At 70.7% G+C, this 55,991-nt stretch carries 55 protein-coding genes and 1 pseudogene (1 of these 56 running past the window's edge); 12 read left to right on the plus strand and 44 right to left on the minus strand.

Translation table 11 applies throughout. The annotated features are described in order from the left end of the window. Positions 1-450: pseudogene (locus A5673_RS03685) on the plus strand (M23 family metallopeptidase); the annotation flags it as partial. A gap of 12 nt (positions 451-462) precedes the next feature. Here A5673_RS03685 and A5673_RS03690 read toward each other — a convergent pair. From A5673_RS03690 to A5673_RS03725, 8 genes are all read right to left on the minus strand, one after another. Further along, positions 463-1,353: a tyrosine recombinase XerC gene (locus tag A5673_RS03690; RefSeq protein WP_068227215.1), complete on the minus strand. Its 891-nt coding sequence runs from the start codon at positions 1,351-1,353 to the stop codon at positions 463-465. Positions 1,354-1,385: 32 nt separating this feature from the next. Then, positions 1,386-2,561 carry a lactate 2-monooxygenase gene (locus A5673_RS03695; RefSeq protein WP_068227217.1) on the minus strand — a complete coding sequence of 392 codons (1,176 nt, stop codon included), beginning with the start codon at positions 2,559-2,561 and terminating at the stop codon, positions 1,386-1,388. Between the two features lie 3 nt (positions 2,562-2,564). Beyond that, positions 2,565-3,413 carry a siderophore-interacting protein gene (locus tag A5673_RS03700; RefSeq protein WP_068227219.1) on the minus strand — a complete coding sequence of 283 codons (849 nt, stop codon included), beginning with the start codon at positions 3,411-3,413 and terminating at the stop codon, positions 2,565-2,567. A 32-nt stretch (positions 3,414-3,445) separates the two neighbouring features. Beyond that, on the minus strand, positions 3,446-4,597 hold the full coding sequence (gene dprA, locus A5673_RS03705; RefSeq protein ID WP_068227220.1) for a DNA-processing protein DprA: 1,152 nt from the start codon (positions 4,595-4,597) through the stop codon (positions 3,446-3,448). Beyond that, the gene (locus tag A5673_RS03710; RefSeq protein WP_068227222.1) at positions 4,594-6,105 is read right to left on the minus strand and encodes a YifB family Mg chelatase-like AAA ATPase; all 1,512 of its coding nucleotides are present in this window, start codon (positions 6,103-6,105) and stop codon (positions 4,594-4,596) included. The genes dprA and A5673_RS03710 overlap by 4 nt, the downstream gene beginning before the upstream one ends. Beyond that, a complete protein-coding gene (locus A5673_RS03715) occupies positions 6,105-6,482 on the minus strand; it encodes a YraN family protein (RefSeq protein ID WP_068227376.1) in 378 nt (125 codons plus the stop codon). Before A5673_RS03715 ends, A5673_RS03710 begins: the two co-directional genes overlap by 1 nt. Before the next feature lie 103 nt (positions 6,483-6,585). Further along, the gene (gene fdhD / locus A5673_RS03720; protein ID WP_068227224.1) at positions 6,586-7,407 is read right to left on the minus strand and encodes a formate dehydrogenase accessory sulfurtransferase FdhD; all 822 of its coding nucleotides are present in this window, start codon (positions 7,405-7,407) and stop codon (positions 6,586-6,588) included. 21 nt (positions 7,408-7,428) lie between these two features. After that, entirely contained in the window at positions 7,429-8,409 is a 981-nt protein-coding gene (locus A5673_RS03725; RefSeq protein ID WP_068227226.1) for an NAD-dependent epimerase/dehydratase family protein, read from the minus strand. Between the two features lie 201 nt (positions 8,410-8,610). On the opposite strand from A5673_RS03725, the gene A5673_RS03730 reads away from it, so the two are divergent. Then, a complete protein-coding gene (locus tag A5673_RS03730) occupies positions 8,611-9,381 on the plus strand; it encodes a GAF and ANTAR domain-containing protein (RefSeq protein WP_068227228.1) in 771 nt (256 codons plus the stop codon). Between the two features lie 9 nt (positions 9,382-9,390). Here A5673_RS03730 and A5673_RS03735 read toward each other — a convergent pair whose 3' ends face one another. From A5673_RS03735 to rplS, 4 genes are read right to left on the minus strand one after another with little or no spacing between them, the layout of a single operon-like run. Continuing rightward, complete coding sequence (locus A5673_RS03735; RefSeq protein WP_068227230.1) at positions 9,391-9,696, minus strand: DUF2469 domain-containing protein; 306 nt, start codon at positions 9,694-9,696, stop codon at positions 9,391-9,393. 55 nt (positions 9,697-9,751) lie between these two features. Further along, a complete protein-coding gene (locus A5673_RS03740) occupies positions 9,752-10,471 on the minus strand; it encodes a ribonuclease HII (RefSeq protein WP_068227232.1) in 720 nt (239 codons plus the stop codon). Positions 10,472-10,473: 2 nt separating this feature from the next. Beyond that, positions 10,474-11,334, minus strand: a complete 861-nt coding sequence (gene lepB, locus A5673_RS03745) for a signal peptidase I (protein ID WP_068227233.1) — start codon at positions 11,332-11,334, stop codon at positions 10,474-10,476. Positions 11,335-11,382: 48 nt separating this feature from the next. After that, on the minus strand, positions 11,383-11,724 hold the full coding sequence (gene rplS / locus A5673_RS03750) for a 50S ribosomal protein L19 (RefSeq protein WP_012393605.1): 342 nt from the start codon (positions 11,722-11,724) through the stop codon (positions 11,383-11,385). A 306-nt stretch (positions 11,725-12,030) separates the two neighbouring features. Between rplS and A5673_RS03755 the strand changes: the two genes are divergently transcribed. Beyond that, complete coding sequence (locus tag A5673_RS03755; RefSeq protein WP_068227235.1) at positions 12,031-12,987, plus strand: hypothetical protein; 957 nt, start codon at positions 12,031-12,033, stop codon at positions 12,985-12,987. 11 nt (positions 12,988-12,998) lie between these two features. On the opposite strand, the gene trmD is transcribed toward A5673_RS03755, so the two are convergent. The 5 genes from trmD to A5673_RS03780 form a co-directional block, all read right to left on the minus strand. Beyond that, entirely contained in the window at positions 12,999-13,685 is a 687-nt protein-coding gene (gene trmD, locus A5673_RS03760) for a tRNA (guanosine(37)-N1)-methyltransferase TrmD (RefSeq protein WP_068227237.1), read from the minus strand. After that, positions 13,682-14,200 carry a ribosome maturation factor RimM gene (gene rimM, locus A5673_RS03765; protein WP_068227239.1) on the minus strand — a complete coding sequence of 173 codons (519 nt, stop codon included), beginning with the start codon at positions 14,198-14,200 and terminating at the stop codon, positions 13,682-13,684. The genes trmD and rimM overlap by 4 nt, the downstream gene beginning before the upstream one ends. A gap of 13 nt (positions 14,201-14,213) precedes the next feature. Further along, entirely contained in the window at positions 14,214-14,456 is a 243-nt protein-coding gene (locus tag A5673_RS03770; protein ID WP_003878715.1) for an RNA-binding protein, read from the minus strand. 5 nt (positions 14,457-14,461) lie between these two features. Continuing rightward, the gene (gene rpsP, locus A5673_RS03775) at positions 14,462-14,992 is read right to left on the minus strand and encodes a 30S ribosomal protein S16 (protein WP_068227241.1); all 531 of its coding nucleotides are present in this window, start codon (positions 14,990-14,992) and stop codon (positions 14,462-14,464) included. Positions 14,993-15,152: 160 nt separating this feature from the next. Continuing rightward, entirely contained in the window at positions 15,153-15,572 is a 420-nt protein-coding gene (locus A5673_RS03780; RefSeq protein ID WP_068227243.1) for a nuclear transport factor 2 family protein, read from the minus strand. Positions 15,573-15,743: 171 nt separating this feature from the next. On the opposite strand from A5673_RS03780, the gene A5673_RS03785 reads away from it, so the two are divergent. Together A5673_RS03785 and A5673_RS03790 are read left to right on the plus strand one after the other, a co-directional pair. Continuing rightward, positions 15,744-16,001 carry a hypothetical protein gene (locus A5673_RS03785; protein ID WP_068227245.1) on the plus strand — a complete coding sequence of 86 codons (258 nt, stop codon included), beginning with the start codon at positions 15,744-15,746 and terminating at the stop codon, positions 15,999-16,001. 102 nt (positions 16,002-16,103) lie between these two features. Then, on the plus strand, positions 16,104-16,985 hold the full coding sequence (locus A5673_RS03790; RefSeq protein ID WP_068227247.1) for a D-alanyl-D-alanine carboxypeptidase family protein: 882 nt from the start codon (positions 16,104-16,106) through the stop codon (positions 16,983-16,985). Here A5673_RS03790 and A5673_RS03795 read toward each other — a convergent pair. Genes A5673_RS03795 through ffh form a run of 5 tightly spaced genes read right to left on the minus strand, consistent with a single transcriptional unit; the run spans position 16,982 to position 23,319 of the window. After that, positions 16,982-17,584, minus strand: coding sequence for a TetR/AcrR family transcriptional regulator (locus A5673_RS03795; RefSeq protein WP_068227249.1), 603 nt, complete (start codon positions 17,582-17,584; stop codon positions 16,982-16,984). The genes A5673_RS03790 and A5673_RS03795 overlap by 4 nt on opposite strands. A gap of 1 nt (position 17,585) precedes the next feature. Then, on the minus strand, positions 17,586-19,448 hold the full coding sequence (locus A5673_RS03800; RefSeq protein ID WP_156747834.1) for an amidohydrolase family protein: 1,863 nt from the start codon (positions 19,446-19,448) through the stop codon (positions 17,586-17,588). Positions 19,449-19,497: 49 nt separating this feature from the next. Further along, positions 19,498-20,634, minus strand: a complete 1,137-nt coding sequence (locus A5673_RS03805) for a serine/threonine-protein kinase (protein WP_068227253.1) — start codon at positions 20,632-20,634, stop codon at positions 19,498-19,500. A 38-nt stretch (positions 20,635-20,672) separates the two neighbouring features. After that, the gene (locus A5673_RS03810; protein WP_156747836.1) at positions 20,673-21,749 is read right to left on the minus strand and encodes an amidohydrolase family protein; all 1,077 of its coding nucleotides are present in this window, start codon (positions 21,747-21,749) and stop codon (positions 20,673-20,675) included. Positions 21,750-21,762: 13 nt separating this feature from the next. Next, positions 21,763-23,319: a signal recognition particle protein gene (ffh, locus tag A5673_RS03815; RefSeq protein WP_068227257.1), complete on the minus strand. Its 1,557-nt coding sequence runs from the start codon at positions 23,317-23,319 to the stop codon at positions 21,763-21,765. A gap of 101 nt (positions 23,320-23,420) precedes the next feature. Here ffh and A5673_RS03820 point away from each other — a divergent pair, with 101 nt between their 5' ends. Continuing rightward, positions 23,421-24,218 (plus strand): alpha/beta hydrolase, encoded by a 798-nt coding sequence (locus A5673_RS03820; protein WP_068227377.1) that lies wholly within the window; start codon positions 23,421-23,423, stop codon positions 24,216-24,218. A gap of 102 nt (positions 24,219-24,320) precedes the next feature. Next, positions 24,321-26,036: a DEAD/DEAH box helicase gene (locus A5673_RS03825; protein ID WP_068227259.1), complete on the plus strand. Its 1,716-nt coding sequence runs from the start codon at positions 24,321-24,323 to the stop codon at positions 26,034-26,036. Positions 26,037-26,062: 26 nt separating this feature from the next. On the opposite strand, the gene A5673_RS03830 is transcribed toward A5673_RS03825, so the two are convergent. After that, entirely contained in the window at positions 26,063-26,323 is a 261-nt protein-coding gene (locus tag A5673_RS03830; protein WP_068227262.1) for a DUF899 family protein, read from the minus strand. Between the two features lie 325 nt (positions 26,324-26,648). Between A5673_RS03830 and A5673_RS30555 the strand changes: the two genes are divergently transcribed. After that, a complete protein-coding gene (locus A5673_RS30555; RefSeq protein ID WP_082958526.1) occupies positions 26,649-28,325 on the plus strand; it encodes a PE domain-containing protein in 1,677 nt (558 codons plus the stop codon). Positions 28,326-28,662: 337 nt separating this feature from the next. On the opposite strand, the gene A5673_RS03840 is transcribed toward A5673_RS30555, so the two are convergent. The 7 genes from A5673_RS03840 to A5673_RS03870 all read right to left on the minus strand — a co-directional run bounded on the left by A5673_RS03840 (position 28,663) and on the right by A5673_RS03870 (position 38,958). Further along, positions 28,663-31,104 carry a [protein-PII] uridylyltransferase gene (locus A5673_RS03840; RefSeq protein ID WP_082958527.1) on the minus strand — a complete coding sequence of 814 codons (2,442 nt, stop codon included), beginning with the start codon at positions 31,102-31,104 and terminating at the stop codon, positions 28,663-28,665. Between the two features lie 45 nt (positions 31,105-31,149). Next, a complete protein-coding gene (glnB, locus tag A5673_RS03845) occupies positions 31,150-31,488 on the minus strand; it encodes a nitrogen regulatory protein P-II (protein ID WP_067880293.1) in 339 nt (112 codons plus the stop codon). Next, entirely contained in the window at positions 31,485-32,873 is a 1,389-nt protein-coding gene (locus A5673_RS03850) for an ammonium transporter (protein WP_068227379.1), read from the minus strand. The genes glnB and A5673_RS03850 overlap by 4 nt, the downstream gene beginning before the upstream one ends. A gap of 190 nt (positions 32,874-33,063) precedes the next feature. After that, a complete protein-coding gene (ftsY, locus tag A5673_RS03855) occupies positions 33,064-34,368 on the minus strand; it encodes a signal recognition particle-docking protein FtsY (RefSeq protein ID WP_068227265.1) in 1,305 nt (434 codons plus the stop codon). A 175-nt stretch (positions 34,369-34,543) separates the two neighbouring features. Beyond that, positions 34,544-38,143: a chromosome segregation protein SMC gene (gene smc, locus A5673_RS03860; RefSeq protein WP_068227267.1), complete on the minus strand. Its 3,600-nt coding sequence runs from the start codon at positions 38,141-38,143 to the stop codon at positions 34,544-34,546. Positions 38,144-38,264: 121 nt separating this feature from the next. Then, positions 38,265-38,558 carry an acylphosphatase gene (locus tag A5673_RS03865; RefSeq protein WP_068227269.1) on the minus strand — a complete coding sequence of 98 codons (294 nt, stop codon included), beginning with the start codon at positions 38,556-38,558 and terminating at the stop codon, positions 38,265-38,267. Further along, on the minus strand, positions 38,545-38,958 hold the full coding sequence (locus tag A5673_RS03870; protein WP_068227271.1) for an OsmC family protein: 414 nt from the start codon (positions 38,956-38,958) through the stop codon (positions 38,545-38,547). The genes A5673_RS03865 and A5673_RS03870 overlap by 14 nt, the downstream gene beginning before the upstream one ends. Before the next feature lie 154 nt (positions 38,959-39,112). Here A5673_RS03870 and A5673_RS03875 point away from each other — a divergent pair, with 154 nt between their 5' ends. Continuing rightward, complete coding sequence (locus tag A5673_RS03875) at positions 39,113-39,889, plus strand: PIG-L deacetylase family protein (protein ID WP_068227273.1); 777 nt, start codon at positions 39,113-39,115, stop codon at positions 39,887-39,889. An 82-nt stretch (positions 39,890-39,971) separates the two neighbouring features. On the opposite strand, the gene mutM is transcribed toward A5673_RS03875, so the two are convergent. The 4 genes from mutM to sepIVA all read right to left on the minus strand — a co-directional run bounded on the left by mutM (position 39,972) and on the right by sepIVA (position 42,980). Then, complete coding sequence (gene mutM, locus A5673_RS03880) at positions 39,972-40,832, minus strand: DNA-formamidopyrimidine glycosylase (protein ID WP_068227274.1); 861 nt, start codon at positions 40,830-40,832, stop codon at positions 39,972-39,974. Between the two features lie 3 nt (positions 40,833-40,835). Further along, entirely contained in the window at positions 40,836-41,549 is a 714-nt protein-coding gene (rnc, locus tag A5673_RS03885; protein WP_068227276.1) for a ribonuclease III, read from the minus strand. Next, positions 41,546-42,127 (minus strand): DUF177 domain-containing protein, encoded by a 582-nt coding sequence (locus A5673_RS03890; protein ID WP_156747825.1) that lies wholly within the window; start codon positions 42,125-42,127, stop codon positions 41,546-41,548. The genes rnc and A5673_RS03890 overlap by 4 nt, the downstream gene beginning before the upstream one ends. 115 nt (positions 42,128-42,242) lie before the next feature. Next, entirely contained in the window at positions 42,243-42,980 is a 738-nt protein-coding gene (gene sepIVA / locus A5673_RS03895) for a cell division protein SepIVA (RefSeq protein WP_068227381.1), read from the minus strand. A 351-nt stretch (positions 42,981-43,331) separates the two neighbouring features. Here sepIVA and A5673_RS03900 point away from each other — a divergent pair, with 351 nt between their 5' ends. Then, the gene (locus tag A5673_RS03900) at positions 43,332-44,513 is read left to right on the plus strand and encodes a permease (protein WP_068227279.1); all 1,182 of its coding nucleotides are present in this window, start codon (positions 43,332-43,334) and stop codon (positions 44,511-44,513) included. A 23-nt stretch (positions 44,514-44,536) separates the two neighbouring features. On the opposite strand, the gene coaD is transcribed toward A5673_RS03900, so the two are convergent. The 5 genes from coaD to A5673_RS03925 all read right to left on the minus strand — a co-directional run bounded on the left by coaD (position 44,537) and on the right by A5673_RS03925 (position 48,200). Continuing rightward, positions 44,537-45,019 carry a pantetheine-phosphate adenylyltransferase gene (coaD, locus tag A5673_RS03905; RefSeq protein WP_068227281.1) on the minus strand — a complete coding sequence of 161 codons (483 nt, stop codon included), beginning with the start codon at positions 45,017-45,019 and terminating at the stop codon, positions 44,537-44,539. 22 nt (positions 45,020-45,041) lie between these two features. Next, positions 45,042-45,596, minus strand: a complete 555-nt coding sequence (rsmD, locus tag A5673_RS03910) for a 16S rRNA (guanine(966)-N(2))-methyltransferase RsmD (protein WP_068227283.1) — start codon at positions 45,594-45,596, stop codon at positions 45,042-45,044. 10 nt (positions 45,597-45,606) lie between these two features. Further along, complete coding sequence (locus A5673_RS03915; RefSeq protein ID WP_068227285.1) at positions 45,607-46,245, minus strand: vitamin K epoxide reductase family protein; 639 nt, start codon at positions 46,243-46,245, stop codon at positions 45,607-45,609. Further along, on the minus strand, positions 46,245-47,006 hold the full coding sequence (locus A5673_RS03920) for a DsbA family protein (protein ID WP_068227287.1): 762 nt from the start codon (positions 47,004-47,006) through the stop codon (positions 46,245-46,247). Before A5673_RS03920 ends, A5673_RS03915 begins: the two co-directional genes overlap by 1 nt. 81 nt (positions 47,007-47,087) lie before the next feature. Then, the gene (locus A5673_RS03925; protein ID WP_068227289.1) at positions 47,088-48,200 is read right to left on the minus strand and encodes an alpha/beta hydrolase; all 1,113 of its coding nucleotides are present in this window, start codon (positions 48,198-48,200) and stop codon (positions 47,088-47,090) included. Between the two features lie 270 nt (positions 48,201-48,470). On the opposite strand from A5673_RS03925, the gene A5673_RS03930 reads away from it, so the two are divergent. Beyond that, the gene (locus tag A5673_RS03930; protein ID WP_197518282.1) at positions 48,471-49,316 is read left to right on the plus strand and encodes an aldo/keto reductase; all 846 of its coding nucleotides are present in this window, start codon (positions 48,471-48,473) and stop codon (positions 49,314-49,316) included. Between the two features lie 10 nt (positions 49,317-49,326). Here A5673_RS03930 and A5673_RS03935 read toward each other — a convergent pair whose 3' ends face one another. Genes A5673_RS03935 through A5673_RS03945 form a run of 3 tightly spaced genes read right to left on the minus strand, consistent with a single transcriptional unit; the run spans position 49,327 to position 53,926 of the window. Then, on the minus strand, positions 49,327-50,037 hold the full coding sequence (locus A5673_RS03935; protein WP_068227293.1) for an HNH endonuclease family protein: 711 nt from the start codon (positions 50,035-50,037) through the stop codon (positions 49,327-49,329). Then, complete coding sequence (gene recG, locus A5673_RS03940; protein WP_068227295.1) at positions 50,034-52,253, minus strand: ATP-dependent DNA helicase RecG; 2,220 nt, start codon at positions 52,251-52,253, stop codon at positions 50,034-50,036. The genes A5673_RS03935 and recG overlap by 4 nt, the downstream gene beginning before the upstream one ends. A 2-nt stretch (positions 52,254-52,255) precedes the next feature. Then, positions 52,256-53,926 carry a DAK2 domain-containing protein gene (locus A5673_RS03945; protein ID WP_068227297.1) on the minus strand — a complete coding sequence of 557 codons (1,671 nt, stop codon included), beginning with the start codon at positions 53,924-53,926 and terminating at the stop codon, positions 52,256-52,258. Positions 53,927-54,208: 282 nt separating this feature from the next. On the opposite strand from A5673_RS03945, the gene rpmB reads away from it, so the two are divergent. Continuing rightward, positions 54,209-54,403: a 50S ribosomal protein L28 gene (gene rpmB, locus A5673_RS03950; RefSeq protein WP_007171345.1), complete on the plus strand. Its 195-nt coding sequence runs from the start codon at positions 54,209-54,211 to the stop codon at positions 54,401-54,403. Positions 54,404-54,414: 11 nt separating this feature from the next. On the opposite strand, the gene A5673_RS03955 is transcribed toward rpmB, so the two are convergent. Together A5673_RS03955 and A5673_RS03960 are read right to left on the minus strand one after the other, a co-directional pair. Then, on the minus strand, positions 54,415-55,236 hold the full coding sequence (locus A5673_RS03955) for a mycofactocin-coupled SDR family oxidoreductase (protein ID WP_068227299.1): 822 nt from the start codon (positions 55,234-55,236) through the stop codon (positions 54,415-54,417). After that, positions 55,229-55,991: the 3' portion of an SDR family NAD(P)-dependent oxidoreductase gene (locus A5673_RS03960; protein ID WP_068227301.1), read on the minus strand. 140 nt of this gene lie beyond the right edge of the window; the window shows 763 of its 903 coding nt (coding positions 141-903); its start codon lies beyond the right edge, outside the window — the gene reads right to left on this strand; it ends in the stop codon at positions 55,229-55,231. The genes A5673_RS03955 and A5673_RS03960 overlap by 8 nt, the downstream gene beginning before the upstream one ends.

Here is a 55,991-nt window from a genome sequence, read left to right on the forward strand (position 1 = left end):
CTGTGCGCCGCGCCGGCGCGGGCCGACGACGTGCGGCTTCAGTGGCCGCTGCGCCCGCCCCCGGCCGTCGCCCGCGGATTCGACGCCCCGTCCCCCGACTGGCATCCCGGCCATCGCGGCGTGGATCTGCCCGGCTCCCCAGGTCAGCCGGTCCATGCCGCGGGCGACGCGACCGTGGTGTTCGCCGGGGAGCTGGCCGGGCGGCCCGTGGTGTCGCTGGCGCATCCCGGCGGCCTGCGCACCAGCTACGAGCCGGTGCGGGCGGCCGTGCGGCCGGGTCAGGCGGTGACGGCCGGGACGGTGATCGGTTCGCTGCAGACGGGCCATGTCGGCTGCCGGGCCGCGGCCTGCCTGCACTGGGGGGCGATGTGGGGGCCGGCGTCGGGCGCCGACTACGTCGACCCGCTGGGGCTGTTGAACGCGACGCCGATCCGGCTCAAGCCGCTCACCGGCTAGCGCGAATCAGGCGCGCGGGTGGGCCTGGTCGTGCACCGCCCGCAGCCGCGACACCGCGACGTGGGTGTACAGCTGCGTGGTGGCCAGGCTGGAATGCCCGAGCAGCTCCTGGACGACCCGCAGGTCGGCCCCGCCCTCGAGCAGGTGCGTAGCCGCGCTGTGCCGCAGCCCGTGCGGCCCCATGTCCGGCGCGCCGTCCACCGCCCCGACGGTCTGGTGCACGACGGTGCGGGCCTGGCGCACGTCGAGCCGCCGGCCGCGCGCGCCCAGCAGCAGCGCCGGCCCGGAGTCCGCGGTCGCCAGGGCGGGACGCCCGTCGGCGAGCCAGGCGCGCAGCGCCTCGGCGGCGGGGATCCCGAACGGCACGGTGCGTTCCTTGTTGCCCTTGCCGAGGACCCGGACCAGCCGATGGTGGGCGTCCACGTCGTCGACGTCCAGGCCGCACAGCTCGCTGACCCGGATGCCGGTGGCGTACAGCAGCTCGACGATCAGCCGGTCCCGCAACGCCAGCGGATCGCCTTGCTGCGCACCGGATTTGGCGGCGGCCATCGCGTCGAGCGCCTGATCCTGGCGCAGCACCGACGGCAGGGTGCGGTGCGCCTTGGGCACCTGCAGCCGCGCGGCCGGATCCGCCGCGAGCAGGCCGCGCCGCGCCGCCCACGCGGTGAACGCCTTGATCGCCGAGGTGCGGCGGGCCAAGGTGGTGCGGGCCGCCCCGGCCCCGGCGGCCGCGCCCAGCCACGCCCGCAGCACCGGCAGGCTCAGCGCGTCCAGGCCGCGGCCGTCGAGGAACGCGAACAGCGAACGCACGTCGCCCAGGTACGCGCGGCGGGTGTGCGCCGAGCGGCCGCATTGCAGGTCCAGGTACTGGTCGAACTCGTCGAGGATCGCCTCCACGCCTTTACGTTCGCAGGCGCCGGGGCTGGGGCTCAGGTGACGCGCCGGAGCGTGTCCGGGGTGAGATCTTTGCGCGTGGGATATCCGTCGACCGCCATGATCAGGTCGGCCTCGGCGAGGATCGCCCGCAGCACGTGCACGATGCCGTCGACGCCGCCGAGGGCCAGCCCGTACGCGTACGGGCGGCCGATCCCGACCGCCGTCGCGCCCAGCGCGAGCGCCTTGATGACGTCGGCGCCGCTGCGGACGCCCGAGTCGAACAGCACCGGAAGCCCGGCGGCGGCCTCCACCACCCCGGGCAGGCAGTCGATCGCGGGCAGGCCGCCGTTGGCCTGCCGGCCGCCGTGGTTGGAGCAGTAGATGCCGTCGACGCCGCCGTCCTTGGCGCGCCGCGCGTCGTCGGGATGGCAGATCCCCTTCACCAGCAGCGGCAGGTCGGTCAGCGAGCGCAGCCAGGGCAGGTCGTCCCACGTCAAGGGGTTTCCGAAGACCTGTATCCAGCGCAGCGTGGCGCCCTGCGGGTCCTCTTCGGGCGGCCGGGCCAGGCCGGCGCGGAAGACCGGGTCGCTGGTGTAGTTGGCCAGGCAGTGCCCGCGCAGCTGGGGGAAGTTCGACGTGCCCAGGTCGCGGGGCCGCCACCCGGTGACCCACGTGTCGAGGGTGACGACGATGCCCTTGAAGCCGGCGGTCTCGGCGCGCTGCACGAGGCTGGCGGCCAGCTCGCGGTCGGTCGGTGTGTACAGCTGGAAGAGGCCGGGCGTGTCGCCGAGGGCGGCGGCGACGTCCTCCATCGGGTCGACCGTCAGGGTGGAGGCCACCATCGGCACGCCGGTGCGCGCGGCCGCGCGGGCGGTGGCCAGGTCGCCGTGGCCGTCCTGGGCGCACAGGCCGATGACCCCGATGGGCGCCATGAAGAGGGGCGACGGCAGGGTCATGCCGAACAGCTCGACGGACAGGTCGCGCTGGGCGGCGCCCACGAACATGCGCGGGATGAGACCCCAGCCCTCGAAGGCGGTGCAGTTGGCCCGCTGCGTGCGCTCGTCGCCGGCCCCGCCCGCGACGTAGGACCAGACCGAGGGCGGCAACGCGGTGGTGGCCTTGGCCTCCAGTTCGGCGAAGGCCATCGGCAGCGGCGGCACCACTCCGGCCAGGCCCTGCAGGTAGATCTCGTTCTGGTAGTCCCCGAAGTGCGCCCTGAATTGAGTCATGTCCTAGGCGCCCGACTCCGCCTCGGCCAGCTCCCTCTTCCACTGCCGGAACGTTTCCTCGGTGCGGCCACGCCGCCAGTAACCCGAGATCGACGACGCCCAGTTCGCGTCCACGCCACGCTCTTTGCGGATGTAGGGGCGCAAGTTGTGCATGACGGTTTGCGCCTCGCCGTGGATGAACACGTGCACCTGCCCCGGCAGCCACAGCGCGGTGGTGACCGCTTCGATGAGCGGCGCGAAATCACCGGCGCGGTCCTCGGGCACCAGGTCGGCGCGGCCGCCGCGGTAGACCCAGCTCACCTCGACGTTCTCCGGCGCGGTCAGCGGGATCTCGTCTTCGGGGCCGCCGACCTCGAGGAAAGCCTTGCCGACGGCGTTGGGGGGCAACGCTTCCAGCGCCACGGCGATGGCCGGGAGCGCCGACTCGTCGCCGGCCAGCAGGTGCCAGTCGGCGGCCGGGTCGGGGGTGTAGGCCCCACCGGGACCCATCAGGTAGATCGGCTGACCGGGTTGGGCCGACGCCGCCCACGCGCCCGCGATCCCATGCTCGCCGTGCACCACGATGTCCAGGGTCAGCTGGCGGGCCGCGGCGTCGACGCCGCGGACGGTCATGGTCCGCACCGACGGCATCTTCTCGGGCGGCACCTCGTTGAAGCTGTCCAGCGTCAGCGGCTGCGGCAGCCCGGCCACGTCGACGTCCTCGGCCACGAATGCCAGCTTGACGTAGGAGTCGGTGAACTTGCTGGGCGTGAAGGTGTCGAAGTGACTGCTGCCGAGCACCACCCGAACCATGTGCTGGGTGAGTTGCTCGGTGCGGACAACTTCGAAGCTTTGCAGAGGTCGACCCGCCACTTGTCCTCCTGTCCAGACCCGACCCCCGTCGACTATACGAGTCGCGTCGTTGCGGCACGGGCCGCGCGGGCGCGGACGATCCGCCACCGCCCGTCGTCGCGCCGCGCCAGCCCGGCCAGCTCGAGGATCGCCAGCGGCCCGAGCACCCGCTCGGGCGGCAGGGCCGACGCGACGGCGATCTCGTCGACCGTGGCGGCGCCGCGGCCGGGTAGCGCCTCGTACACCCTGCGTTCGACGTCGCCCAGCCCGTCGAGCGCCGTGCTGGGGCGCGGTTGTTCGGGTGCCAGCTCGCCGATGCGGCCGACCAGCTCGACAACGTCGTCGGCGCGGGTGACCAGTTGCGCGCCGTCGCGCAGCAGCGCGTGACAGCCCGCCGAGGCCGACGAGGTCACGGGTCCCGGCACCGCGGCCACCACCCGGCCCAGCGCCCGCGCCCAGGCCGCGGTGTTCGCGGCGCCGCTGCGCAGGCCGGCCTCCACCACCACGGCCGCCCCCGCGACCGCGGCGACCAGGCGGTTGCGGGTGAGAAACCGGTGCCGGGCCGGGCGGATACCCGGCGGGTATTCGGTGAACACCAGCCCTTGCTGGCCGATTCGATGCAGCAACCCGGAATGACCCGCCGGATAAGGGATGTCGAGTCCGCCGGCGAGCACCGCGACGGTCAGGCCGTCGCAGATCAGCGCGGAGCGGTGGGCCGCGCCGTCGATGCCATACGCGCCGCCGGAGACCACCGCGACGTCGCGTTCGACCAGCCCGGCGGCCAGGTCGGCGGCCACCTGCTCGCCGTAGGCCGTCGACGCCCGCGTTCCGACCACCGCGGCCGCGCGCTGGGTCACCTCGTCGAGGCGCGCCGGCCCCATCGCCCACAACACCATCGGCGGCCCGCCGCGCGCCCTGACCTCCGCACTTCCGAACGCGGCGAACGCGAGCAGCGGCCACTCGTCGCAGTCGGGTGTGATCAGTCGCCCCTCACGCGCGGCGAGCAACGCGAGATCCGCCGCGGCGCGGTCCATTTCGCGCCTGGCCTCGGTGTGCCGGGCCAGGTCGTCGTCGACCGACCCGCGCCGAACCCGCTCGGCGGCCTCCACCGGGCCCACGCGTCGCACCAGCGCGGCCAGTTGCGCGCAGGGCGGTTCGGCCACCCGGGACAGGTACGCCCACGCCAGCGACACCGGATCGCTCATCGCCGCACCCCCGGCTGCCGGAAGCTGAGCGCGGCGGCGACGTCGTCGAGGCCGGGCGAGACCCGGCCGGCCAAATCGGCCAGGCTCCACGCGACCCGCAGCGTGCGGTCGAGGCCTCGGATGCTGAGCAACCCGCTGTCCAGCGCCCTGCGCAACGGGTCCATCGCGGCGTTGCCGGGGCGAAACTTTCGCCGCAGCAGGGTCCCGCTGACTTCGGCGTTGGTGCGGAAACCGTGTGGTTTCCAGCGTTCGGCGGCCGCATCGCGGGCCGCCGCCACCCGCCGGCGAACCTGCGCCGTCGACTCGCCGTCGGTGACCGAGATGGCCCCGGCGCGCACCGCATTCATCTGCACCCGCAGGTCGACGCGGTCCATCAGGGGCCCGGACAGCTTGCCCAGGTAGCGGCGTTTCGCCGCCGCGGCGCAGACGCAGTCCTGCGGGTCGGCGGGCGCGCACGGGCACGGGTTGGCGGCCAGCACCAGCTGAAAGCGGGCCGGGTAGCGGGCCACCCCGTCGCGGCGGGCGAGGCGAATTTCCCCGTCCTCCAACGGGGTTCGCAACGCTTCCAGCGCGCTGACGCCGATCTCGGCGCATTCGTCCAGGAACAGCACCCCGCGATGCGCCCGGCTGATGGCGCCCGGCCGCGCCATCCCCGATCCCCCGCCGACGAGGGCCGCGACGGTGGAGCTGTGGTGCGGTGCCACGAACGGCGCCCGGGTGATCAGCGGCGTCTCCGGCGACAGCAGCCCGGCCACCGAGTGAATCGCGGTGACCTCCAGGGACTCGCTTTCCGACAGCGGGGGCAACAGCCCCGGAAGCCGTTGCGCCAGCATCGTTTTGCCGACGCCCGGCGGTCCCGTCAGCATGAGGTGATGCGCGCCGGCGGCGGCGACCTCGACCGCGAACCGCGCCTGCGCCTGCCCGACCACGTCGGCCAGATCCGCCGTCGGCTCGGGGTCGGTGGCCGCCGCGCCGGTCCGGGGGTCCAGGCCGCCGGAACCGGCGAGCCAGCGCTTCAGTTGCCGCAGCGTGCGCACGCCCCAGACGTCGATCCCGTCGATCAGGCTGGCCTCGGCCAAATTGTCCACCGGGACGACGGCGGCGGGCCAGCCGTCGCGTTTGGCGGCCAGCACGGCGGGCAGCACCCCGCGCACCGGGCGCACCCGGCCGTCCAGCGACAACTCGCCCAGCAGCACCGTCTTCTCCAGCCGCTCCCACGGCTGCTTGCGCTGCGCCGACAGCACCGCGGCGGCCAGGGCGATGTCGTAGACGGATCCCATCTTCGGCAGTGTCGCCGGGGACAGCGCGAGGATGAGCCGGGACTGCGGCCAGTCGTCGCCGCAGTTGGTGACCGCCGCGCGGACCCGGTCGCGCGACTCCTGCAGGGCGGCGTCGGGCAGGCCCACCAGGTGTACGCCCGGCAGTCCGGAGCTGATGTCGGCCTCGATTTCCACTGTCGCGCCGTCCAATCCGCGCACCGCGACCGAGAACGCCCGCCCCAGCGCCATCAGCCGATCCCCCGCAGGTGGGTCAGCTCCGGGGTGCGGCGGCGCCCGACCCGCACGCCGATCACATCGATGCGCAGCGCCGCCCACCGGGCGTCCTGCCCGGCCAGCCACAGCCCGGCCAGCCGGCGCAACCGCCAGACCTTGCGCGGGGTCACCGCGTGCGCCAGCCCGCCGTAGCCGTCGCCGGTGCGGGTCTTGACCTCGACGAACACAACGGTGCCGGTGGCGTCGTCGGCGGCGATCACGTCGAGTTCGCCGTAGCGGCAGCGCCAGTTGCGGCCCAGGATCCGCAGCCCCAGACGGGTCAGGTGATCCACGGCGAGCGCCTCGCCCATCGCGCCCAGCTGGGCCCGGGTCATGCTCTGTTCGGTCGTCATGGCGGCCACGGTGCCCGGCGATCCCGACACGGCGTGCGGCCGTCGGGGCCGAACGGCGACGGAAACGACCGGTTATCCCCAGTCGGGCGGCCGTCCACAGCGACTACGTGATGCGGTCCGCCCTGGTGTAGACGTTCATCGAGTCCTCCCGCAGGAAGGCCACCAGCGTCAGCCCGGCGTCCTCGGCCAGCGAGACGGCCAGCGACGACGGCGCCGACACCGCGGCCAGCACGGGAACACCCGCCATCACGGCCTTCTGCGTCAGCTCGAACGACGCCCGCCCGCTGACCAACAGCACCGCGCCGGAAAGCGGCACCCGCTCACGTTCGAGCGCCCAGCCGATCACCTTGTCCACCGCGTTGTGCCTGCCGATGTCCTCGCGCACCACCAGCGCCGTGCCGTCGACGCCGAACAGCGCCGCGGCGTGCAGCCCCCCGGTGCTGTCGAAAACCTTTTGCGCGGAACGAAGTCGGCCGGGCATGACCTTCAGCGTGGCCGCGGCGACCTTCGCCGGATCCGCGCCCGGCGAGAAGCGGCTGGTCGACCGTACCGCCTCCAGCGAGGCCTTGCCGCACACCCCGCACGACGAGGTGGTGTAGAAGTTGCGGGTGACGTCCAGCCCGGGCGGCTCGACCCCGGCAGCCAGGGTCACGTCCACGACGTTGTAGGTGTTGGCGCCATCCTCGCCGCGACCGCCGCAGTAGCGGATGGTCAGCACGTCGTCGCGGCCGCCGATGACGCCCTCGGTCAGCAGAAAACCTTGCGCCAGTTCGAAATCCGAGCCAGGAGTGCGCATCGTCACCGTGACCGGCGCGCCGTTGACGCGGATCTCCAGTGGCTCCTCGACGGCCAGGGTTTCCGGTCGGGTGACGGCCCGATCGGCGGTGAGGTGATGCGCGCGCCGACGCGCGGTCACATGGCTCACCGGCGCCGCAACCTCATGCGATCAAGCTACATCGGCCAGCGCCGCCAGCGTCTCGTGCGCCGAATGAACCGGCCGCCAGCCCAGCTGGGTCCGCGCCTTGGTGGTGTCCATCACCACCGACGTCCGCGCGACGTGCAGCCACTCCAGCATGGACGGGACGAACGGCACTCGCGAGATCGCCGCCGACGCGGCTGAGGCAGCCACGGCCGGGACCCGCACGGGCCGGCCGCCCAGCGCCTTGGCCACCTCCGACACCGTCACCACCCCGTCGCCGGCGATGTTGTACGCCCCGGGCGGCGCCGGTGCGGTCGCCGCCAGCGCGATCGCTTCGGCGACGTCGTCGTGGTGGACCAACTGCAGCGGAAAACCGGGGTCGGGCACCACCGGCTTCAGCATCGGGGCCACCTTGGAAATGGCGCGCACCGGGCCGGGCAGCTGATTCCACGGCATCGCGTCGGCCAGCGCGGTCGCCAGTGGCCCGGCGACGATGCACGGCCGCAGGACGAACACCTCGAGCGACGAGCCCTTGGTGATGTCGGCCAGCAGCGCCTCACTCGCCGCCTTCTGCGCCGAGTAGTAGTGCTCGGCCGATCCCCGGGTGGGCACGTCCTCGGTGAGCGGGACCGGGTTGTCGGAGTGGTAGCCGTACGCCGCCACCGACGAGGTGTAGACCAGGCGCCGCGGCCGCTCGGCCGCGACGGTCGCCTCGAACACGTTGCGGGTGCCCTGCAGGTTGATGCGCGAGCTCTCTTCGCGGGAGCCCATGATGATGAACGCCAGGTGGACCACCACGTCGGCCTGCGCCACCAGCGCGTCGACCGCCTCGCGGTCGAGGATGTCGCCCCGCTGGTAGACGGTCTTCTGCCAGCCACACGAGACCGGGTCAAACGGCCGCCGCGCCATCCCGATGATGGTCTCCACCGCGGGATCACGCTCGAGCGCCGTCACCGCCGAAATACCGATTTCACCGGTCGGTCCGGTCACCGCCACGGTCAGCCCCATTCGACATGACCTTCCCGCCCGCGGCGCTTCGAAAACCGCGAGTGACCAAAGTCGCAAGTCGATATCCTCGACGAGGGAGCGTGAGCAGCCACGCTGCCCATGTGCCGAGCAACGGGCATACACCGTGTGGATCCCGTGTTGGCGACCGATAATCTACGGCGACTGCGGGTCAAACCTGCACCGGAGGAATGGGGACACGACGTGGCAGACGACGCGAACGCCGTCGCGGACGGTCCGACGCCGGGCGGGGAGAAGGCCGACCCGGCGACCGTCTTCGCCGCCCTCGCCGAGATCATCTATCAAGGCTCGGACGCCGCGGAGATGTACGCGGCCATCTGCATCGCCGCGACGCTGACCGTCCGCGGCTGTGACCACGCCAGCCTGATGGTGCGCGAGGGCGACCGCTACGTCACCGTCGGCGCGAGCGACCGCCTGGCGCACCAGATCGACGAGCTGGAGCGGCGCGCCGGAGACGGCCCCTGCATCGACGCCATCGAGGAGGAGACGCCCCAGATCGACACGGACCTGACGACGCCGTCGTTGTGGCCCAAGCTGGCCAAGGTCCTGGTCGACGAGACCCCGGTGCGGGGGGCCATGGGCTTCCGGCTGCTGGTCGAGAAGCGCAAGGGCGCCGCGCTGAACCTGTTCAGCGACACGCCCAATCTGTTCGACGCCGAGTCCGCCGGCCGGGCGGCGGTGCTGGCGGCGTTCGCCAGCGTGGCCATCAACGCGGTCGCCAAGGGCGAGGACGCGTCGAGCCTGCGGCGGGGGCTGCTGAGCAACCGCGAGATCGGCAAGGCGGTCGGCATGCTGATGCTGCTGCACAACATGACCGAGGATCAGGCGTTCGACCTGCTGCGACGCCACTCGCAGGCGCTGAACATCAAGCTGGCCGACGTGGCCCGCGCGATCATCGACAATCGCGGCCAGCTGCCGTCCGACGGCGACAACAAACTCCCGCCCAACACCTAGGCGCTCGCGCTACTCGGGCAGCCGCAGCTCGGGCTTTTCGACCTCTTCGATGTTGACGTCCTTGAAGGTGACCACCCGCACCTGCTTGACGAAGCGGGCCGGCCGGTACATGTCCCACACCCAGGCGTCGGACAGTCGCAGCTCGAAGTACACCTCGCCGTCGGCGTTGCGCGGCACCATCTCGACAGTGTTCGCCAGGTAGAAGCGCCGCTCGGTTTCCACGACATAGCTGAACTGGCCGACGATGTCCTTGTATTCGCGGTAGAGCGAGAGCTCCATCTCGGTTTCGTACTTTTCGAGATCTTCCGCGCTCATCTGCCACTCATCTGCTCAGACGCCTCCGTCGCCGGGAACCTGGTCCCATCTTTCCTCACCGATGCCCGTCCCGGTCGGCGGGAGGGTCGGGTTTGCACTCGGCCACCACCCGCGCACCGGATCCGGTTGCCACGCGCCGGACGTTGATGAACGAATAGCGGTGTTCGGCGCAGGGCCCCAGCCGGGTCAGCGCCGTCGAGTGCGCCGGGGTGCTGTAGCCCTTGTGGTCGGCGAAGCCGTAGCCCGGGTGGTCGGCGTCCATGGCGACCATCAGCCGGTCGCGGCTGACCTTCGCCAGCACGCTGGCCGCGGCGATGCAGGCGGCCGCGGCGTCCCCCCCGATCACCGGCAGCGACGGCATCGGCAGCCCGGGCACGCGGAAGCCGTCGCTGAGCACATACCCCGGGCGGACCGACAGGCCCGCCACCGCCCGCCGCATGCCCTCGATGTTGGCCACGTGCACGCCGCGCCGGTCGACCTCGTCGGACGGGATGAACACCACGTGATACGCCAACGCGTAGCGGCGGATCAAGGGGAACAGCTTTTCCCGCACCTTCTCGGTGAGCTTCTTCGAGTCATCAAGGGCGGCAAGGCTTTCCAGTCTCCCCGGCCCGAGCACGCACGCCGCCACCACCAGCGGGCCCGCGCAGGCGCCGCGTCCCACCTCGTCCACCCCGGCCACCGGGCCCAGGCCGCTGCGGTACAGCGCGGACTCCAGGGTGCGCATCCCGGACGACTTGCGGATCACCGTCCGCGGCGGCCACGTCGTGGCCACGGCTACCGACCCTGTTGGGGATTCACCGAATCGACCCCGCCCCAGCGCGACGGCGGCCAGACGATGAATCGCGCCTTGCCGATGACGTTGGACACCGGCACCGTGCCCGAGTTCGGGTCGCCGGTGCACAGGATGCCCTTGAGGGCTTCAGCCGGGACGCTGGTGCAGTGGGCCCGCGAGTCCGCCGAGTGCGTCCGGTTGTCGCCCATCACCCACAGCCGCCCCTGCGGGACGGCGACCGGCCCGAACTCGCTGCCCAGGCACGGATACTTCGCCGGGTCGGCCATCATGGTGTTCGGATCGAGGTACGGCTCCTTGAGCGGCTTGCCGTCGACCGTCAGCCCGGTGTCGGCCCGGCACTGCACGGTCTGCCCGCCGACCGCGATGACGCGTTTCACCAGGTCGTTTTCGTCGGGGGGCACGAAACCGATGAACGAGAGCCCATCCTGCACCCAGCGCAGTGCGGTGTTGTTCGAGCGAATCGACTTGTACCCGGCGTTCCACGACGGCGGGCCCTTGAAGACGACCACATCGCCGGGCCGCGGTTGACCGAACCGGTAGGTCAGCTTGTCGACCATGATCCGGTCGCCGACGCATCCGCTGCACCCGTGCAGCGTGGGCTCCATCGATTCCGACGGAATCAGGTACGGGCGGGCGATGAACGTCAGCATGACGTAATACAGCACGATCGCGATCACCGCGAGGATCGCGAGTTCGCGCAGCGTGGACTTCTTCTTGGGCTCCGGCTCGGCCGCGTCGGGCGGCGGGGACGCCTCGGACGCGTCGGGGTCGCGGGTGGAGACCTTCGGCTCCGGTTGGCCGGCGTCGGACTGGGGCTCAGCTGGGTCCGGGTTGTCGGTCACGGGATCAGCGTAGCCAGCATGGTTCGTGGCCTGGTGAACCGCGTCCGGTCAGCGCTTTTCCTTGATCTTGGCCTTCTTGCCGCGGAGTTCGCGCAGGTAGTACAGCTTGGCGCGGCGCACGTCACCACGGGTCACCACCTCAATGTGGTCGATGTTCGGGGAGTGCACCGGGAACGTCCGCTCGACGCCGACGCCGTAGCTCTCCTTGCGCACGGTGAACGTCTCGCGGATGCCTCCGCCCTGGCGGCGGATCACCACGCCCTTGAACACCTGGATGCGCTCCTTGGCGCCCTCGATGACCTTGACGTGCACGTTGATGGTGTCGCCCGGGCTGAAGGCCGGGATGTCGTCGCGCAGCGACGCTTGGTCGACGAAGTCCAGCCTGTTCATCGTAGAAAGACACTTCCTTGCGGTCGCGGCTTGCGACGCCTGCCCACACGCCGGGCGTGGGGCGGTCACAAGCCGATCGGTTTCGGGCTTTTATGCGTATCTCGCAGCGGCCGGGAAGCGGCCCGGCCCGCTGACGGGTTCGAGACAACTGAGCAATTGTGCCAGATCGCCGGCATGCATTGAAAATCACATGTAAACGTCGCGGTTCATAGGCCGCCGAAGGCGCTGGTGAGTGGTTACATATGTCTCGGGTCAAAACGCGCCAATCGGCCCGTTTGCGCCCGAGGCAACCAAGGAGATCGACCCATGCGCCCCCGCCCGCTCACCGTGCTCGCCGCCGTGGCGGCGGTGACGCTGGTGCTGGCCGGCTGCGACGAGGCGCTGGTGGACCGCCAAAGCCAACCAAAGGTGTCGGGCAGCCCGGAGACCAGCGCGCCGGAGCGTCAGCCCCTCAAGCAGCCCGAGACGGTTCAGCTGCTGCTCGACGCCGTGCCGATGCACGGGCCGCCCCAGGCGCTGTCCGGAACGGTGTTCGGCGGCCTGCCCGCGCGGATTCAGCAGGCCATCGACGAAGCCGGCGCCGCCGGGGCCACGCTGTCGGTGGCCGTGCTCGATCGCAAGACGCATGAGCTGGTCTCCAACGGCAACAGCCAGGTCATCGGCACCGCGTCGGTGGCCAAGCTGTTCATCGCCGACGACCTGCTGCTGGCCGAGTCCCAGGGCAGGACCACCCTGTCGCCGGAGGACCGCCAGGCCCTCGACGTCATGTTGCAGTCGTCCGACGACGGCGCGGCCGAGAAGTTCTGGGGTCAGGGTGGCGGCGACGCGATCATCAGCGAGGTCGCGACCCGCTATGGCCTGTCGTCCACCACCCCGCCCAGCGACGGGCGCTGGTGGAACACGATGAGCTCGCTGACCGACCTGGTCCGCTACTACGACATGCTGCTCGACGGGTCGGGCGGGCTGCCCGCCGAGCGCGCCACGATCATCGTCAACGACCTGGCCCAGTCCACCCCCACCGGGATCGACGGCTACCCGCAGCGGTTCGGCATCCCGGAGGGCCTGTTCGCCGAACCGGTCGCCGTCAAGCAGGGTTGGATGTGCTGCATCGGCAGCGACTGGGTGCACCTGTCGACCGGCGTGGTCGGCGCGGACCACCGCTACGTCATGGTGGTCCAGTCGCTGCAGTCCTCCGACGACGCCACCGCGCGGCAGACCATCACCCAGGCCGTCAAGACGATCTTCCCCAGCGGCCGGATCTGACAATCGCGGCTTCAGCCCAACAGGTCGGGGCGGCGTTCCCGCGTGCGCTGCAGCGACACCTCGCGCCGCCAGGCGGCGATGCGGGCGTGATCACCGGACAGCAGGACCTCGGGCACATCGAGGCCCCGCCAGCTCGGCGGCCTGGTGTAGCTGGGCCCCTCCAGCAGCCGGTCGAGCGCCGGCGAGTGCGAATCCTCTTGCAGTGACGCGGGATTGCCCAGCACGCCGCTCAGCAGCCGTAGCACGGCTTCGATCATCACCACGGCCGCCGACTCCCCGCCCGGCAGCACGTAGTCACCGATCGACACCTCCTCGACCCGCATCCGCCGGGCGGCGTCCTCGATGACCCGCTGGTCGATGCCCTCGTAGCGTCCGCAGGCGAACACCAGGTGCCGCTCGGCGCTCCAGCGCTGCGCGGTCGCCTGCGTGAACGGCGCTCCGGCGGGCGTCGGCACCACCAGAAGCGTGTCGCCGGAGCACGTTTCGTCCAGCGCCTCCCCCCACACCGGCGCCTTCATCACCATCCCGGGGCCGCCGCCGTAGGGCGCGTCGTCCACCGAGTGATGCACGTCGTAGGTCCACCGGCGCAGGTCGTGCACCTGCAGGTCCACCAGCCCCGACGCAATCGCCTTGCCGGGCAACGATTGTCGCAGCGGCTCGAGATAGTCCGGGAAGATGGTGATGACGTCGATTCTCATGCCAGGTCCAGCAGGCCCTCGGGCGGGTCGATTTCGATCACTCCGTCGTCCAGCGACACCGAGGTGACGATCGCGGCGACGAAAGGCACCAGGGCTTCGCCGGATTCGCGCCGCACCGCCAGCAGCTCACCGGCGCCGGTGTGCAGCACCTCGGCGACGACACCGACGTCGTGCCCCGCCGCGGTGCGGACCCGCAGGCCCTCGAGCTGGTGGTCGTAGTAGGTGTCGGGCTCGTCGATCGGCGGCAGCTCCTCGGAATCCACCACGAACAAGCTGCCCCGCAACGCGTCGGCGGCGTCGCGGTCGGTTACCCCGGCCAACCGCAGCAGCAGCCGCGCGCCGTGTTCGCGCACCTGCTCGACGACGAAGCCGGCTTCCTCGCCGCTCCGGGAGTTCTTGGCGCGCAACGTAATACCGCGGGCGAAGCGGGCCGCGGGGTCGTCGGTGCGGACCTCAACGACCACCTCGCCGGCGATGCCGTGCGCCTTGACCACGCGCCCGACCGTTAACTCCAAGGGAGGCGCCCCGCTACTGGTCGGTGTCCACCACGTCGACGCGGATACCGCGGCCACCGATGCCGGCGACCAGTGTGCGCAACGCGGTCGCGGTGCGTCCGCCGCGACCGATCACCTTGCCGAGGTCGTCGGGGTGGACGTGCACCTCGACGGTGCGCCCGCGCCGACTGGTCACCATGTCCACCCGGACATCGTCGGGATTGTCGACGATCCCGCGGACCAGGTGCTCGACAGCGTCAACGACGACCGTGCTCACGTCGGTCAGCTTTCCGCGGCGGGTTCGGCGGCCTCGGGCTGCACGCGGCCCTCGGCAGGCGCCTCGGCGGCGGCCTCGGGCGCCGGCTCGGCGGGCGTTTCGGCGGCGGCCGCGGGCGCCTCTTCAGCCGCCTTGGCGGCCTTCTTGGCCGGTGCCTTCTTCTTGGGCTTGGCGGCCTCGGTGGTGGGACCGCCGTCGGCCTCGGCCAGCGCGGCGTTGAACAGTTCCAGCTTGGTGGGCTTGGCCGGCGCGGCCTTCAGGGCGCCCTCGGCGCCGGGCAGCCCCTTGAACTTCTGCCAGTCGCCGGTGATCTTGAGCAGCTTGAGGACGGGCTCGGTCGGCTGGGCGCCCACCGAAAGCCAGTACTGGGCGCGCTCGGAGTTGATCTCGATGAGGCTCGGGTCTTCCTTCGGGTGATACCGGCCGATGACCTCGATCGAGCGGCCGTCGCGGCGGGTGCGCGCGTCGGCGACGGCGATGCGGTACTGGGGATTGCGGATTTTGCCAAGCCGGGTCAGCTTGATCTTCACAGCCATGGTTAAGCGACTTCTCCTGTGGTGTCACGCTGCAATTCAGCGATTCGGGCGGGATGCCCGGATCCGGTTTTGCCTCGCGTGTGTGACCCCCGAACAGCCGTAGTTGCGCGGCGGACAGCCGCCCATTGTGCCAGAACGGGGCCCTCGGACAGAAATTCGCCTACATCACCTTCTGGAAGGTTTTCGTTTCCACGCGGCGCGTCATCCGCCAGCCGTCGGCGGTGCGGACGAACTCGTCGTCGTACCAGAGCCCGCAGAACAGGATCTGGTCCTTGTCGCCGCCCAGCACCATCGGGTTGAAGCAGATCACCCGCGACGAGGCCTTGTCCCCGTCGATGTTCACCGAGAAGTTGCCGAGCATGTGCGCGTACACCGGGAAGTTCGGCAGCACCTCCGACAGCCATTTCTTGACCTCCGGATAGTGGCCCTCGATGCCCCCGAGGGCGGTGTAGTCGATGTACGCGTCTTCGGTGAAAACCCTGTCCAGGTCGTCGAATCGGCGGTTGTCGATGGCGGTGGAGTAATCCACCAGCAGCTGTTGGATTTCCAAACGATCCGAGATCTCTTCCAGGCTCAGCATGTCGTTGATTCAACACCGCCGCTCCCCGGAGGTTGGGATCGGTAGCCAAGCGCGCGGTGTCCACTGACCGCAGGACCGCCAGCAACGAAGGAGCCCGACATGGACCCAGCGCGACAATTTTCCCGTTTTCGCAGGACGCCAGCGGTGGACGGGGGGAATAATCCCAGGTTTATGAAAGCGGCATTCGTGGGGTTGGCAACGACGCTGTTGATGTTCGGGGGTGCGGGGCTGGCCGCGCCTTCCGCCGAGGCCGCCCCGTGCCCGGCCGGGAAATCCTGCCAGCACTGGTGCCCCGGTGATGTCCTCCCGGCGGGCCGGCCGGTCCCGTGGGACGGCAACGTCTGCCACGACTACTTCTGGGACTACTACGGCGTGCACGACATCGGCGACGGGAAGTTCTACTCCTGGCGCGACATGCCCTGGCACTAGCCGGATGGTGGCGACCCGCCGCGCCCGGTCCCCCAGCTTCGCGGGGGTACCCCAACGCCGCGCTAGCGATCGCCACCAGCCCGGAAGTTAAACTGTGCGCCCATGCGCAAGCACATGGCCGCGGTCGCCGCCGTGCTGGTGGCCGTCGCTGCCGGCGCCACCGTCGGAGCGACGCCCGCCCAAGCCGACCAGGCGCAGCCGATCGGCTCGGTGCCCATCCCCGAGGGACCGGCGCAGACGTGGATCGTCGCCGATCTCGACAGCGGTCAGGTTCTGGCCGGCCGCGACCAGAACGTGCCGCACCCGCCCGCCAGCACCATCAAGGTGCTGCTGGCGCTGGTGGCGCTGGACCAGGTGAGCCTGGACTCGACCGTCGTCGCCGACGTCGCCGACACGCAGGTCGAGTGCAACTGCGCCGGCATCAAGCCGGGCCGCACCTACACCGCGCGCCAGCTGCTGGACGCGCTGCTGTTGGTCTCGGGCAACGACGCCGCGAATACGCTCGCGCACCTTTTGGGCGGCGCCGACGCGACGGTTGCGAAGATGAACGCCAAGGCCGCCTCCATAGGCGCGATGAGCACCCACGCGGCGACCCCGTCGGGCCTGGACGGGCCGGGGGGCTCCGGGGCCTCGACGGCGCACGACCTGGCCGTCATCTTCCGGGCCGCGATGGCCAACCCGGTGTTCGCCCAGATCACCGCCGAGCCGTCGGCGATGTTCCCCGGCGATCGCGGCGACGAGCCGATCGTCAACCAGGACGAACTCCTGGCTCGCTACCCCGGCGCCATCGGCGGCAAGACCGGCTTCACCGACGCGGCGCGCAAGACCTTCGTCGGCGCCGCGGCGCGCGGTGGCCGCCGGCTGGTGATCGCGATGATGTACGGGCTGGTCAAAGCCGGCGGTCCCACGTATTGGGATCAGGCCGCCGGCCTGTTCGACTGGGGCTTCGCGCTCAACCCCGAGACCGGCATCGGCTCGCTCTAGGGGCCGGCGTCCGGCAGCGCCGCCGTCAGCAGCGCGGTGAGCACTGGAATTCGCTGCTCCGCGATCGCCGGTTGCGGCAGCACGCCCTCCACCACGGCCGCCCCGTCGAACACGTTGGTCATCAGCGCCACGACGACCGGGAACGTCTCCTCTCCGAAGCCCTCGGCTCCGGGCAGGGCCCGGGCGGCCTCGACGATCTTGGCGGAGTACTGGCCGAGCTCGTGTTGCAAAGTCTCCCTGAGCTTCTCGTCGGTGCGCGCGGCGACCAACAGCTCGTAGACCACGGCGTTGGTGGGGCCGCCGGTGATGTCGCGCAGTATCGCCAGCGCGGCCTCGAGCGCCGGTCGGTCGGCCGGGATTTCGGCGACGCCCTTGGTGAAGGACTCCAGCTGGCGGCGCAACACCTCGGACGCGGTGGCCGCCATGAAATCGCCCATGGTCTCGAAGTGGCGGAACAGGGCGCCGACGGACACTCCGGCGCGCTTGGTGATCACCGCGGCCGACGCCCGGGCGTAGCCGACCTCGACGATGGTGTCGATGCAGGCGTCGATGAGCCGCCCGACGGTCTCCTCCCGCCGCTGCTGCTGGGTCCTGGCCATGTCAGGCCCCGACTTTGTGGGCGGTCGACGCCGCGTGCCGCTGCCCGGCCCGCAGGTAGCGCCCGGATTTCACGGATTGCCCGTAGCCGTCGCGGAATCGGCCCCGGCCGAAGACGACCGCGCCGCCGACGCCGGTCGCGACGACGGCGTCGTCGTTGCGATTGACCATGCGGCGCAGGCCGCCGTAGAACGGCACGGCTTCCTCGTGATAGCCGTCCACGGCCTCGTCGAGCCCGGCCGGGTCGATCACGACGAAGTCCGCGCGGTCGCCCTCGCGCAGCGTGCCGGCGTCGATGCCGAACCACTCGGCCAGCTCGCCGGTCAGGCGATGCACCGCCCGCTCGGTCGACATGAACGGCGCCCCGGCCCGCTGGGCGTCGCGGGTGCGCTTGAGCATCTTCAGACCGAAGTTGTAGAACGCCATGTTGCGCAGGTGGGCGCCGGCGTCGGAGAAGCCCATGTGGATGCTCGGCTCGTTGGCGAGCTTGTCGAGTTGCTTGGGCCGGTGGTTGGCGACGACGGTCGTCCACCGGACGTTGCGTTCGCCGTTTTCGACCAGCACGTCGAGGAACGCGTCCAGCGGGTGCAGCCCGCGCTCGTCGGCGATCGCGCCGAAGCTCTTGCCGATCAACGAGGCGTCGGGGCATTCGACGATGACGGCGTCGTGAAAGTCGCGGTGCCACAACGACGGTCCGAGCTTGATGCGGTCGAACTCGCGGCGGAACTTGCGGCGGTACTCCTGGTCGGCCAGCAGCTCGTTGCGTTGCAGCTGGTCGCGCAGGTGCAGGGCCGCCGTTCCGGCGCCGAACTCCTCGAAGACGGGCAGGTCGATGCCGTCGGAGTACAGCTCGAACGGGACCGGCAGGTGCTGGAATCGCACGGCCGAGCCCAGGAACTTGTTCAGCATGCGGGTGCCGAATCCGAACGTGTGCACCGCCAGCGGCATCGACTTGGCGTCCGCGGACACCAGCATGCTCATGCGAACGCCCTTGCCGCGGCCGAAGATCCGGCTGCTGGTCAAAAAGAACATCAGCGCCGACACCGGGTTCTCGACGTCCGGGGCGCTCTGCAGCATCCGCCCGCGCTTGCGCAGGACCTTGATCAGCTTGCGCCGCTCCCGCCAGGTGGCGAAGGTCGACGGCAGCGCGCGCGACCGGAACCGGTCGCCGTCGAGCTTGTCGATGGCCGCGTCCATGCCGGACATGCCGAGCATCCCGGCGTCCAGCGCCTCCTCGAGCAGCGCCGCCATCCGGTCCACTTCGGCATCGGTGGGCCGCACGGTGGCGTCGGTGGCCCGGTCGAGCCCCAGCACCGCGGTGCGCAGGTCCGAATGACCGAGCAGGGAGCCGACGTTGGGCCCGAGCGGCAGGGCGTCGATCGCCTTGACGTACTCGGCGGCCGTCGACCAGGTCTTGGTGGAGTTCAGGGCGCCGTGCACGAATTCGCGGGGCACGGCCTCGACGCGGCTGAACAGGTCGGCCGCGTCTTCGGCATCGGCGTAGACCGTCGACAGCGAGCAGTTGCCCAGCAGCACGGTGGTGACGCCGTGGCGCACCGACTCCCGCAGCCCCGGATCCAGCAGCACCTCGGCGTCGTAGTGGGTGTGCACGTCGATGAAGCCGGGCATGACCCACTTGCCGGCCGCGTCGATCACCTCGGGGCAGCCGGTCTCGTCCAGCGGCGCGTCTGACGGTCCGGCCACCGTGGCCACCACGCCGTCGCGGATGCCGAGCGTGCGGGTTTGCGGCGCGCTGCCGGTGCCGTCGAACCACAGCCCGTCGCGAATGATCAGGTCGTAGGTCACGGGTCCTCCAAGGTTGTCGAGTTGCCCCGAACCGTAACATAGATAGCAAGTACTCGCAATCTTTTGGAAGCGTCGGCGAGCCCCGGCGAAAGTGCCGGTCAGGAGGGGTTCAGCGTGGCGGACCGGACGGGGAAAGGCCCGGCGAAGCGGGGTCGACCGGGGCGGGAGCGGCCGGCACGCTCGTCGCCGGGCGGCGGGCCGGGGCGACGGTCGCTTCGCTCTTGCGGCCGAGGAGGAAACCGACGGCGAGCACGGCCGCGACGAGCAGCACCGCGACCGCGCCCACCGCGCGCCTGCGCGTCCAGCGCCGGCGGGGCGGGGCCGACGCGGGCTTCCGGTCGTCCGCCCCCCGGGAAGACCGGGCCGAGCTTGCGCTGCGAGGGGCCGGAGCTGCGGCCGGGCGCCGCCCGTGCGCGGCGCGACGGCCATACGCCGGGAACGGGGCCACCAGGACCGCTTCGGGTCGGCGAGCGCCGCCGGGAACGCCCGCCCGCCCGCTCGCCGCCGCGGCGAACTCGCCGCAGCTCCCGAACCGGTCGCCGGCGGAGTCGGCGAGCGCCCGGGCGAACACGCCGTCGAGGCGCGCCAGTTCCGGCCGTTGTTCGCTGATCCTGGGCGGTGCCGCGTCGGGTGGCGGCGGCGCGCCGGTCAGCAGGTGAAACGCGGTCGCGGCCAGCGCGTACTGGTCGGCGCGGGCGTCGACGCCGGCGCCCAGCAGCTGCTCGGGTGCCGCGTAGCCGACCGTGCCGGGGCGGCGGAGGACCCCGAAGTCCGTCAGCAGCGCCCGTTGCGCGCCTTCACCCCGACCCGTCAACACGACGTTGGCCGGTCTGACGTCGCGATGCAGCAGGCCGCGCTCGTGCGCGTAGTCGAGGGCGCCGGCCAGCGCGGTCACGATGGCCAGCACCTCGCCCGCCGGTGCGACCGCCGGGAATCGATCGGTGATCAGTCGCGCGGCGTTGATGCCCTCGACGTACTCCATCGCGACGTACAGCTGACCCTCGAAGTCGCCGCGGTCGCGCGCCTCGACGATGTTCGGGTGATGCAGGCGCGTCGCGACCGGGATCTCGTGCAGGAACCGCCGGCGGAATTCGTCGTCGTCCGACAGCGCCGGCGACAGGACCTTCAACGCCTGCCAGCGCGACGCCCGCGGGTCCTGGGCAAGGTACACCGTGCCAGTCGGTCCGGATCCCAGCCTCCGCGCGACCAGGTAACCGGCGAAGGTCGCGCCGCTGGCCAACGCCATTCGAGGGATCCTATCCGCGATCGGGACGCCGTGTGCGCCTAGCCGTGGGGCCGAAAGGCCTTGCCCCGCAGGATCACCAGGTCGGGCCGGTTCAGCACGCCGGGACCCTGTCGCGGGTCCTCGGCGTAGCACAACAGGTCGGCCGACGCCCCGTATTCCAGGCCGGGCCGGCCCAGCCAGCGGCGGGCGTCCCAGCATGCCGCGCCCAGCGCCTCGGTCGGGCTCATCCCGATGCCCTTGAGCGCCTCGACCTCGTCGGCGATGCGCCCGTGCGCGATCATGCTGCCCGCGTCGCTGCCCGCGTACACCGGCACGCCCGCCTCGCGCGCCGCGGCCGTCCGCGCGAGGCAGCGGGCGTGCAGGTCGCGCATGTGGGCGGCGTAGGCGGGGTAGCGCCCCGCGGACTCCGCGATGCCCGGGAAGTTCTCGAGGGTGTTGATCAGCGTGGGCACCAGCGCGGTCCCCCGCTCGACCATCAGGGCGATGGTGTCGTCGGTGAGCCCGGTGCCGTGCTCGATGCAGTCGATGCCGGCGTTGATCAGGCCGGGCAGGGCGTCCTCGCTGAAGACGTGCGCGGTGACGCGCGCGCCGTGCTCGTGTGCGGTCGCGATCGCGGCCTTGAGCACGTCGTCGGACCACAGCGGGGCCAGGTCGCCGACGCCGCGGTCGATCCAGTCGCCGACCAGCTTGATCCAGCCGTCGCCGCGCCTCGCCTCGGCGGCCACCGCCTGCGGCAGCTGGGATTCGTCCTCGAGCTCGACGGCGAAGCCGCGAGAATAGCGCTTGGGCCTGGCCAGGTGCTTTCCGGCGCGGATGATGCGGGGCAGATCGTCGCGGTCGTCGAGGCTGCGGGTGTCGGTCGGGGCGCCGCAGTCGCGCAGCAGCAGCGCGCCGGCATCGCGTTCGGCCTCGGCCTGGCCGATCGCCTCCTCGAGCGGGATCTCGCCGTCATCGCCGAGCCCGACGTGGCAGTGCGCGTCGACCAGGCCGGGCAGAATCCATCCGCCGTCGAACACGGTGTCGGCGCCGGCGACCGGTTCGGTGCTGATGCGGCCGTCGACGATCCACAGCTGCAGCTCGGTCTCGTCGGGCAGCCCCCGACCCCGCACGTGCATCCGCACGGCGCGTCTAGTTCTTGCCGGGGTTGCCGGGGAACTTCAGCTTGGACAGGTCGAAGTCGGCCAGGCCGGGCGGCAGCTCGTTGAGGCCTTCGGGCATCTGCGACAGGTCGGGGAACCCGGCCGGCATGCCGCCCAGGAGCGGGTTCCTGGCCTTCGGCGGCGTCGGCCCGCGCCCACCCTTCTTGCCCTTCTTGCCCTTTGCCCCCTTGGACTTTCGCGTCGCCGACTTGCGCCCCAGCCCGGGGATGCCCATGCCGCCGAGCATCGACGACATCATCTTGCGGGCCTCGAAGAAGCGGTCGACCAGCTGGTTGACCTCCGACACCGTCACCCCCGAGCCGTTGGCGATGCGCAGCCGCCGCGACGCGTTGATGATCTTCGGGTCGGCCCGCTCCTGGGGCGTCATCCCGCGGATGATGGCCTGCAGCCGGTCGAGCTGGCGGTCGTCGACCTCGGCCAGGGCGTCCTTCATCTGGCCGGCGCCGGGCAGCATGCCCAGCAGGTTGCCGATCGGGCCCATCTTGCGGATGGCGAGCATCTGCTCGAGGAAGTCCTCCAACGTCAGCTCGCCGCTGCCGATCTTGGCCGCGGCCTCCTCGGCGCGCTGCGCGTCGAAGACCTGCTCGGCCTGCTCGATCAGGGTCAGCACGTCGCCCATGCCCAGGATGCGGCTGGCCATCCGGTCGGGGTGGAAGACGTCGAAGTCCTCGAGCTTCTCGCCACTGGAGGCGAAAAGGATTGGCACGCCGGTCACCTCGCGGACCGACAGCGCGGCGCCACCGCGGGCGTCGCCGTCGAGCTTGGTCAGCACCACGCCGGTGAATCCGACACCCTCGCGGAACGCCTCGGCGGTGGTGACCGCGTCCTGACCGATCATCGCGTCGAGGACGAACAACACCTCGTCGGGGTCGATGGCGTCGCGGATCGCCGCGGCCTGGGCCATCAGCTCGTCGTCGATGCCCAGCCGGCCGGCGGTGTCGACGATGACGACGTCGAAGTGTTTGGCCCGGGCTTCCGCGAGCCCGGCCGCCGCGACGGCGACCGGATCGCCGGGTCCGGACTCGGGCGAGGCGCCGGGGTGCGGCGCGAACACCGGTACGCCGGCGCGCTCGCCGACGACCTGCAGCTGGTTGACCGCCGCGGGCCGCTGCAGGTCGCAGGCCACCAGCAGCGGCGTGTGGCCCTGGCCGCGCAGCCACGCCGCCAACTTGCCGGCCAGCGACGTCTTGCCGGAACCCTGCAGGCCGGCCAGCATCACGACGGTCGGCGGCGCCTTCGCGAACGCCAGCTGGCGGGTCTGTCCGCCCAGGATGCCGACGAGTTCCTCGTTGACGATCTTGACGACCTGCTGCGCCGGGTTGAGGGCACCCGAGACCTCGGCGCCCTTGGCGCGGTCCTTGATCCGCCCGACGAACGCCCGCACCACGGGCAGGGACACGTCGGCTTCCAGCAGCGCCAGCCGGATTTCGCGGGTGGTCGCCTCGATATCGGCGTCGGTCAGTCGACCCTTGCCGCGCAGCCCCGAAAGGGCACCGGTCAATCGGTCGGACAGGGATTCAAACACGCCCGCCAGCCTAATGGTTCGCCGCGAGCGTCACGCCGGCGTGACCCTGGACGCCCATCGCTACGCTGGCGTGACGCTCGGTGATCGGCAAAGCTCAGCTCATGCTCGAGGTGATCGACAAGGGGTCCTGCAGCGACGCGCACCCGGTGCCGCTGCTGTTCGTGCACGGCGGCTGGCACGGGGCGTGGTGTTGGGACGACGGTTTCCTGGACTTCTTCGCCGACGCGGGCTATCGCGCCGTCGCGATGAGCCTGCGCGGGCACGGCGCCAGCCCCACCGACAAGCCGCTGCACCGGGTGTCCGTCGCCGACTACGTCGACGACGTCCGCTCGGTGGCCGACGAGCTGGGCGGCTCGCCGGTGCTCATCGGCCACTCGCTGGGCGGCTACACGATCCAGCGCTACCTCGAGGACCGGTCCGCACCGGCCGCCGTGCTGGTCGGCTCGCTGCCGCCGTCGGGGGTGCTCGGGGCGGCGCTGCGGGTGTGGCGGCGCCGCCCGTGGATGACCGTGCACTCGTTCAACGACCGCACGCTGGTCAAGTTCCTCCGGACGTCGGCGCTGGCCCGCGAATACCTCTTCTGCGCCGATACGCCCGAGGACGTCGTGCAATCGTGCTGGCACCGCGCCGGGCCCGAGAGCATCCGCGCGGCGATGACCGAACCGATGTTTCGCCGGGTCGACACCGAGCGGGTGACGACCCCGATCCTGGTGCTCGGCGCCGTGCACGACGGCTTCGTCAGCGTGCGCGCGGTGCGCGCCACGGCGCGCGCCTACCGGACCGAGCCGCAATTCTTCGCCATGGGCCACAACATGATGCTCGAACCCGGATGGGCCGACGTCGCGCGACGAATTCACACCTGGCTTCAAACCCGCGACCTGGCGGGCCACGCCGTCTAGCCCGCGTCGCTGCTGCGCCGAAAAGCGTTGGCATGCTACATTTCACAGCCGCCGCCGAACCGAGCCGGCCGCGCCGACCACGCAACTTTTGGGGGGAGCTGCTTGCCACCGGTCAGCACGAACGGCAGCGACACCGGCCTGCCGTTGCGCGGCTGGCAGCGCCGAGCGCTGGTGAAATACCTCGCCGCCCAGCCGCGCGATTTCCTGGCCGTCGCCACCCCCGGCTCCGGAAAGACGACGTTCGCGCTTCGGGTCGCCGCCGAACTGCTGCACCAGCGCGCCGTCGAACAGCTCACCGTCGTCGTGCCCACCGAGCACCTCAAGGTGCAGTGGGCCCTGGCCGCGGCGCGGCACGGCCTGGCCCTGGACCCGAAATTCTCCAACACCAACCCCCAGACCTCGCCGGAGTTTCACGGCGTGATGGTGACCTACGCCCAGGTCGCCGCGCACCCGACGCTGCACCGGGTGCGCACCGAGCAGCGCAAGACGCTGGTCATCTTCGACGAGATCCATCACGGCGGTGACGCGAAGACCTGGGGCGAGGCCATCCGGGAGGCGTTCGGCGACGCCACCCGCCGACTCGCCCTGACGGGCACGCCCTTTCGCAGCGACGACAGCCCCATCCCGTTCGTCGATTACGCGTCGGGCGCGGACGGGGTGCTGCGGTCGCGGGCCGACCACACCTACGGCTACGCCGAGGCGCTGGCCGACGGTGTGGTCCGGCCGGCGGTGTTCCTCGCCTACTCGGGGGAGGCGCGCTGGCGGGACAGCGCCGGCGAGGAGCACGCCGCCCGGTTGGGCGAGCCGTTGACGGCCGAACACACCGCGCGGGCGTGGCGCACCGCGCTCGACCCGGCCGGCGAGTGGATGCCCGCGGTGATCGCCGCCGCCGACGAGCGGCTGCGCCAAAAGCGGGCCCACGTCCCCGACGCCGGCGGGATGATCATCGCCTCCGACCGCACGGCCGCGCGCGCGTACGCGACGCTGCTGAGGCGGCTCACCGGCGAGGTGCCCGCGGTTGTGCTGTCCGACGATCCGGGATCGTCGGCCCGGATCAGCGAATTCGCCGAGGGCACCACCCGGTGGCTGGTCGCGGTGCGGATGGTCTCCGAGGGCGTCGACGTGCCGCGGCTGTCGGTAGGGATCTACGCCACCAGCGCCTCGACGCCGCTGTTCTTCGCCCAGGCCATCGGACGGTTCGTGCGCTCGCGCCGGGCGGGCGAAACCGCGAGCATCTTCCTGCCGTCAGTGCCCAACCTGCTGCAGCTCGCCAGCGAGCTGGAGGCCCAGCGCAATCACGTGCTCGGCCAACCGCACCGCGACGCCGATGGCGATCCCCTCGACGGCGATCCCGCGACCCGCAGGCAAACCGAAAAGACCGAAACGGATACGGGTTTCACGTCGCTGGGCGCCGACGCCGAGCTGGATCAGGTCATCTTCGACGGCTCCTCGTTCGGCACCGCGGCGCCGGCGGGCAGCGACGAGGAGGCCGACTACCTCGGCATCCCCGGGCTGCTCGACGCCGAACAGATGCGCGCCCTGCTGCACCAACGCCAGGACGAGCAACTCAAGAGGCGGGCGGCCTCGGGCGACGACGCGCCGGCGCCGCGGGTCTCCATGCACGGACAACTGCGCGACCTGCGGCGCGAGCTCAACACGCTCGTCTCGGCGACGCATCACCGCACCGGCAAACCACACGGGTGGATTCACAACGAGCTTCGCCGCCGCTGCGGCGGTCCCCCGATCGCCGCAGCGACCCGCGAGCAGATCCAGGCCCGCATCGAGGCCCTGCGGCAGCTGAATTCCGAGCGCTCTTGAGTGATCTTGTGCGACAAGCACATTGGCTAGACTGCCGCAGTGACGCGAGCAGTGGTGTTCCTCGGCAGCGTCGTATCCGTCGTGATAACGCAGCCACGCCATCGGGTAGGGCACCGCATCGTCGGCGCCGCGTCCGAGCGGTAAGGCTTGTCGATTTCGACCATCGGCATCTCGTGCCGCACCGATGCCAGACGGTCGCGCCGGCGGGTCAGCTCCTTCTCCTGTTCGAGTAACTGGGTGCGCGCAACGAGCCACTCCGAGCGCGGCACGATCCTGGGAGTGCTCATGGTGTTCCGGCCTCGACAGGTTGTGACAGTTGAATTTCCGGGCACAACGCGCCCGCAGGACACGAGCCGAAGGCCTCGTCGGGGCCGCCCACCGCGACCATCAGGTGCTTCTCCACGGCAGCCTGCGCGTCTTGCGGCGCCTCCACACAGGCCACGTCTGCCGCCGTCGACCCGAACGTGTGGACCTTCGCCCACGCGATGTCCCGAGAATTAGGTAGTCGATTACTTATGCTTCCCCCAGACCCCTTGCTTACGGTGCACCTACCTGACGGTGGAGGACCGCCGGGCTAGTGACAACCAGGGGCTAGCCAGTAGGACGATCGACATGTCGTATGTAATCGCGGCGCCGGAGATAATGACCCCGGCGGCAACGGATCTGTCCAACATCGGCTCAGCGCTGAGCGCCGCGCAAGCGGCGGCGGCCGCCCCGACGACGGGGGTGCTGGCCGCGGCTGAGGATGAGGTGTCGGCGGCGATTGCGGCGGTGTTGTCCTCCCATGGCCAGCAGTTTCAGGCGCTCAGTGCGCAGTCGGCGGCGTTTCATGACCAGTTTGTGCAGGCCTTGAACAGCTCGGCGGGCGCGTATGCGGCTGCCGAGGCGGCCAATGTCTCGCCGTTGCAGGCCCTGGAGCAGGACCTGCAGGCCTTCGCGACAGCCCCGGTGAAGTTTCTGACGGGGCGCCCGTTGTTTGGCGATGGCGCCAATGCGCCGGCGGGCAGTGGCCTGCCCGGCGGGGACGGCGGGTGGCTTTTCGGTAACGGCGGCAATGGTGGGTCGGGTGCTGCCGGGCAGGCCGGCGGGGCCGGCGGGGCCGGCGGCGCGGGCGGTGCTGGTGGGTGGCTGTTCGGTAACGGTGGCCTGGGTGGTGGCGGCGGGAACGGCGGGGCCAGTGGGACCTTTGGCGTGGCCGGCGGCAACGGCGGTGCCGGTGGCGTTGGTGGTCACGGCGGGCTCGTCGGCGGCGTCGGCGGCGTCGGCGGCGCCGGCGGTCCCGGCGGTGCCGGCGGGGTCGGCGGCGCGGTCATCGCCGGCTTTGCCGCGCCCGGCGGTGCCGGCGCATTGGGCGGCGCGGGCGACGGCGGGGCCGGCGGTCCCGGCGGGACCGGCGGGGCAGGCGGGTCTCCCGGCCACGTCACGACCATCACCGTCGGCAGCTATCCGTCCGGGGTGGCGGTCAACCCCGGCGGCGACGTCTACGTCACGAACAGTGGCAGCAACACGGTGTCGGTGATCGACCCCGCCACCAACACCGTCACCGGATCACCCATCACCGTCGGCAGCTTTCCGGTCGGGGTGGCGGTCAACCCCGGCGGCGACGTCTACGTCGCTAACTATGGCGGCAACACGGTGTCGGTGATCAACCCCGCCACCAACATGGTCACCGGATCACCCATCACCGTCGACAGTCCGTACGGGGTGGCGGTGAACCCCGGCGGCGACGTCTACGTCACCAGTACTGCCAGCGCCACGGTGTCGGTGATCGACCCCACCACCAACACGGTCACCGGATCACCCATCACTGGTTTCAGCGTTCCCTACGGGGTGGCGGTCAACCCCGGCGGCGACGTCTACGTCACCAACGGTGGCAGCAACACGGTGTCGGTGATCAACCCCGCCACCAACACCGTCACCGGATCACCCATCACTGTCGGCAACAGTCCGGATGGGGTGGCGGTCAACCCCGGCGGCGACATCTACGTCGCCAACTATGGCAGCGGCACGGTGTCGGTGATCAACCCCGCCACCAACACCGTCACCGGATCACCCATCACCGTCGGCAGCGGTCCGGTCGGGGTGGCGGTCAACCCCAACACCGGGTACGTCTACGTCGCCAACGTTTACAACGACACGGTGTCGGTGATCAACCCCGCCACCAACACCGTCACCGGATCAGCCATCACCGTCGGCAGCGGTCCGGGCGGGGTGGCGGTCGACCCCACCACCGGCTACGTCTACGTCACCAACTTCTACAGTGGCACGGTGTCGGTGATCAGTGGGTAGTGGTGTGCCGCCCGAATTGGGGTTGCGCGGATAACGTGCGAGCTTGCGGGTGTGCGGTCCTCGTTGGGGTGGCCGTGGTCTGCTCGCCGTCGACGGCGGGCAGCAACCCGGCCGCGTAGCGCCGACGCCGACCATGATGACCTCGTGGGCCTGTGGCGGTGGTCGCGAAGCGGTACCCGACAACACCTTGGTGTTAGCGCGGTTTAGGGGTCGCCCTAGCAACCGAACGAATTGTTCTCGTAGGCCCGTAAAGAGATCCCCTTAGGGGACACCGCCTCGCCGGCATCTAGTTCTCATCGACGAAGAAGAAGAAGCGCTGACCGCTCAGGACACACCACTAGCTCGCGACGACTTCTCCCGCGCCGCCCAACGCGACCATCAGGTGCTTCTCCACCGCCGCCCGCGCATCGTCGGCGGCCTCCACGCAGAACACGTCGGCCGCCGTCGACCCGAACGTGTTGACCTTCGCCCACCCGATGTCGACCCCGGCGCGCTCCAGCGCACGCGCCAGCAGCGCGAGCAGGCCCGGCCGGTCCATGGCGCGCACCTCGACGACCAGGTGGCCGTCCGCGGCGGGGTCCAGCCACACGATCCGCGGCGGCGCGGTCGAACGCGTCACGGGGACCCCGGCCTGCACCTCCCCGGCCCGCGCGGAACCCGGCCCCGCCTCGCTGTCCCGCTTTTCCAGCGCGGCCATCACGTCGATGTCGCCGGCCAGGGCGCCGACGAACTGCTGGCGCAGCAGCTCCGGCGCGGCCGGCGAACCGAAGTGCGGTGACACCACGAATTCGGTGATCGCGACGCCCTCGTAGCTGTTCACTGTCGCCGAGTGGACGCCCAGCGAGTTCAGCGCCAGCACGGCCGCGGCCCTCGACACCAAGCCCCGCTGGTCCGGGGCGACCATCACGACGCGATACATCCGCGCGCTGTCGCCCGGGGTGATCTCCACGTGCACGCCCTGGTCGGCGGCGAGCGCAAGGTAGTGCGGAGTGGCCGGATCGGCCTGCGGCAGCGGCTCACCGGCCATCACCATGCGGCAGCGGCGCACCAGATCCTCGATCAGGGACGCCTTCCAGTCGCTCCACACGCCGGGCCCGGTCGCCTTCGAGTCCGCCTCGGTCAGCGCGCGCAGCACGTCGAGCAGCAGCGGATCCCCGCCCAGGGCCTCCGACACACCCTCGATGGTCTTGGGGTCGTGCAGGTCGCTCCGGGTGGCCACCACCGGCAGCAGCAGATGGTGGCGGACCAGCTTGGACAGGAACTCGGCGTCCTTGGGCGCGACACCGAGCCTGGCGCCCATCTCGATGGCCATCTGAGCGCCGAGCACGCTGTGGTCGACTCCCCTGCCCTTGCCGATGTCGTGCAGCAGCGCGCCCAGCGCCAGCAGGTCGGGCCGGGCCACGCGGGTGGCCAGCGGGGCCGCGTTGACGGCGGTCTCGACGACGTGCCGGTCCACCGTCCACTTGTGCGCGACGTCGCGGGGCGGCAGGTCGCGGATCGCGACCCATTCCGGCAGCAACCGCTCCCACAACCCGGTGCGGTCGAGCGCCTCGATCGTCGCCACCGCGGTCGGCCCGGCGGAAAGCACGACCAGCAGGTCGTCCAGCGCCTCGCGCGGCCAGGGGGTCGGCATCTCGGGCGCGGCGGCGGCCAGGCGACTCAGCGTGGCGGCGCCGATGGGCACCCCGCTGTCGGCCGAGGCCGCCGCCACCCGCAGCACCAGCCCGGCGTCGGTCTCGGGCGCGGCGTCACGGGCGAGCACGATCTCCCCCGCGTACTCCACCACGCCCTCGTCCAGCGGTCGCCGCTTGGGCCGCCGGACCAGCGCCGACACGCCGCGCCGCGGCAAGGCGTTTTCGGCGGTCCGCAATCCCGTTTCGGCGTGGTAGGCGATGGTGCGGCCGGCGCCGGAGAGCTTGCGCGCCAAGTCGAATCGGTCGCCGATGTGCAGGGCGGCGCTGATCTCGTCGGCGTACTGCGCCAGCAGCTGATCGCGGCCGCGCCCGGACACCCGGTGCAGCTCGGTGCGCACGTCGAGCAGCGTCAGATAGGCATCGTCGAGTGAGCCCCCCGGCGTTTCCGGGCGGGCCATGCCGTGGCGGTCGATGAGCTGGGCCACCCCCAGCGCGTTGAGCAGTTGCACGTCGCGCAGGCCGCCGCGACCCGACTTCAGGTCCGGCTCGGCGCGCTGCGCTATGCGGCCGCAGCGTTCCCAGCGGGCCGCCGTGATGTCGACCAGCTCGTCCATCCGAGAGCGAATTGCGCTGCGCCACTGCCTTCTTGCGCCGGCGATCAATTCCTCGGACAGCCGCGCGTCGCCGGCGATGTGGCGGGCGTCCAGCATGCCCAGCGCGGCGATCATGTCGGCATTGGCGACGCCGAGCGCGCCGGACACCGTTCGCACGCTGTGGTCAAGCCGAACGTTGGCGTCCCACAACGGATACCACAGCTTGTCGGCGACCCGCTGCAGCACCTCGGCCGGCTTGTCGTCGTGCAGCAGCATCAGGTCCAGATCGGAATACGGCAGCAGCTCGTGGCGACCCAGTCCGCCGATGCCGACGATCGCGAACCCGCTGCCGTCGGAAATCCCGATCTGCTCGGCCGTGGCGGTCAGCCACGACTCGTGCAGGTCCAGCCACGCGTGCCGCAGCTCGGCCGCGTGCAGCGCCGCGCCCTCCGACAGCAGCCGACGCCGCGCGGCAGCCAAATCGCTTGCCGCGCAGGCGTTTTCTGTTCCCGCTCCAGATGACCCGGACGGGTCGGGTGGGTCCTGTTTCATACCCTCCCGGCCCGTCCGGCCTGGATCAACAAGCTACGGCTGGGGTCAGAGGGCATCGGTTCCGCGTTCGCCCGTGCGCACCCGCACGATGGTTTCGACGGGGCTCACCCAGACCTTGCCGTCACCGATCTTGCCGGTGCGCGCGGCGCGGACGATGCTGTCGACGACCTTGTCGACGATGGAGTCGTCGACGACGACCTCGATCCGCACCTTGGGCACGAAGTCGACCGAGTACTCGGCACCGCGGTAAACCTCGGTGTGGCCCTTCTGCCGGCCATAGCCCTGGATTTCGCTGACCGTCATCCCCAGGACGCCGGCCTCCTCGAGGGCGGTCTTGACGTCATCGAGGGTGAATGGCTTCACGATCGCCGTGACTAGCTTCATGACTGCTCTGCCTCCACTTTGTCGGCCGTCCGGTCGTCGAGGCCGTTACGGTCATCCACGGGGATCCGCGCCGCCGGAAGAACCGACCCCTGTCCGCCGATCACGCCAAAATCGTATCCGCTCTCGGCGTGTTCGGCCTCATCGATGCCCGAGGACTCGGCCTCGGGGTTCAGGCGCAACCCGATGGTGTATTTCAGGATCAGGGCCAGGATCAGGGTGACGATGCCGGAGTAGAAGAGGACGGCGAACGCGCCGACCGCCTGCCGCTCCAGCTGGTCCCAGCCGCCGCCGTAGAACAACCCCTTCGACACCCCGGTCACGCCGTTGATCGCCGGGCTCTCCGGCGCGGCGAGCAGGCCGACCAGCAGCGTGCCGGCCAAGCCGCCGACCAGGTGCACGCCGACCACGTCGAGCGAGTCGTCGAAGCCCAACTTGAATTTCAATCCGACCGCCAGCGCGCACACCACGCCGGCCACCAGGCCGACCACCAGCGCACCCAACACGTTGACCGAGGAGCACGACGGGGTGATGGCGACCAGCCCGGCGACGATGCCCGACGCCGCTCCCAGCGTGGTGGCCTTGCCGTCGCGGATGCGCTCGGTCAGCATCCAGCCGAGCATGGCCATGGCCGTCGCGATCGTGGTGGTCATGAACGTCGAGCCCGCGACACCGTTGGAGCTGGTGGCCGACCCGGCGTTGAAGCCGTACCAGCCGAACCACAGCAATCCGGCGCCGAGCATCACGAACGGCAGGTTGTGCGGCCGGAAGAGCGTGGTGGGCCAGCCCTTGCGCTTGCCGAGCACGATCGCCAACATCAGGCCGGCCACGCCCGAGTTGATATGGACCGCGGTGCCGCCGGCGAAGTCGATCGCGTGCAGCTTATTGGCGATCCAGCCGCCGTGCTCCGACGCGAACCCGTCGAACGCGAAGACCCAGTGGGCGACGGGGAAGTAGACCAGCGTCGCCCACAGGCCGGCGAACACGAGCCAGGCGCTGAACTTCAGCCGGTCGGACACCGCCCCCGAGATCAGCGCGACGGTGATGATCGCGAACATCAGCTGGAACGCCACGAACACGGTGGCCGGCAGGGTGCCCGCGAGCGGGATGTCCGTTGCCGCCGTGCCTTTGCTCGGGTCCGCGGCCACCGCGTTGACACCGATGAGCCCCTTCAGCCCCCAAAACGAGGTCGGCTTCCCCATGACGTTGCCGACGTCGTCGCCGAAGGCGATCGAGTAGCCATACAGAACCCACAGCACGGTGACGACGCCCATCGCGCTGATGCTCATCATGAGCATGTTCAGGACGCTTCTGGCGCGCACCATGCCGCCGTAAAAAAACGCCAGGCCCGGCGTCATCAACAACACCAGCGCAGAGCTGGCCAGCATCCAGGCGGTATCGCCGGTATTGGGCTGGCCCAGTATCGGGTATGTCACTCGCTATCTCCTCCGGTCGGCCCACGACTGGCCATCAGACACATGCCTGATGACCTGATCCAGAACCTTGCGCAATGGTTGTTTCCGCAATGGGGCCGCCGTGTTTCGGCGTCATTAACGTCGCGCGCGACGTGTTAGGGGTTCAGCCGAGCAGGGCGTCGACGAACGCGGCGGGTTCGAAGGGCGCGAGATCGTCCGGGCCTTCGCCGAGCCCGACCAGCTTCACCGGCACCCCGAGCTCCTGCTGGACGCGGAAAACGATGCCGCCCTTGGCCGTTCCGTCCAGCTTGGTGAGCACCGCGCCGGTGATGTCGACGACGTCGGCGAACACCCGGGCCTGGGCCAGCCCGTTCTGCCCGATGGTCGCGTCGAGCACCAGCAACACCTCGTCGACGGCCGCGCGCCGCGTTATCACGCGCTTAACCTTGTCGAGCTCGTCCATCAGCCCGACCTTGGTGTGCAGGCGCCCGGCGGTGTCGACGACCACGACGTCGGCGCCGGCGGCGATGCCCTTGTCGACGGCGTCGAACGCCACCGACGCCGGGTCGGCTCCTTCGGCCCCGCGCACCACCTCCGCGCCCACCCGGGAGGCCCAGGTCTGCAACTGGTCGGCCGCCGCGGCCCGGAAGGTGTCGGCCGCGCCCAGCACGACGCGCCGCCCGTCGGCGACCAGCACCCGCGCCAACTTGCCGACGGTGGTGGTCTTCCCGGTGCCGTTCACGCCGACGATCAGCAGCACCGACGGGTGGTCGGCGTGCGGCAGCGCGCGGATCGAGCGGTCCATGTCGGGGTGCAGCTCGTTGATCAGGACGTCGCGCAGCACGGCCTTGGCGTCGGCCTCGGTGCGGACGTTGCCGCTGGCCAGCCGGCTGCGCAGCTGCGAGATCACCGACGCGGTGACCACCGGGCCCAGGTCGGCGACCAGCAGGGTGTCCTCGACGTCCTGCCAGGACTCCTCGTCGAGGTCGCCGCCGCCGATCAGGCCCAGCACGCTGCGCCCGAGCGCGTTCTGCGACCGGGCCAGCCGGCCGCGCAGCCGCTCCAGCCGGCCCTCGGGCGGGGCGATGGCCTCGATCTCGGCGGCCTCGGGCGGCGCCTCGGGCGGGGCCTCCGGGAGGGGCCGGGCCTCCGGGACCGGCGGGGCCTCGGCCTCGCGCGTCTCGGGTTCGGGCAGTTCGACGTCGGAGATCGTGCGCTTGGGGGCGTCGCGGGGAACGGTGGCGTCGTCGCCTACCGCGGGCAGCCCGCCGCTGTCGATCGTCGGCGCGGACTGGCTGAAGGTGATTCCCGACGACGCGGTGTACCCCCCGGAGCGGTCGAGCGCCCCAGGCTCGGGCCGGGCCAGGCTGATCCGTCGGCGGCGGTACCGCGCCAGGCCTGCGACCAGCGCGGCGATGACGAGCAGGGCTGCGACGACCGCGACGGCGATCCAAAGGCCTTGTGACACGCTGACAATCCTTCCAGCCGCGGCTCACCCAGCGCTCATGGGGCAGTGGTCTATGTCCTTGGCGTCGCGTGTGTCGCCAGGGCGTCGGCTGTGCTCCCTCGGCGGAGAAATCGCCGAAATCCCTCCCTCAGCGCACGCGGGAAGCCGTCAGTTCACACTCGAGCGTTGTCGCGCCCTACGTAGAGCTGGAGACCAGCTGGTCCACCTGCTGGCCGCGCATCCGCTGGGAGATCACCGCGGTGATGCCGTCGCCCTGCATGGTGACGCCGTACAGCGCGTCGGCGACCTCCATCGTGGGCTTCTGGTGAGTGATGATGATGATCTGCGAGCGCGCCCGCAGCAATTCGAACAGGCCGATCAGGCGGCGCAGGTTCGTGTCGTCGAGCGCGGCCTCCACCTCGTCCATGATGTAGAACGGCGACGGGCGGGCCCGGAAGATCGCCACCAGCATCGCCACCGCCGTCAGCGCCTTCTCGCCGCCGGACAGCAAAGACAGCCGGGTGATCTTCTTGCCGGGCGGGCGCGCCTCGACCTCGATGCCGGTGGTGAGCATGTCGCCCGGGTCGGTCAGCCGCAGCCGGCCCTCGCCGCCGGGGAACAGCACGGTGAAGACTTCCCGGAATTCGCGCTCGACGTCGGTGAAGGCGTCGCTGAACACCTGCAGGATGCGGGCGTCGACGTCGGCGATGACGTCGAGCAGGTCCTTGCGGGCGGCCCTGACGTCCTCGAGCTGGGTGGACAGGAAGTTGTAGCGCTCCTCGAGCGCGGCAAACTCCTCCAGCGCCAGCGGGTTCACCCTGCCCAGCTCGGCCAGCTCGCGTTCGGCCCGCTTGGCCCGGCGCTCCTGGGTGGGCCGGTCAAAGGGGATCGGGGCGGGCGCGTACACCTGCTCGCCGCGCTCCCGGGCCTGCTCGTACTCGGCCATTTCGAGCTCGGTCGGGGGCAGGGCGACCTCCGGGCCGTACTCGGCGATCAGGTCGGCCGGGGCCATACCGAACTGCTCGAGCACCATCTGCTCGAGCTGCTCGATGCGCATCGCGGCCTGGGCGTTGGCCACCTCGTCGCGATGCAGCGAATCGGTGAGCTGGGCCACCCGCGCGCCCAGCGCATGCACCTCGTCGCGCACCGCCGCCATCGCCGCGGTTCGCTCCTGGCGTTCGGCGACCAGCGCGTCCCGGATTGCCGAGGCCGCGGCGACCACCCGGTCCAACCGCGCCGCCAGCAGCCGCCCGGCATCGGCCACCGCGGCGGCCACGGCGGCCGCGCGCAACCGCGCCTCCCGCGCCTGCTGGGCGCGCAGCCGCGCCTCGCGCTCGGCGGCGGCCGCGCGGCGCAGCGAATCCGCCCGCCCGCGCACCGCGTCGGCGCGCTCCTCCGCGGTCCGCACCGCCAGCCGGGCCTCCACCTCAACCCCGCGGGCGTTTTCGGCGGCCGCGGCGATCTGGTGCCGGTTGGCCGGTTCCGCCGCCTGCACGTGCTGGGTCTCCTGGGCGTTGCGCAGCCGGGTCTCCAGCTCGGTGACCTCGTCGACGGTCTGCGCGCGCCCCGCTTCGAGCTCCGCGCGCTGGCGCAGCAGGCCGCTCCACTCCTCCTCGGCGGCGCGGGCCTCCTGCCCGAGGCGGCCCAGCTGCTCGTACATCGCCGAGATCGCGGTGTCGGATTCGTTGAGGGCGGCCAGCGCCTGCTCGGCGGAATCCTGGCGGGCGATCTGCTCGGTCAGCGCGCCGGACAGCGCCGCGGTCAGCTGCCCCACCTGCGCCTCGGCGGCGGCCAGCTCGGCGCCGGCCTTGTCGATTTCCGAGGTGAGCTCCAGCGTGGACAGCTTGCGGTCGGAGCCACCGCTGACCCAGCCCGCGCCCACCAGGTCGCCGTCGAGCGTCACCGCGCGCAGCCGCGGGCGGGCCGCCACCAGCTCCAGCGCGTCGCCGAGCGCGGTGACCACCGCGACGCCCGACAGCATGGCGGTCATCGCCCCGCGCAGCCGCTCCGGCGCGTCGATGAGGTCGAGCGCCCACACCGCGCCGTCGGGCAGGCCGGCGGTGGGCCCGGGTTGCTCGGCCGGCCAGTCGCCCAGCACCAGGGCCGCGCGGCCGGCATCGGCCTGCTTGAGGGCGTCGACCGCCGCACGGGCCGCGCCGAAGCTTTCCGCGGCCAGCGCGTCGGCCGCCGAGCCGAGCACCGCGGCCAGGGCCGCCTCGTAGCCGGACCGGACCCGCACGAGCTTGGCGATCGGGCCTAAAAGACCTGTGCCGGAACGGTTTTGCGTGAGCCACGCGGCGCCGTCCTTGCGCTCCAGCCCCACCGAGAGCGCGTCGATGCGGGCGCGCAGCGAGGCCACCTCCCGTTCGGCGCCGCGCTCGGCGGCCTGCAGTTCGGCGACGCGTTCGTCGGCCAGCCGCAGCGCGGCGACGGTCCGCTCGTGGTGCTCGTCGAGGCCCACCTCGCCCTGGTCGAGTTCGCCGACGCGGGCCTGCACGGTCTCGAATTCGGCGCGGGTCTGCTGGGCGCGGTTGGCGGCCTGTTCGATGCGCTCGGACAGCCGCGCGACGCTGTCGTCGATCGATTCGACCCGCGCCCGCATCGTCTCCACCTGGCCGGCCAGCCGCGCCAGGCCCTCGCGCCGGTCCGCCTCGGCCCGCACCGCCGCCAGGTGGGCCCGGTCGGCCTCGGCGGCCGCGCGCTCGCGCTCGGCCAGCTCGGCGCGCGCGGCGTCCAGGCGGGTGCGCGCGCCGTCCAGCTCGGCCAGCAGCCGCTGCTCGGTCACCTCGATTTGCCGGGCCTCGGCTTCCAGCGCGTCCGGGTCGGTGTCGCCCGTCGCCACCGGCTCGACGTCCAGGTGCTGGGCGCGTTCGCTCGCGATGCGCACCGTGGCGCCCACCCGTTCGGCCAGCGCGGACAGCCCGAACCAGGTGTGCTGGACCGATTCGGCGCGCACCGACAGCTCGGCGAGCGCCGTCTCGTGCGCCGTGAGCTCCTCGGAGGCCACCGCGAGGCGGGCGGCGGCCTCGTCGTGGTCGCGGCGCATGAGGGCCTCGGCCTCGAAGATGGCGTCGCGCTCGGTCTGCCGGCCGACCAGGTCGTCGGCGGCCAGCCGCAGCCGGGCGTCACGCAGGTCGGCCTGGATGGTCTGGGCGCGGCGGGCCACCTCGGCCTGGCGGCCCAGCGGCTTGAGCTGGCGGCGCAGCTCGGTGGTCAGATCGGACAGGCGGGCCAGGTTCGCCTGCATGGCGTCGAGCTTGCGCAGCGCCTTCTCCTTGCGCTTGCGGTGCTTGAGCACGCCCGCGGCCTCTTCGATGAACGCGCGGCGATCCTCGGGCCGCGACTGCAGGATCTCGTCGAGCTTGCCCTGGCCGACGATGACGTGCATCTCGCGGCCGATCCCGGAGTCGCTCAGCAACTCCTGGACGTCCATCAAACGACAACTGCTGCCGTTGATTTCGTATTCGCTGGCGCCGTCGCGGAACATCCGCCGCGTGATCGAGACCTCGGAGTACTCGATGGGCAGCGCGTTGTCTGAGTTGTCGATGGTGACGGTGACCTCGGCGCGGCCCAGCGGGGCCCGTGACGAGGTGCCGGCGAAGATGACGTCCTCCATCTTCCCGCCGCGCAGCGTCTTGGCCCCCTGCTCCCCCATCACCCAGGCCAGGGCGTCGACGACGTTGGACTTGCCCGAGCCGTTGGGGCCGACGACCGCGGTGATGCCGGGTTCGAAGCGCAGAGTCGTCGGCGAGGCGAAGGACTTGAAGCCCTTCAGCGTCAGACTCTTGAGGTACACGGCGAGCCAGACTACCGCTCAAATCGCCCCGGCCAGCCCCACCGGAGGGGTGTCGACGCGCCTCAAATTTGCCTGGCGTTCACCCTGCGACGCACTGGCCACAGGGGCAACACCCGTCACGTCAGCGCTCGACGAATCCGTCGAACCGCTCCGCGGGTTCCGACCAGTCCGCGACAACCTTGTCCACGTGACCCGGCCGCGACGGCCACGCGGCGCCGCCCTGCAGCAGATCCAGCAGCTTCTCGCCGGCCTCGCGCGGACCTTGGGCCACCACCAGCACCCGGCCGTCGGCCTGGTTGGCGGCGTAACCCGTGAGCCCCAGCTCGAGCGCGCGGGATCGCGTCCACCAGCGAAAACCGACCCCCTGGACGCGCCCGTGCACCCACGCGGTGAGCCGGACCTCAGGCTCCGGCATCGGCGATCTCGAAGTTGACGGTGGTCCCGGATTTCAGGGTGCGCCCGACGGTGCAGACCAGGTCGACGGCCCGGTTGGCGACGACGAGCACCCGCTGCTTCTCCTCCTCGGACAGCCCGGACAGGTCCAGCTCGAGCGTCTCCTCGAGCAGCGGATAGCGTTCCTGCTCGCGGTCGGCCGGCCCGGACACCTTGATCGTCGCCTGGTAGTCGTCGCCCAGCCGGCGGGCCAGCGGCTCGTCGGTGGACATGCCGCTGCAGGCGGCCAGGGCGATCTTGAGCAGCTCGCCCGGGGTGAACACACCCTCGACGTCCTCCGAACCGACGAGCACCTGGGCACCGCGCGAGCTGTACCCGGTGTAGCGACGCGATCCGGTGCGTTCGACCCACAGTTGCGTCATGGTTTCTTTTCTACCGGGTGGCCTTCGCGGCTACGACTTGCCGTTGAGTGTGTTTCCTGGGCGACCCCGCCCGGCGTGTCGCCACCCTGGGCTCACACTCGAAAGCCCTGCCCGCACACTCATCGCCGCGGCCGCCGCGGGCATACTGCGTTTCATGGCCACCGTCGTCGCATTCCACGCCCATCCGGACGACGAGGTGGTCCTCACCGGCGGCACGCTCGCCCGGGCGGCCGCGGCCGGGCACCGCGTCGTCCTCGTCACCGCGACGGACGGCCGCGTACACAACGACGACAACCAGCTCCGGTTGGACGAATTACGTTCGAGCGCAAGCATTCTCGGAGTACACCGGCTCGAGTGCCTCGGCTACGCCGACAGCGGCTACGGTCCCGACTTCTACCCCGATCCACCGGGACGCGTCAGGTTCGGCCGAGCCGACGTCGACCAGGCGGCAGGGCGGCTCGCGGCGATACTGCGCGAGGAAGCCGCGGATGTGCTGCTCAGCTACGAGAGCAACGGCGGCTACGGCCACCGCGATCACGTCCAGGTGCATCGCGTCGGCAAGCGGGCCGCCGAGCTGGCGGCGACGCCGCGAGTGCTGGAGGCGACGATACCGCGCGAATTGCTGACGCGCATCGGGCGTTTCGCCCGTCTGCTGCGGCTGCCGGCGCCCTACGAACCGGACGTTGCGCGCACCGCCTACGCGCCCAAAGCGACGATCACCCACCGCGTCAACGTCTTCGGGTTCGCGCGCCACAAGCGCGACGCGATGGCCGCCCACCGCTCGCAGATCGGCAACTCGGCGGCGGCCGCGCGCCTGTTCGGCTTGCTGCTTCGGCTGCCGCCCCAGGTGTCCGGCGTGCTGTTCCCCTTCGAGTGGTTCGTCGATCCGGCCGTATCGCCGGGCGCTGTACGCCGCGACATCTTCGACTGACCCGTCGTTGAGTGTGATCCCCGGGCGACGCCGCGCGCATGTCGTCGCCCTGGGTTCACATTCAAAAGCCCTGCGCGCACGCTCACCGCCGCGGTCGCGGCTGGCATCGCGGGCAGTAGAACGACGAGCGATTCATGAACTTCTCCCGGCGCATCACCGCGCCGCAGCGCCGGCAGGGTTCGCCTTCGCGGCCGTAGGCGTCCAAAGATCGGTCGAAGTAGCCCGACTCGCCGTTGACGTTGACGTAGAGCGAGTCGAACGAGGTCCCGCCCTGCGCCAGCGCGTCGCGCATCACGGCGGCGGCGGCGTCCAGGACGGCGGCCAGTTGGCGCCGGCTCAACGTGTCGGCGATCCGCGCCCCGTTCACCTTGGCCCGCCACAACGCCTCGTCGGCGTAGATGTTGCCGATCCCCGACACCACCTGCTGGTCGAGCAGCTGGCGTTTGATCTCGGAATGCTTGCGCCGCAACACGTTGACCACCGCGCCGGCATCGAACTTCGGGTCCAGCGGGTCGCGCGCCAGGTGCGCCACCGGCGCGGGCACCACGCTGCCGTCCACGGTCACCAGGTCGGCCAGCATCCAGCCGCCGAAGGTGCGCTGGTCGGCGAAGCTCAGCACGGTCCCGTCGTCGAGCAGCGCGGAGATGCGGACGTGGTCGGCGCGCGGCACCTTCCCGAGCAGCATCTGCCCGCTCATGCCGAGGTGCACCACGAGCGCGGTGTCCGGGTCGGCCGGGCCGTCCAGCAGCAGCCACAGGTACTTGCCGCGCCGATCGGTTCCGGCGATCCGCGCGTCGAGCAGCCGGGCGGTGAGATCGGCGGGCCCCGCCTCGTGGCGGCGCACGGCGCGCGGATGATGCACCCGGACCGCGGTGATCGTCTTGCCCGCCACGCGGGCCTGCAAGCCGCGGCGCACCACCTCGACTTCGGGCAGTTCGGGCATCGGCTACGCGGACGTCTTGTCCGCGGTGTCCAGCGCCTCCAGCGCCTTCCAGGTCGCGGCCGCGGCCTTCTGCTCGGCCTCCTTCTTGGAGCGGCCGACCCCCGACCCGTATTCGGTGTCCATCACGACGACCACCGCCGTGAATTCCTTGTCGTGGTCGGGTCCGGTGGAGGTCACCAGGTACGACGGTGCGCCCATGCCGCGCGCCGCGGTCAGCTCCTGCAAGCTGGTCTTCCAGTCCAGCCCGGCCCCCAGCGTGGGCGCGGCGTCCAGCAGCGGGCCGAACAGCCGCAGGATCACCTCACGCGCGGTGTCGATCCCGTGCTGCAGGTAGATGGCGCCCAGCAGGGACTCCATGCCGTCGGCCAGGATGCTCGACTTGTCGGCCCCGCCGGTGTTCGCCTCGCCGCGGCCCAGCAGCAGGTGCACGCCAAGGCCCGCGTCGGACAGCTTCCGCGCGACGTCGGCCAGCGCCTGGGTGTTGACCACGCTGGCCCGCAGCTTGGCCAGGTCGCCCTCCGACCGGTCGGGGTGACGGTGGTAGAGCTCGTCGGTGATGGTCAGGCCCAGGACCGCGTCACCGAGAAACTCCAGCCGTTCGTTGGTCGGCAGCCCGCCGTGTTCGTAGGCGTAACTGCGGTGCGTCAACGCCAGCGACAGCAGTTCGTCGGGCAGGTCGGCCCCGAGAGCCTCCAGCAGGGCTTGCCGCGACGTCACCGCTCGTCCCGCTTGGTTTCCGGCGGCAACATGTCGGCCAGCTTGGCCCAGCGCGGGTCGATGCGGTCGTGGTGATGGCCGGGCTCGGCGGCGAGGGCGACACCGCAGTCGGGGCACAACCCCGGGCAGTCCGGGCTGCACACCGGCGAAAACGGCAACTCCAGCCCGACGGCGTCGATGATCGGCTGCTCGAGATCGATGGTGTCGTCGACGATGTGGCCTACCTCGTCCTCCTCGGTGGTCGCCTCGGTCGTGCTGTCCGGATACGCGAAAAGCTCGGTCAGCCTGACCTCGACGCGCCCGTTGACCGGCGTCAGGCACCGGGCGCATTCGCCGACGGTCGGCGCGGCGACCGTGCCGGTCACCAGCACGCCCTCCGACACCGACTGGATTTGCAGGTCCATCTCCACCGGGGCGCCCTGTTCGATCGCGATCATCGGCAGTCCGATGCGCGACGGGCTGGGCACGGTGTTGCGCAGGGTGACCATCGCTCCCGGGCGCCGGCCGAGTCGGGTGATGTCGAGCCGCATCGGCGAGGTCGCATGGCGCTGCGTCGTGCTGCTGTGCTGCCTCGTCATAGAAGAAATCCTACGGCGCGGCGCGCGTAAGGAAAGGGCGTTGACGGGGTCCCGGGCGGTCAGGCCCGATGGCGGCGACCCGCATTGCCCGGCTACGCCGCGCTTGCGATCGCCGTCAGCGCGTCGCGTAGTCGTGGGTGCCGGCGGCCGTACGGAGCTGGTGGCGACCGCGGCCGACGGACCGCAGGGTGCCGTTGAGGAATTCCTCGAACTCGGCCAGCTTGTTATCGACGTAGATGTCGCACTCGCCGCGCAGCCGGTCGGCCTCGGCGTGCGCAGTGTCGATGAGGCGGGTGGCCTCGGCGTTGGCCGCCTCCACCACGCTGTTCTGCGACACCAGCCGCTGCTGCTCCTTGATGCCCTCCTGCACGGCCTTCTCGTAGGAGATGTTGCCGTTCTCGATCAGCCGGTCGGCTTCGGCCTGGGCGCGGCCGACGCTGGCCTCGTACTCGCGTTTCGCCGCCGTGGCGATGCGGATCGACTCCTCGCGAGCCTCCCCGACCATCCGCTCGCTGTGCTGGCGGGCCTCGTTGACCATCCGGTCGGCCTGCGCTTTCGCGTCGGAGAGCAGCCGGTCCGCCTCCGCGCGCGCGTGGTTGAGCATCGACTCGGACTCCGTCGTCGCCGACGAGACCATCGATTCGGCGTGCGACTTGGCGTCCTGCAGCATCGAATCGCGCGCGTCGAGCACGTCCTGGGCGTCGTCCAGCTCGCCGGGGATCGCGTCCTTGATGTCGTCGATCAGTTCCAGCACGTCACCGCGCGGCACGACACAGCCGGCCGTCATCGGCACACCGCGCGCCTCTTCCACGATGGCGCCCAGCTCGTCGAGCGCCTCAAAAACTCGGTACACGGCCATGCCCTCCTGGCGTCTCGCAAAAAAGCTTCGTTGTTACCAGTGTGCCTGCTGTTGCCTCTGTGACAGCGGTGGCGACGCCGGTGTGTCGAACATTTGCCCGCTGAACAGGGCCGCGGCGAGTGAAATCCATAGCTTTTGCCCGTTCGCGCCATGCCGCGGGCCCAACCGCCGCGCGGGGTTCGTCAGTCCATATTCTTTTGCCCGGTCCCCGCACCGATTGTGGAGCCATTCTAGAGAAAACGGCGACCATAGCCCCGAAAACGCCCCCGGCGCCCTTGACCTATACCCCATGGGGGTATAGGTTGGCTGACGATTCGGCCCGAGCGAACCGAAGGGGAGGACTCGATGAGGGTGCTGGCGGCGGTCGGTCATGCCTTGGGGCTGGCCGGGTCGATGACCTGGGAAATCCTGTGGGCGCTGATCCTCGGCTTCGCCTTGTCGGCGGTGGTGCAGGCCGTGGTGCGCCGGTCGACGATCGTGTCGCTGATGGGCGACGACCGGCCGCGCACGCTGGCGGTCGCGGCCGGGCTGGGTGCGGCCTCGTCGTCGTGCTCGTACGCCGCGGTCGCCCTGGCGCGCTCGCTGTTCCGCAAAGGCGCCAACTTCACCGCCGCGATGGCATTCGAGATCGGTTCCACCAACCTCGTGGTCGAGTTGGGCATCATCCTGGCCCTGCTGATGGGCTGGCAGTTCACCGCCGCGGAATTCGTCGGCGGCCCGCTGATGATCGTGGCGCTCGCCGTGCTGTTCCGGCTGTTCGTGCGGTCCCGGCTCGTCGACGCCGCCCGCGAGCAGGCCGAGCGCGGCATCGCCGGCTCCATGGAAGGCCATGCCGCCATGGACATGTCGATCCAAAAAGAGGGCTCGTTTTGGCGGCGGCTGCTGTCCCCGCAGGGCTTCACCTCGGTCTCGCACGTGTTCGTGATGGAGTGGTTGGCGATCCTGCGGGATCTCGTCCTGGGTCTGCTGATCGCGGGTGCCATCGCGGCGTGGGTGCCCGAAAGCTTTTGGCGGATCTTCTTTTTGACCGATCACCCGGTCTGGTCGGCGTTGTGGGGGCCGATCGTGGGACCGATCGTCGCGATCGCGTCGTTCGTGTGCTCGATCGGCAACGTGCCGCTGGCCGCGGTGCTGTGGAACGGGGGTATCAGCTTCGGCGGCGTCATCGCCTTCATCTACGCCGACCTGCTGATCCTGCCGATCCTGAACATCTACCGCAAGTACTACGGCACGAAGATGATGCTGACGCTGCTCGGCACCTTCTACGCCGCGATGGTCGCCGCCGGCTATCTGGTCGAGTTGCTTTTCGGCACAACGGGTCTCATACCAAGCGAGCGCAACGCCACGGTGCTGGAGGCGTCGGTCTCCTGGAACTACACCACCTGGCTCAACATCGCCTTCCTCGTCATCGCGGCGGTCCTGATCGTGCGATTCGTCACCTCGGGCGGAGTCCCGATGCTACGGATGATGGGCGGCTCCCCCGCGGCGATGGACGGTCACCACGATCACAGCCATCAAGGCGACTGACGGCTGTGGCGCAGGGTTGAGGGTCAGGGGCGCGCCGACAGCTTCTCCCGCATCCGGCGGTTCACCGGTTCGGGCAGCAGCTCCGACACGTCGCCGCCCAGCAGCGCGACCTCCTTGGCCAGCGAGGAGGACACGAACGAATAGCGCGGCGTGGTGGCGACGAAAAACGTGTCCACACCGGCGATGTGCTTGTTCATCTGCGCCATCTGCAGCTCGTATTCGAAGTCGGTCCCGGTGCGCAGGCCCTTCACGATGGCGGTCATCCCCCGCGACCTGACGAAGTCGACGACCAGGCCCTGGCCGGACTCCACCCGTAGGTTGCCCAGGTGCGTCGTCGACTCCTCGATCATCGCGATCCGCTCGTCGAGCTCGAACATGCCCTTCTTGGCGGGGTTGACCAGGATCGCCACCACCACCTCGTCGAACTGGGCCGAGGCGCGTTCGAAGACGTCGATGTGGCCCAACGTCACCGGGTCAAACGAGCCCGGGCAAACCGCGCCGCTCATAAGCGTGACGCTACACGCCCGGCTAGGTGTGTTCGGCCAGCTCCAAACGGGTGTCGCCGTACACGCGCTCGGGCCACACCGACCAGCCCGCCGGCCAGGTCAGCGGCGCGCCGGCGGCCGGACGCTCCACGGCCGCAACGGTTCCCTCGCGCACCCAGCCGTGTGTGCTCAGCGCGGCCAGCACGGCGCCCAGCTCCGCGGTGTCGGTGTCGTAAGGCGGGTCGGCCAGCACCAGGTCGACCGCGGACGAGGCGCCGGCCGCCAGCACCGTCGCCACCGCGCCGCGGCGCAGGGTCGCGCCGGGCAGCCCCAGTGCCTCGATGTTGCGCGCGATGACGGCCGCGGTCCGCGGGTCGGACTCCACGAACAGTGCCGAGGCGGCCCCCCTCGACAGGGCCTCCAGCCCCAGCGCGCCCGAACCGGCGTACAGGTCCAGCACCGCCAGACCGGCCAGGTCCCGGCGTGCGGTGACGATGTTGAAGAGCGATTCGCGCACCCGGTCGGTGGTGGGTCTGGTGCCCCGCGACGGGACGGTGATGCGCCGCCCCCCGGCGGCGCCGCCGATGATCCGGGTCACGCGCGGACGTTCACAACAGGGTGGACCAGTAGTCCCAGAACCGCACCATGATCAGCAGGAACACCGCCGTGAACCACAGCGCGGCGATCGACCACCGCCACTGGTAGGCAACCTGCAGCGGAGGAGTTCGCAGCGCCGGACGAAACGCGATCGACGCGACCACCACCAGCAGCGCGATGGTGACCACCCAGACCACCATGCAGTAGGGGCACAACGCCCCGATGCGGTAGAGGCTCTGGAAGATCAGCCAGTGCACGAACACCGAACCGGCCAGCACGCCGACCGTCAGGCCAACCCAATACCACTGCGGCAGAGGAACTTTCGCGACCGCCAGGACGCCGGTGACGACCACCACGGTGAAGCCCACCAGCCCGAGCAGCGGGTTGGGGAAGCCCAGCACCGACGCCTGCGGGGTGATCATCACCGAGCCGCACGACAGGATCGGGTTGATGTTGCACGACGGGACGTACGCCGGGTTGAGCAGGAGGTCGATCTTCTCCACGGTCAGCGTCATGGAGGCGACCAGGCCGATCACGCCGGCGATCAGCACCCACCACGCGCTGGGGGCGGGTACGCGCGGCCGGGGCGGTGCCTCCGGTGTCTCGCCGCCGGCGTCCTCGGCGGGTTGCGCTGACACCGGGGTCGCCATCAGGCCGCGGGAGAGACGGCGGTGTCGATGCCCGGCACGTCGCCCACGATCGACTTGATCTTGGCGACCAGCGCATCGGGCGTCGACGGGTCGTAGTCCTGGCCGTTGATCTTGATGGTCGGCGTCGCGTTGATGTTCGCCTTCGCGGCCTCCCCGGCGACCCTGGACAGGTACTTGCCGCTGTTGATGCAGTCGGGGACCTTGCCCACGACGCCGTCGACGCGGGCGATTTCGATCAGCCGCGCGTTGTCGGGGAAGTTGGTGCCGCGTTCGTCGGGCTGAATCTGCGGGCTGAACAGCGCGCTGTGGAAGCGGCGGAACGCGTCGATGGATTCGTCGGCGACGCACAGCGCCGCCGCGCCCGCCCTCGACGAATAGTTGTTGTTCTTCTGGTTGTCGAGGATCGCCACCATCGAGTAATCGGCCGCGATGGCGCCGATGTCGATGAGCTTGGACACCGTCGGCCCGAAGGTCCGCTCGAAGTTACCGCAGGCCGGGCAGAGGAAGTCCTCGTAGAACGTCACGACGGCCTTGGGGTTGTTGGTGCCCGGCTGGGTGACCACCTTGCCCGACGTCACCCGGACGGTGTCGCCCTCCCCCGTGGCGCCGCCCTTCTTGTGATGCGACGTGACGATGTAGAAGACGAGCGCGACCGCGAAGATCACGATGAACGCGGTGCCGCCGATCTGGACGAGTCGGCCGGATTTGCCGGTGGCGGACTTGACATCGAATCGCGGGGGACGCTTGGGTTTGTCGGCCACAGGTTCGCTGATCCTTCGGTGCGGGCCCGACCGGCGGTCGGACGGAGGCGCCTCTAGAGTACCGGCGAATCGCCCGACGGCTCAGGCGCGGCTCAGGTGGGCGCGCAGAGCCGAAACGAGCTCGCTCGTACCGACGGCGCTGTCGCCGCCCAGCTGAAACAGGTTCGCGAAGCCGTGGGTCAGCGACCCCATGTAACGCAGGTCCACCGGGGTGCCGGCGGCCTGCAGCGCCGCCGCGTAGGCCTCACCCTCGTCGCGCAACGGGTCGAAGCCGCCGACCGCGATCAACGCGGGCGCCAGGCCCGACAGCGACTCGGCGAGCAGCGGCGACACCCGCGGGTCGGTCGGGTCGAACGCCTTGAGGTACTGCGCGGTGAACCAGTCCATGTCGCGGCGGGTCAGCAGGAAGCCGCGGGCGAACAGGCTCATGGACCGGGTTTGCGCGGTGAAGTCCGTCCGCGGGTAGATCAGCCACTGCAGCACCGGGGCCGGCCCCCCCTCGTCGCGCGCCAGCCGGGCGACCACGGCGGCCAGGTTGCCCCCGGCGCTGTCGCCGCCGACGGCGACCCGCCCGGGGGTCGCGCCGAGCTCACCGGCGTGCTCGTGGGCCCACCGGAAGGCCGCATAGGCGTCCTCGACGGCGGCCGGGGCCGGGTGCTCGGGGGCCAGCCGGTAGCCGATCGACAACACGTGGACGCCGGCGTCACGGCAGGTCAGCCGGCACAGCGAGTCGTGGGTGTCCAGGTCGCCGATCACCCAGCCGCCGCCGTGGTAGAAGACCAGCAGGGGCGCGGCGGCCCCGCCGGGCGGACGGTAGTGCCGCGCGCGGATCTCGCCAGCCGGCCCGGGCAGCGACAGGTCCTCGACCTCGACGTGAATCTGCGGCCCGGGTAAACCCACGAGCGTCTCCCGCATCTGGGCGCGGGACGCGGCCGGCTCGTCGTCGACGACGAGGCCGTCGATGCCGACGGCGCGCAGCCCCGACAGCATCAGCTGAAGCGTGGGATCGAGCGTGTTGCCGTCGATGATGACCGAACGGCCGTGGAACAGCGCCCGCTTGGCGGCGGTCGGGATCCACGGAATGACCTTGACGCCGGCGGTGGTGACGACGCCCTGGACGCGACTGAGCCAGCGCATCGGTGCGCGTTTGGCACCAAGGTCGAGGTCCGGCATCCCCGGCAGGCTTCTGGTCATAGCTGCTCCTGCTCCCCCTGCACATTCGTCGCGACGCTCGCCGACGGAAATTGGATACCCACTACGGCGTGCCGCGCGGACAACTCTACGTCGTCGCCCACTAGCCGTATTTCGGCCACAGTGCGCGGGGCCGCGGCACGCCCCCGACCAGCTAGTGATTAGGTGCTTATCCGGCTGGGTAATATCGTGGTCCCCAAGTCGGTGAACCCCGAGATCGAACACGTCGGGTCCTGATTTACGAACCTTCAATTCACAGGTAGGTGAATGACATTGACTGGCGAGTCGGGCTCCGCCATACCGTCGATAGCTCTTAACGACGAAAACACCATGCCGGTGCTCGGCCTGGGCGTCGCGGACCTGTCGGAGGACGAAGCCGAGCGCGCCGTCGCGGCCGCGCTGGAGATCGGGTGCCGGCTCATCGACACCGCCGCCGCCTACGGCAACGAGGCCGGCGTCGGCCGGGCGATCGCCGCGTCCGGCATCCCGCGCGCGGAGCTGTTCGTCACCACCAAGCTGGCCACCGCGGACCACGGTTTCAGCAAGGCCCCGGTGGCCTGCAGCGCAAGCCTGGAGCGACTCGGCCTCGACTACGTCGACCTCTACCTCATTCATTGGCCGGCACCGGGGCAGGGCAAATACGTCGACGCGTTCGGCGGCATGATCCAATCCCGCGGGGAAGGCCATGCCCGCTCGATCGGGGTGTCCAACTTCACCGAGGACCAGCTCTCGACGGTCATCGACCTGACCTTCGTCACCCCCTCGGTCAACCAGGTCGAGCTGCACCCCCTGCTCAACCAGGCCGATCTGCGCAAGGCGAATGCGCAGCACAACGTCGTCACGCAGTCCTACACGCCGCTGGTTCTCGGCAAGCTGATGGATAACGCGACGCTGACGTCGGTCGCCGCCGAATACGGCAAGACGCCCGCGCAGGTTCTGCTCCGGTGGAACGTGCAATTGGGCAATTCGGTGATTTTCCGTTCGAGCAAGCCCGAGCACATCGCCACCAATGTGGACATTTTCGATTTCGAATTGGCCGGCGAGCACATGGACGCGATCAACGGTCTCAACGACGGCACCCGGCTGCGCCCGGATCCCGATACCTACGAAGGCCCGTAGTCCGTTCCGCTTACCCCGCCGGGCAGGTGGCCGCCGCCTGCCGCAGCACACCCGCGGAGGCCTGGTCCACCGGTAATTGGTAGCCGCGCAGCACGGTGATGAACTGCATGGCGTACTGACACGCGAACGCCGTGTTGGGCGGCATCCACTGGGCCGGCGGCGAGTCGCCTTTGTCCTGGTTGGCCTGGCCTTGCACGGCCAGCAGGTTGGCCGGGTCGTTGGCGAACCGCAGCCGCTCCGGCGGCGGCCAGCCGTAGGCCCCCATGTCCCAGGCGTAGGCGAGCGGGACGATGTGGTCGATCTGCACCGCCTCGCCGACCTTGGCGCCGCGCGTAAAGGCGATCGTGGTGTTGGTGTACGGGTCGTGCAGGGTGCCGGTGGCCACCGCGTCCGGGCAGCGCTTGATCGACACGTACGTCTTGTCGACGAGATCGCGGTTGAGGATGTCGTCGCGGGTGTCACACCCGTTGTGCCCCAGCGGTGCATCGTTGTTGTCGTCCCACGCGTCGCCGAACGCCGGACGCCGGTAGTCGTAGCGGTGGGCCCGCTGGGGTAGCACCGCGACACCGGCCAGCACGTCCGTGCCGGGTTGCACCGTCGGCACGTCGGCGCGGGCGGCCACTTCGGCTCGCTTGTCGGCCGCCGAGCCCAGCGTCTGATAGGCCACCAGCAGCGCGAGCACCGCGACCGCCGACAACCACAGCAGGAGCTTGCGATTCAAGATTTGTCCAGGTAGTCGATTCGATTGGTGTCGGTGAAACGCGCGGCAAGTAAGGCCAATTCGGCGTTCGACGGGTCTTGCTCGTACGCCTGGACCGCGAAGTCGCGCGCGGCTTCGATGTAGGTTCCGTGGTCGGCCAGCGACAGCAGCCGTAATGTGACCGCCCTGCCGGATTGGTTGCGGCCCAGCACATCTCCCTCGCGGCGCTCCTTGAGGTCGAGGTCGGCGAGGGCGAACCCGTCCATCGTCTCGGCGACCGCGCGCAGCCGCCGGCCGGCGTGCGAGGCCGGGGGGACCCAGCTGGCCAGCAGGCACAGGCTCGGATGCTCGCCGCGGCCGATGCGCCCCCGCAGCTGATGCAGCTGGCTGATGCCGAACCGGTCGGCGTCCATCACCAACATGACCGTGGCGTTGGGGACGTCGACGCCCACCTCGATGACCGTGGTGCACACCAGCACGTCGATCTCACCCGCGCGAAACGCCGCCATCGCGGCGTCCTTCTCGTCGGCGGACAGCCGCCCGTGCATGAGCCCCAGCCGCAGGTCCGCCAGCTCCCCGGTGCGCAGCCGGTCGAAGAGCCCCACCGCGGTCTCCGAAGGCCGGCCGCCCTCCTCACGCTTTTCGGTGTCGTCGGTCTCGTCGATGCGGGGCGCCACCACATAGGCCTGGCGGCCCGCGGAAACCTCCTCGATGATGCGGTGCCACGCGCGATCGAGCCAGGCGGGCTTGTCGCCGATGAAGATGACGTTGGAGGCGATCGGCCGGCGTCCGCGCGGAAGTTCGCGCAGCGTCGAGGTCTCCAGGTCGCCGTACACCGTGAGCGCGACGGTGCGCGGGATCGGCGTCGCCGTCATCACCAGCAGGTGCGGTGTGGTGCCGGCACGGGCCTTGGCGCGCAGTTGATCTCGCTGTTCGACGCCGAATCGATGCTGCTCGTCGACCACCACCATGCCCAGGTTGTGGAAGTCCACCGCGTCCTGCAGCAGCGCGTGGGTGCCGACGACGATGCCGGCCTGGCCCCCGGCGACCTCGTCGCGGACGTGCTTCTTGTGCGCGGCCGTCATGGATCCGGTGAGCAGCTCCACCCGGGTCGCGTTGTCGGCCCCGCCCAGCTGGCCCGCCATCGCCAACTCGCCGAGGACGTCACGGATCGACCGAAGATGTTGCGCTGCAAGGACTTCCGTGGGAGCCAGCAGCGCGCACTGGTAGCCGGCGTCGACCATCTGCAGCATCGCCAGCACGGCGACGATCGTCTTGCCGGACCCGACCTCGCCCTGCAGCAGGCGGTTCATCGGGCGGGTGGCCGCCAGCCCATCGGAAAGCACGTCGAGCACCTCGCGCTGTCCGGCCGTCAGCTCGAAGGGCAACCGCCGCAACAACTCCGCCGCCAGGCCGTCGTCCCGCCGCGGCGCCGGGGGCCCCGATTCCGACAGCTCACCGTGCCGGCGGGCGACCAGCGCCCATTGCAGGCCGACGGCCTCGTCGAACGTCAATCGCTCACGGGCCCTTTGCCGTTCGCGCTCGTCTTCCGAGAGATGGATGGCGCGCAGCGCCTCGTCCTCGGGGATCAGGCCGAGTTCGGCGCGCAGGGCGGCGGGCAGCGGATCGGGCACCGGGTCGAGGACGTCGAGCACCTGGCGCACGGTGGCGAAGATGTTCCAGCTCTGCACCCTCGCGCTGGCCGGATAGATCGGGAAGAAATGGTGTTCGAATGCGTCCGCTAGCTCATCGCCGGTGGTGGCATCGGAAGCGTCGGCGATGCTCTTGAGCGATGCGGTGCCGCGGTTCTTCCCGTCCGGCGACTCAACGATGAGGAATGCGGGGTGCGTCAGCTGCATCTCGTTCCTGAAGAACCCGACCTCCCCGGACAGCATCACCTTGGTGCCCTTGGTGAGGTCCTTCATGATGTAGTTCGCGTTGAAGAACGTGGCGGTCACCGCACCGCGGCCGGAGCCCAGGGTGATGCGGTGACACATCTTCTTCGGGTTCTTCTTCATCGGAAACGACTTGGTGGCGGCGATCGTGTCGACGAGGGTGATGTGTTCACCGGCCGGCGGCTTCTCGTCGTCGGCGCCCCAGCGGCTCGCGCCCTCGGTGTAACTGCGCGGATAGTGGCGGAGCAGGTCGTCGACCGTTTGGATGCCAAAAAATTCGTCCAGGAGCGGCACGATTTTGCCGCCCACGACGTAGTCCAGCCGGTCGGACAGCGATGCCACGGCTACTCGACCCCGATCAGCAGGACGTCGCCGCGGTGGCCGGTGCGGTAGGTCATCAGCTCGGTGCCCGGGTGATGGTCGTGCACGTGGTCCTGCAGGATGTCGCCCACGGCGGCGGCCTCGTCCTCGTCCTCGATGCCCGCGCCGATCAACACGGTCACCAGGTCGCCGCCCGACGCCAGCAGCAGATCGAGCAGGCCGATCGCCGCCGCGGCCGCATCGGCGGCCACGATGAGCACCTCGTCGCCGGCGATGCCCAGGCCGTCGCCCGGCTGGCAGCGGCCGGCCCACGTCAGCGCGCTCCCCGTCGCGATGCGCACCGACCCGTGCCGGGACGCGCCGGCCGCGCGGGCCATGGTGAAGCCGTCGTCGACCGCCTGGCGTTCCGCCTCGTGCACGGCCAGGGCGGCCAGCCCCTGAACCATCGACCCGGTCGGGATCGGGACCACGTCGATGCCCCACCCGATGGCCGCCGTGCACCCGGCCACCAGCTCCTCGGCGGCCACATACCCGTTGGGCAGCACCATCACCTGGGCGGCGCCGGTGTCGACCACGGCCCGCACCAGCTGGTGGGCGCTGACGTTCGCGTCCGGGTCGGGCCGCAGCACGCAGGCGCCCTCGGCGGCGAACAGCTCGGCGGCGCCCTCGCCGTCGACGACGGCCAGCACGGCCCGTTCGCGCGTCCAGCCGCCCGCCGGCAGCCCGGCGGCTCCGGAGCTCAGCGCCGAGATGACGATCCGGCTGAGCCGCCCCGCGGCCAGGCCCGCCTCGACGGCGGCCCCGGCGTCGTCGGTGTGCACGTGCACGGAGTAGCTGTCGATCCGGGTGGATTCTTCCGCGGCGGCCTGCGCCAGCGCGACGGATTCCCCGAGTTCCTCGAGCCGATTGCGCAGCTGGTTGGCGGCGGCCTGCTCGCAGCCGTCCAGCCGGTACATCACCTCGAACTGGGGCCCCGGGCGTTCGGCGGGGGCTTGCGGCTCCGGGGCGCGCGGGGAAGGCTCGTAGACCGTGCGGGCGGGCGCCTGCCCACCGATGGTGCAACGCAGCGCGTCCAGCAGCACGAGCAGGCCGCGCGCGCCGGCGTCCACCGCGCCGGCGTCGGCCAGGACGTCGAGCTGCTCGGGGGTTTTTTCCAGCGCGACCACCGCGGCGTCGCCGGCGGCCGTGATCGCCGCGGACAGCCCGTCTTCGGCGCCTTTTTCGACGGCGTCGGCGGCGGCCCTCAACACCGAGACGATGGTGCCGGGCACCTCGTCGCCCCCCATGGAGGCGATGACGAGCTCGACGCCACGCTGCAGCCCGGCCCCGAGGACGGCCGCGTCCATGTGGCGCAGCTCACCGCCGGCGCTTACCGCCGCGGCCGCGGTGACATCGGCGATCCCCCGCAGGATCTGCGACAGGATCACCCCGGAATTGCCGCGGGCGCCGTTCAGCGCGCCGGAGGACAGGGCCGCCGCCACCCGGGCCACGCAGCCCTCGGCGGCGGCTCCCGCGTTCGCCTCCGCCAACGCCGAACGCATGGTGAACAGCATGTTCGCGCCGGTGTCGGAATCGGCGACCGGAAACACGTTGAGCCGGTTGATCTCGTCGATGTGGGTGATCAAATCGCTGACGGCGGTGTGGGCCCAGTCCCGCAGGGTCGCCGCGCTCAGCAGCGCATCCGACGTGCCCAAGCGACCCACCTCCCTCGGAGCCTCCCGCGCCGGCCCCCGGTGGGCGCCAGCGTAGCCCGGCGACGACGCGCGCGGCGGCCGGCCACCGCGGCACACCCGCTGCCTGAGCGCACCGGCGCATTGAGCCTAGCCAGAGCTGGTGACAGCCCCGGGGCTACGCCGCCGGGGGGTGTGGATCGTTTTGGTGGTTGCCTATGTCAGTCGGTATCCTGGGCTGGCCCGAGTCATTCCGGGCTGTCCCGGCCACCTGCCGGACCCCGAACCATTTGAGGAGCTTGAACCATGGCCGCTGTGTGCGATATCTGCGGGAAAGGCCCCGGCTTCGGCAAGTCGGTGTCGCACTCCCACCGCCGCACCAGCCGCCGGTGGGACCCCAACGTCCAGACCGTGCACGTCGTGACCCGTCCCGGCGGCAACAGGCAGCGGCTGAACGTCTGCACGTCCTGCATCAAGGCCGGCAAGGTCGTCCGGGGCTAACTCGCCGCGCGTCACATGACGACGTGACCGGCGTCCACCGGTATCGAAACGCCGGTGACGTATCGCGACCGCGGGCCCACGAGCCACAGCACCGCTTCGGTGACGTCGCGCGGCTCGACCAGCGGCACCCCGGGCAGCAGCGTCTGCGAGACGGCCGGGTTCGGGTTCTCCAACATCCGGTTCGCCACGAAGTCGTTCAGAATCATCGGCGTCGCGACCCCGCTGGGGTTGACCGAGTTGACTCGAATCTTGTGCTGCGCATACGCGTTGGCCGCCGAGCGCATCAGCCCCACCACGGCGTGCTTGGAGGCGGCGTAGCCGAACATCGCCGCGCTGCCGTCACCGCCCTTGCCGGTCAGCCCCTGCGCCGAACTGACCAGCACAACCGAACCGCCCCGACCCTTGCGGATGATCGACGGCACCGTCGCCAGCATCGTGTGCCATACGCCTTTGAGGTTCGTGTCGACGATCGTGTTGAACACCGGTTCTGAGTGGGTGTCGGTGTCGCCGATCGCCACCACCCCGGCGTTGGCGATGACGATGTCGATCTCGCCGAGCTCGTCGATCCCGGCCCGCACCCCGGCCTCCAGCTGTGCGAGGTCGCGCACGTCGGCGACGACGGGGACGACCTTGCGGCCCGCGTCGGCGACCAGCCGCGCGGTCTCGTCGAGGTCGGCTTTGGTGCCCAGCGGGTAGGGAATCGCGTCGATGTCGGCGCAGATGTCCACGGCGATGATGTCGGCGCCCTGCTCGGCCAGCGCGACGGCGTGGCTGCGGCCCTGGCCGCGCGCGGCGCCGGTGATGACGGCGACGGTGTCGTCGAGTTCACCCATGCGTGGGCACCTCCAGTTTCGTGCCGGTCTCCCGCTCGGCGAACGCGACGAGGCGGGCGGCGGCGTCGTAGTCGCACGCGAGCACCGAGCGGCCGATGAGTACCGGGCCGCCGCGCAGCCCCATCCTGCCGCTCACGCCGACATAGCTGCCCGGCGGCACCGGTTCGCTGATGCAGTACAGGGTGGGGGCGGCGCCCTCGTTGATGTCGTTGGCCAGCCGGTCGGCGACGATCTTGACCGCCTTGTGTGACAACGACATCAGCGGCGAATCGGACAGGTGCGACAGGTTCGACGCCACCCACCCCGGGTGGGTGAGGTGGCTGACGATCGGCGATCCGGCGGCGCGCAGCCGGCGGTCCAGCTCGAGCCCCCACAACATCACCGCGAGCTTGGACTGGCCGTAGGCCCCCAGCCTCGTCCACTTGTGCCGGCGCAGGTGCGGGTCGTCGAGGCGCAACGCCGCGTGCCGGTGGGCGTCGGAGCCCACATTGATGATCTGCGTACGCACCCGGGGCAACAACAGGTTGGTCAGCGCGAACGGGCCGAGCAGGTTGGTGCCCAGCGTCATCTCGAAGCCGTCGACGGTGTCGGTGCGCCGATCGGTCAGGGTGCCGGCGTTGTTGATCAGGATGTCGATGGGCCCGTCGATCAGATCGGGGAAGGCGCGCACCGAAGACAGGTCGGCGAGGTCGAGCTTCGCCACGGTGGTGGAGCCACCCATCTCGGCGGCGCGCCGCTCGCCGAGTTCCGTGTTG

It is taken from the genome of Mycobacterium sp. E3198 (assembly GCF_001667015.1).
Lineage (GTDB): Bacteria > Actinomycetota > Actinomycetes > Mycobacteriales > Mycobacteriaceae > Mycobacterium.

Bases quoted from the DNA above. Each gene is read 5' to 3' on its own strand.
- A5673_RS03695 (WP_068227217.1), bottom strand. From the start codon at position 2,561: ATGACTCAATTCAGGGCGCACTTCGGGGACTACCAGAACGAGATCTAC.
- dprA (WP_068227220.1), bottom strand. From the start codon at position 4,597: ATGAGCGATCCGGTGTCGCTGGCGTGGGCGTACCTGTCCCGGGTGGCC.
- A5673_RS03710 (WP_068227222.1), bottom strand. From the start codon at position 6,105: ATGGCGCTGGGGCGGGCGTTCTCGGTCGCGGTGCGCGGATTGGACGGC.
- A5673_RS03715 (WP_068227376.1), bottom strand. From the start codon at position 6,482: ATGACGACCGAACAGAGCATGACCCGGGCCCAGCTGGGCGCGATGGGC.
- A5673_RS03725 (WP_068227226.1), bottom strand. From the start codon at position 8,409: ATGGGGCTGACCGTGGCGGTGACCGGACCGACCGGTGAAATCGGTATT.
- A5673_RS03735 (WP_068227230.1), bottom strand. From the start codon at position 9,696: ATGAGCGCGGAAGATCTCGAAAAGTACGAAACCGAGATGGAGCTCTCG.
- rplS (WP_012393605.1), bottom strand. From the start codon at position 11,724: ATGAACAGGCTGGACTTCGTCGACCAAGCGTCGCTGCGCGACGACATC.
- A5673_RS03755 (WP_068227235.1), top strand. From the start codon at position 12,031: ATGCGCCCCCGCCCGCTCACCGTGCTCGCCGCCGTGGCGGCGGTGACG.
- trmD (WP_068227237.1), bottom strand. From the start codon at position 13,685: ATGAGAATCGACGTCATCACCATCTTCCCGGACTATCTCGAGCCGCTG.
- rpsP (WP_068227241.1), bottom strand. From the start codon at position 14,992: ATGGCTGTGAAGATCAAGCTGACCCGGCTTGGCAAAATCCGCAATCCC.
- A5673_RS03780 (WP_068227243.1), bottom strand. From the start codon at position 15,572: ATGCTGAGCCTGGAAGAGATCTCGGATCGTTTGGAAATCCAACAGCTG.
- A5673_RS03785 (WP_068227245.1), top strand. From the start codon at position 15,744: ATGAAAGCGGCATTCGTGGGGTTGGCAACGACGCTGTTGATGTTCGGG.
- A5673_RS03790 (WP_068227247.1), top strand. From the start codon at position 16,104: ATGCGCAAGCACATGGCCGCGGTCGCCGCCGTGCTGGTGGCCGTCGCT.
- A5673_RS03795 (WP_068227249.1), bottom strand. From the start codon at position 17,584: ATGGCCAGGACCCAGCAGCAGCGGCGGGAGGAGACCGTCGGGCGGCTC.
- A5673_RS03805 (WP_068227253.1), bottom strand. From the start codon at position 20,634: ATGGCGTTGGCCAGCGGCGCGACCTTCGCCGGTTACCTGGTCGCGCGG.
- A5673_RS03810 (WP_156747836.1), bottom strand. From the start codon at position 21,749: ATGCACGTGCGGGGTCGGGGGCTGCCCGACGAGACCGAGCTGCAGCTG.
- A5673_RS03820 (WP_068227377.1), top strand. From the start codon at position 23,421: ATGCTCGAGGTGATCGACAAGGGGTCCTGCAGCGACGCGCACCCGGTG.
- A5673_RS03830 (WP_068227262.1), bottom strand. From the start codon at position 26,323: ATGAGCACTCCCAGGATCGTGCCGCGCTCGGAGTGGCTCGTTGCGCGC.
- A5673_RS30555 (WP_082958526.1), top strand. From the start codon at position 26,649: ATGTCGTATGTAATCGCGGCGCCGGAGATAATGACCCCGGCGGCAACG.
- A5673_RS03840 (WP_082958527.1), bottom strand. From the start codon at position 31,104: ATGAAACAGGACCCACCCGACCCGTCCGGGTCATCTGGAGCGGGAACA.
- glnB (WP_067880293.1), bottom strand. From the start codon at position 31,488: ATGAAGCTAGTCACGGCGATCGTGAAGCCATTCACCCTCGATGACGTC.
- A5673_RS03850 (WP_068227379.1), bottom strand. From the start codon at position 32,873: ATGCTGGCCAGCTCTGCGCTGGTGTTGTTGATGACGCCGGGCCTGGCG.
- A5673_RS03865 (WP_068227269.1), bottom strand. From the start codon at position 38,558: ATGCCGGAGCCTGAGGTCCGGCTCACCGCGTGGGTGCACGGGCGCGTC.
- A5673_RS03870 (WP_068227271.1), bottom strand. From the start codon at position 38,958: ATGACGCAACTGTGGGTCGAACGCACCGGATCGCGTCGCTACACCGGG.
- A5673_RS03875 (WP_068227273.1), top strand. From the start codon at position 39,113: ATGGCCACCGTCGTCGCATTCCACGCCCATCCGGACGACGAGGTGGTC.
- mutM (WP_068227274.1), bottom strand. From the start codon at position 40,832: ATGCCCGAACTGCCCGAAGTCGAGGTGGTGCGCCGCGGCTTGCAGGCC.
- A5673_RS03890 (WP_156747825.1), bottom strand. From the start codon at position 42,127: ATGACGAGGCAGCACAGCAGCACGACGCAGCGCCATGCGACCTCGCCG.
- A5673_RS03900 (WP_068227279.1), top strand. From the start codon at position 43,332: ATGAGGGTGCTGGCGGCGGTCGGTCATGCCTTGGGGCTGGCCGGGTCG.
- coaD (WP_068227281.1), bottom strand. From the start codon at position 45,019: ATGAGCGGCGCGGTTTGCCCGGGCTCGTTTGACCCGGTGACGTTGGGC.
- A5673_RS03915 (WP_068227285.1), bottom strand. From the start codon at position 46,245: ATGGCGACCCCGGTGTCAGCGCAACCCGCCGAGGACGCCGGCGGCGAG.
- A5673_RS03925 (WP_068227289.1), bottom strand. From the start codon at position 48,200: ATGACCAGAAGCCTGCCGGGGATGCCGGACCTCGACCTTGGTGCCAAA.
- rpmB (WP_007171345.1), top strand. From the start codon at position 54,209: ATGGCCGCTGTGTGCGATATCTGCGGGAAAGGCCCCGGCTTCGGCAAG.
- A5673_RS03955 (WP_068227299.1), bottom strand. From the start codon at position 55,236: ATGGGTGAACTCGACGACACCGTCGCCGTCATCACCGGCGCCGCGCGC.